This is a genomic window from Bradyrhizobium sp. MI1.11, assembly GCF_055811255.1.
Window position 1 is genome coordinate 1 of record NZ_JBVVPM010000003.1, and the last position, 57671, is coordinate 57671.

A 57671-nucleotide genomic window follows, 5' to 3' on the forward strand; every position below is an offset into this window, starting at 1 on the left:
CCCCAGGTCCGCCACCGCCTCCAGGTGCCCCGCCGCCAGAGGACCCCGACGCTGCAGAGGACGGGCGGTCGTTGTCGAGGAACGACTGGCCCCTGTCGTCGCCATGCGTTGCTCCGTTCTGTCCGCCTGAACGCGCGATGGCCGTCGAGGTCAGCGAGGTCGACAGCAGCAGCGTCATGACGGGGGGTGTCACGGCCGCGAATCTTCCGCAGGTTTTCAGGAACGCCCGCCGGTCGTCATCTTCATTGCCACTTTGGCTCACGATGCGCTCCCCTTGATTTAAATTTGCTTTATTCCTATTATATATTAAATAGACTTTCAACCAGAATTCTGTTTGAAAGATGGAGATTGCGAAGCGTGCGCCGCCAGCAGATTGCCAGCATTTCCATGGCCTCGGGCTTGCTCGCCCCGGAGCCGGGACCCCAATCTGGAGTGTCAAACTGATATTTAATATGCATATATCTGATTAGCTTGATTAAGGGCAGCGCACGACGGATGATTGCCATGCCACTGCAATTTCACCGGCCCATCGAAAACATGGAGATCTGGAGCGCGAGCGGCGATGGCTTCTCGTTTGTGATCAGCCTGGAGAGCCCTACCGGTCCAGGCTTTCACGGACGCTCCGGATACCTGGCGAGTTGGCGACCACTCTACGAGAACAATGGCGCGATCAAGATCAGCGGGTCGCCCTTCCGAACATTGGCTGAGGCCGAAGGAGCCTGCCGCAACATGGCCGAGCATCTGCGCGCCGCAACCGATGCTCACCGCCCAGCATGATGCGGTGTCCAGCTAACGCGTACCTTCCGGAAGGACATTGCTTCGCTTAACGTCCTCGTCGTTTCGAACCGCCGAATCCTGCTGTAGTAGGCCGGAAGAGGCGAGTTCACGTGCGGCCGCATGTTTCCCGTTTTGCGAAATTGCAAATGCCGCGAGAACTGTTCGATTGCTGATATCGAGCTTCTGGAAGATGTGGTGAAGGTGGACTTTGATCGTACCGTCGGTAATGTTCAGGAAACGCCCAATCTCCTTGTTCGACAGCCCCTCCGATACAAGTCTCATGATCTGCCGCTCCCGGTCGGTCAGCTGCGTCGGAGCCTTTTCCTCACCGGTGTGAGACTCCCCACGGACCTCGCCACCTGTGCACGGCGACCGCGATGCCGGTCCCTGGCGTTCCGCGACCTTCCTCAGGGTCGCGACCAGCATCTCCGGCTCAGCATCCCTCGTGAGGACGAGGCAGGCACGGCCCGCGGCCAGCGTCTGCAACCTTTGATCGCCGGCCTTTTCAGCGAAGAAAATGACCCGGGTGCCCTGGCCAGCGGTGTTTGCGATAGCCAGAATGTCCGGTCGACTGATACTGGGCATTGCAATATCGACCAGTGCAATATCGGGCACCAGAAGTCGGATGGCCCCAATGCAGCTTGCAGTATCGCCGCAGGCGGCCACGATCGCAAAATCGCGCTGCGCCGCAAGGACGCTGCTGATCCCCTGCAAGACGATCGGGTGCCGATCCGCGATGACGACTCTGATGCGGCGCATGCTTCCCCTGCCTATCCCTGATACCCCGCGCGGCAGTTTTTATTCCTGCATTCACCTCAAGACGCGCGGGAAGCACAACCAATCCGTTCTGCCAAAACGCCGCACTGTCGATTCGTCGCGGCGCGTATCGGCAACGCATGATGGCCACACCACTGTAACTCGCTTTGAGAATGCCTGCAGCACCGTAGGATTGCGGTCCTCCATGGAAAATCCGAAGCAGCCGATTCATCTACAAAACAGCGCCTTCTCAGCTGGCTATGATCTGCAAAACTCTCCCGCAGATCTGGCGGTCCAGTATGTGGCTGCCTTGTCAGGATTGGTTAACAGCCATCAAGCTCATCACCGACCACTTATTACGAACGATATATAGTCACATTCATGATTCAAATCTAACATTCGACAAACTTGACCGGAGCGAGGCGGCTGAAAAGCCTCGACCCATAACACGGAGGAGGCTCAAAAAGTAAGACTATTCATCCAACATCAATATGAGGAGTGGAAATTTTCTAACCATTAATCAGACGTCTCGAACGATAACGGCTGCTTCGGCAGGGGCACCGATGAAAACCTGGTCAGCAAAGTTCGGGCGACATTTTCGTTAACCCGGCAAACTTCAATCTGCGGTCACGGGTCATCGCTGGTAATGAGTAGGTGGTCACATGTATTCTTCGGCTGTTTTGCGGCAAACGCATGAATCTCTGATCGTTCAATTCACTGAATTGCAGAATTTACGTAGTCGTGTGTCGATGGCCGAGCAGCGCTTGCTCGGCCCGATGCGAAGGGTCCGCCGGCGGAGACCGGCTGGGAGGCGACCGGCCGGTCGAAGGCACAGGCCCGGCTGGTAGCCCCAAGAAGTACCGCACTGCACACTAGAGTTCTGTGGGCAGGCCGATCAGGCTTGCCCGACGGGGCTTCGACCTGATAAGCCCCCCTCCTATTTCAAATCGGAAGTAGTGGGGACGGCTTCCATGGGGAACGACGAGTGGGCATCCGCGGCCACAGCCGAGCTGTGGCGGCTTTACGATGAAGTGACGACTGTTCTTAGTCGGAGAATGATTGCGGAAAAAGCCAAGCTCGAAGAGCGGCTTCGCAGGATCGAGGGAACTTCCGGGGCCCCCAACGGCGAACGTGCGCGCCGCCCCTACCCGCCAGTGCTGCCGAAGTATCAAAATCCGAAAAACCCGTCCGAGACCTGGTCCGGTCGTGGCAAGCAACCCCGCTGGTTGAAGGCGCAGCTCCGAGCCGGCAAGAAGCTGGACGATTTGTTGATCAACCGTTCATCCAGCCGCAAGCGCCGCCGCACCGGTTGAGCCCCGCGACGGTCGCGACGCCGTAGACACCGCTATGGCGCGGCTGTCCACAGCAACATCTAGCGATCGCGATCCTCTTTATTGTTCGGACTGCCGTCACCGCCGCCGTTGCCGTAGCCATTGTTGCCGTGCACAATATGACCGCCTGAACTGGCTATCGCGGCTGAAGTAAGAGAGGTGGACAGCAACAGCGTCATGGCAGGAGGGGTGACGGCGGCAAATTTTCCGCAGCTCTTCAAGAACTCACGACGATCTTCGCCGTCGGTATCGAGATGGGTCATGGGGATCATCCTGCAACAGCCAGCCCTCAATTAAATGGTACGTCAAACTAGCGGAAGAGCAACTTAAATTTGTTAATGCAGTAATTTATTCCTCAGCTTGCCCGTTGATACTTGCCATTAAATCGGCGGCGACCGGAGTTGCGGCGAAAATGGAAACTTGGGCCGGCCGCGGATTGCATTTATTTCGACGTTGAGGGCTGCTGAAGGCGCGCAGGACAGCCAAACGCCTTGGCACCTGTAGGAATATCCCTGTTGACCAGTGAATTTGCACCTATGATCGCGCGGTCGCCGATCGTTACACCCATTTGGATCACGGAATTAGGGCCCACATATACTCCATTGCCGATCCAGGTGGGTGCGTAATCGATCGGGTCCCTGCCGAGCGAAATAGAACGATTTACGGTGTTATGTGTGTAGATCTGGACGCCAGCGGAGATGGAGCACCAGTCCCCTATCTGCAAATCTCCCCCCGAGCCATCCAGGATACATCCTGGTCCAATCCAGGTATTTCGTCCGACCTTGACAGACCCCAGAACGAGCACGTTGTCGTACATCGTGGTGCCCTCGCCGAACCCATACGCTGCGGCGTTATCGTCGCGCTCGGTGAGAAGGTCTCCGATCGGCACCCTCCGATCGAATTGCTTCCTCTTGCGAACTGCGAGAGCCCGCAAAAACTGGCGCGCAAATGCGAGCCATTGATCCACACGGTCATCGGACATTCTGGGATCTCGTAGCATCGGAAGCACCACTTGGTTTGAATTGCCAACTGCCTAACATCGGCAATCCTGACGTACGGCTAATTTGATAAGCGACTTTGGAATGCAATTACAACTTCCTCCCGATGCGCCGCGCCAAATGCAGGTATCGGAGGGCGATACTAGCTTCGGCACGACGTTCGTCGTCAGGCCGACATTATTTAAACCATTTCAATGGCCTACACTTCTTCGCTCCCGCCACACTTGCACAACCGCGACGAATGGACAGTGAGATCCGCTGTCCGCAGTTGACGCAGCCTTGGCATTTTGCCATGCGCGAACGCCCTTCCGTCCAGACCGGCGAACCTGCCTGTTCAATATCGAAGCCCCAAGGCCGGGGCTCGAAGCGTCGCCGCCGTGGCTGCGCCAAACCGGCCTCAGCTCTAACATCTCGGCGTTGGCAACGAACAAGACTACGTTGTAATCCTTCACGTTAATTGGGTTCGTTCTGCGCATTTCGAGCTCCCCTCCTGTTGCCGGAGCGCACAAACACCCGGGGCCGTGTGCCAATTCGCGCACGCGCGCATTGGCGCGAACCGATCGGCATGAAAACCGGTCCGGACGCCGATCACTGGGCCTGTTCCGCGTGACCAACCGCCTCGGCCGACTTGCGCGGTCTTGGCCCGCGTCCAGCGGGGCGGCATTGCACAGCCTCCTACCGGCTTGCGTCGGAGAGACGACGTCGCAGCAACCTGTCGCGCCGTGCCTGCGCACGCCGCAGATAGCGCTCGACCATTTTGAGGTCGTGAACAAGACCGACACAGGCGTCTCCTCGCCCTGACGCCACCGGGCCTGAAGCTGGATCAGAGCCGCACGCGGTTGCGCACAGTTGAGCCAGCAGTGCATTGGCCGCGACTCTCGATGGGCGGGTGCACCAAACCGGAGACGTATTCGAAAGCAAATTCGCGCTGCCCTGGAATTTCTCCGAGGACGCGGCGGCGGACAAGCATATGGCCCAACTGCAGCACAACATGTGGGTGGTCGCCGCCCGCGCCGCGGTGCTGTCGATCATCACCGGTGGTGGCCGATGGGTCGAAATCAGGATCCATGCCGATCCGCTTTATCAACATCTGCTGCTCATCGCCGAGTAGAAGTTCTGGCGCTGTGTGCAAAACGGTGAGGCGCCGCAGCTGTTTGGTATCGAGCCGCCGCGGCCGCGGCTGGCGGCGATCCGGGTGGTCGACATGAGCGGCTCAAACGCCTGGGCGGAATTGGGCGCGCTCTACCGCCAAACTCGCGGCGCGGCGCTCGAGCACGAGCGGGCAAAAACGGAGCTAAAGGCGCTGGTGCCGGAAGACGCCAAGGAGGCGAGCGGCCACGGCTTGCGCGCCAAGCGCTCCAAGGCCGGCGCAATCAGCTTCGAGGTGGTCGACGTCGCTTAAACCTGCCGCCGAGCTCAGCCACGGGGCGGGCAACTTGCCGAGCCTGAGCTCCCGGTTCAGAGGGTCTGCCGATGCAGCCGTCCTTTGACTTTGTCCATCTCGATCCCTTCTCTGATCCCCCGGAGCCGTACGAATCGGCATTCGAGCTGTTCGCTGAACTCTGGGCCAAACTGCGTGGCTTTGAGGCGCGCTGCGCGCAGGACCACGCCCTTGTCGCCCTGATCCGTGACCTGGAGCACCAGTTGATCGTCGCCGGACTCATCCTGGCGATCCAGCTGGACCTCCTGAAGGACCGATAACCTCGAGCAGTGGAGACAGCCAATGCAGCGCTGCAGCGTGACCATCAGCCAAATCGCCGGCGCGCTTGCGCGGGCGCAAAGTGAACTTGAAAATCCGGAAAAGGTATTGACCGCGACGATCGTATCACCGTTCCCGCGGGAGGAGAGCCGCACCTTCCGCTATGCCTCGCTCGCCAGCGGGCTTCAGATCGTGCGCAAGTGCCTCACCAAGCACGAGATCGCGACCGTGCAGGCCACCGCGATCGATGTCGACACCGGACTGATCAGGCTCACGACCACCCTGCTCCACGCCTCGGGCGAATGGATTGCCTCCGACTGGCCGGTGTGCCCGGTCGCCGACACCGCCGCCCCGCACCGGATGGGCGCCGCCCTGACCTATGCCCGGCGCTATGCGTTGTTCACGCTGGTCGGCATTGCCGGCGAAGACGATCTGGACGCCCCCGATGCGTCAGCCGGCCCGCCCGCTGCGGCGTCGCAACCAACCGTTGGCGCCATAGCCAAGCCCGCCAAGGGCGTGCTCAACCGCGCGCCGGTGCTGGGGCCGCCAAGGTCCGCCGAGCTCCGCGAGCAGCTGTTGCGCCGGCTCGCAGAGCTGTCTGGCAGCACTGACCTGCTTGCCTGGGCCAAGGCCAGCCTTCCTCTCAAGAACAGCCTGCTGGAGGCGGACGCCCGCTTGGTCGAGGCCGCCTATCAGAGCAAGCTCGAGGACGCCATCCCTCCCGCAGCCAGCAGGGTCGAACAAGTGCACGCCTTGGATCGCGAGCCAAGCCTGGCAGAAGAACCGCTGCCGGCAGCAGATGCGGGCACCGAGACCGCGCCGCAGCCGGCCCTGCCAGCGGCGCCCGAAACGAGGCTCGCTCATCCCAAAGAGCCTTCCCGCAAGCGCAGCAAGGCCCACCTGCTGTTCGTCCGCAAGCAGCCCTGCCTCGTCTGCCAGCGAGCCCCATGCGATGCCCACCATCTGAAATTCGCCCAACCTAAGGCGCTCGGCCGCAAGGTCAGTGACGAGTTCACCGTCCCCCTGTGTCGCGCCCATCACCAGGAGCTGCACCGGCATGGCAACGAACGGGCCTGGTGGGCCAATATGCAGATCGCGCCGCTGCCGGTGGCGCAGGACTTGTGGGTGGCGAGCCCAGTCCACAGCCCGTCCAGTGCCGCCGTCCTGAGCGCGGCCGTGCCCTCACGCACCGGGGAGGAGGCCTCACCGCTACGAACGGGGCCTTCCAACGGCGCGCCCGCGCTGCCGGCAGAGTTCAGTCGCCGAACTCTCCTGGGAGATTCAGCGCTACCGCGTACTGCGCCATAAGCTTCTTGAGACTTATAGCCAAAAGGCGATTGAGGCCACGCTCCGCCGCATCGGCATGGTCGTGATCGCCTCGGAGTTCGAAGACAAGGCCGTGTACTACACGCTGCAAAACGCGCTGAGCTGGCGGATCGATCCAATCGCTACGTTCGAGATCAACGCGCGTCTTGCGTCCTATGGATTCGACGCGACGCCATCAACACGGAAGTCTACGCGCAGGCGCGCGAGCTCTTGGTCCTGTTCGACGGCTTACTCAATGCCGCGCAGACAAAAGCGCATGTTGCTGCTCCACGAGATCCGGAAACTCGTAAGCGGGCCCATGCGTCGGGGCGCGTCGCCATGCCGCTCACGGAGCGCTTGAAGTCGGGCACAATTAGCTCCGGCTTGTGGCCATCGAATAGGCCGTCACACGATCAAGACAATCCATCTTGCCGCAACGTACGGCCGATTTTCTGTGTCCACCCGCGCACACATCCACACATCTTGCGTTAGAGTCCACGATGGCAGAGGCGGATTTGTTCTGGACCAAAGATCTTCTCGTTAACGACTAAACGTTGGGGCGAATATCGGACACAGCTCACAGGCATGGCAAAATTACAAAGCCGGCACAACGTGCTCCGTCAAAGCGTACGTAGATAACTGAGGATGGCTCGGCGTTCTGTCGCGCTGACATCACCGGGGAAATCCATTCTCGTTCCAGGACAGAAGACGCTTGGTGCTTTGAGGAACTCGTTAAGGCGCTCTTCGGTCCATGTGCCCCCTACCCGGCGCAAACTTGATGAATAATCCGGATAGCTCGTGACCGACGCGACTTGACGACCAACAATGCCGAGCAAATCTGGTCCGATCCGATTGCCACTCATCAAGTTCGGCTGATGGCAGCCGCTACACTTCTCCGCGAAAAGAGTTTCACCCGTGGCACCTTCCTTGGGACGAAGGGAGATCAATTTCTGTTCATCCGTCCATAGCAAGAGACTGCCATCATTGCCCTCGATGAGGTCGCGGATGCGACTCCCGATCGCGATCGGCTCGAGGTATTTGACCTGACCGTCCCGCACACGCGCTCGAAACAGCGACGCCGCCTTGAGTGTGGCGATCAGGAGATCACCTTGCCACTGCGCAAACAATCCGCGCTCCACCCCGATCAAATTAGAAACTGCGATCGAAGGGACCCAAGCGAACACTGGAGCTTCATAGCCCTTCTGCTCCGCATCAGGTTTATTCAGCGGCCACGAGAACGAACCATAGTCTGTTCCATAGGTCGCAAATGGCCAACCATAATTGGCGCCCCGGACCAGCTGATTGAGTTCGTCGCCGCCCTGCGGGCCATGCTCGGTCGACCAAATCGTTCCAGACCGATCGATATAGAGGCCTTCCGCATTTCGGTGACCAATCGTAAAAATTTGAGTGTTTCCATCCGTAATGTTAATGGCCAGTGTTTTGCCGTATGAGGCTGCCGGGTCCTGTGCATAGGCGTGAACCGAGGCAGCCCCGTCGAAGCCAAAATCACCGACGGTCAACAGCAGCGTTTCCGGATTTAGGAGAGCCATCCGGCCCCCACCAAAATAACCGACAAAAGGAATCCCGCGGCGGCGGTGTTCGCCGCGCGTTGGCAGGCAAGGTGAGGTCTCATATAGAGTTCTCCATCCGGAGACAGATTCGCCGCGAAGTAATGCCGCGCGGTTCGCCTCAAGGACGGAGATGCGTTCGGTCCAACATTCCTGACCAACATGCCAGTAAGCGTGCGAGACGAAAATGCGTGTACTGGCGCCGACCTCCTGAACCAGCAGGTCATACGTTCGGAACCACTCAGGATTAAGAATCTCCTGTCCGGCCTCTCTGCTCTGGGTCTCTCGAGGCACCCAGTCGGAGCGGTCTGCCCATGGACGGCCTGCAGCCGCGGAAAACGCCTCGCCGTTGATCGGTACCAGATACGGCAGCGTGAGGACGGTCATGTGGTCGACCGCTTCCCAGGAGAAGACATGGAGATGGCCGTCTCCGCTCACGAGAAGATAACGATCGCCGATCCGGGCCAGTGCGCCGCCGCGCACCGCAGATTTTGGAAACGCGTTCGAATAAGTGTGAACGTCCAAATTGTAGAACTCAGTCTTGATCGAGGTATTAGTGTGCACCGCTACATCGGGTGTAAGCCGCAATGCGAACAACCCCGCGGCCGCCGCTGCCAGTAGGCCGCCAAGCGCCAGAGCTTGGTGCAGCGCCGCAGTTCCTACGAAGTACGGGGCGGGGACGAGCACCAGGGCAGACGTGAAAATCCCGAGGGTGATGGCGCGGGAATAATCGGTTCTGGTGAGGACAAACCCCAAGAAGACCACACCAAAAATCGCCATTGTGGACGCGATTGTCCCACCCAATCCCCGCCCCGGTGATGAGGGCCTAATCAAGAGAGTACATGCGGCGCTTAGGACGAAAGACGCCATAAGACAGCCAAATGGAAGCGACTGGGCAGGAGGAAGCCGCCAAAATGCCATCCCGTAGGTCAGTACTGGAAATAGCAAAAGCAGCACGACACACATGGCATACCACACCACCGGATAGTGCCATTGTCCGCGCCGATGAGGTTTTCCTTTGGATCGCGTTTGATTGAGAAAGTCGAAGTGTGGACTCACATCCTTTTCCGACGGTGGAATCAGCCACACCCTTCGCAATCCCTCAGTCTCCACCTCAGTGGATCCCCGGAACTCCATTTGATTCTCCCTAACGCTTTAACTCGTACAAGCGTGCCGCGCCGCAATCTAATTTCATTAATTTCGAGCTCATGCCCCTAGCCGCCCAACCACGGCCCACAGCCTGTCCCTGCCGGGGCTCTGGACCCGGACCCAGCGATAGGGCGTCCGCCACCACGGCTTGATCTGCGGGGTGAGATTGTCGAGAACCACATCGCCGCTCCTGGTACGCACGAGAAGCACCAAATGGTGCTCTCCGGAGCCGACCACGACTTCGCTCAATATTAGGACCCGCGCCGGCCAGCCCCGCTGAAGCAGCTCGTGGCGCTTGCTGACTGCGTAATCATTGCAATCGCCGCCAGCGGGATTGATGATCCAGGTCTCGCCAGCGAGTCCGAGCTCGTTGCGAACCGGCGCTATCGCCGAATTGACCGTGCGATTGATTTCCCTCAGGTCCGCCCATCGCTTCTCAATCAACCGCACCGGCCCGCCGCGGAAGAAGCGCCGCGGGCGACAGTCGGTCTCATAGCGCTGGCAAAACACCGTGTAGCTCAAGGGCGGAAGCGTCGGGCGCCCCAGCTCGATATGTGCAAGAGCCGCCTGCGGAGCCGTCGGCATGGTCAACAGCGCCGCTCGCCCGCACGGAGCGCCTCCTATAATGACAGCTATGGCTGCCGCGACGACTGGCCCGGAGGTTCGTTGCATCTGCCGATCCCGCTGCGAACGCCAAGCTGAGGCCCGGATTCATCGCCCAGCGCGGCGGCCCCGGCCGCGGGGACGATCATCTCTCATATTATAATATTTAATCCTATTTAGATTTAATTCGACCTGCAAGAATAAATCACAATTAAATTGATGCAAAAGTCGCTTGCAAGGAGTCGTCGCGCCAGCGGCCCTGCCGAGGGAGAGACGGGAAGAATGAATGGAGCGGGAGGTTGATCGGCACGGGTGTCCCGGTGGAAAGGCCCGTCAAGCGCCGCACGGAACGTGCTTCGCGCATCCAGGGTTCAGGCAACAATTTAGCGCCCCACCATGATTTGTTGATTTATTCATCCACCGAGGTCGTCAAACGGTGCTTCCTCGAGCAGGACAGTTTCATATGCCAGGTGAGCTACTTCATATGCCAGGTGAGCTACTCGTCATCCCTGGGGGCTGAGGCTTCAATACTTGTCTTCGTCGCGGCGATGACCCTGTACGTCAGGCGAATGGACGTCTGGGCGACGGTCGTTCGAGCGGTCCGTAGCCTTGTCCACGGACAACAGGCATCCGCTGCGGTCGATCCGTCCAAAGCCGCGCGATCTATTGCAGTTGATCAGGAGGTGGGTCGATCTCACCGCGCTCGCCCCACCAAATCTCTTGCGACGACCAGACATTACCAGAACGCCGCGGTCGAGCCTTCAAACCAGACCGCAGGCTCCGTCCTGGCTTGTGACGCGCACTCGTCGGCCAGCCACGTCCGCTGTGGATGCTTCCAGCCGCCCAGCCGTGCCTTCGTTCAGAGGCTAATCGCAACGCTGGCGCCCACGGATAGGGCGCCAGCCCGAATTCGCGCAGTCGAGCGGTGCTATCTTCCCGCGAAGAGTCAGCGCTCCTTGAATGCGCGCTCCGCCTGATCGTGCAGCGGCTTGAGCAGGTAGGATAGTGCTGTGCGACCTGCCGTCTTGATGAAAACCTCGACCGGCATGCCGGGCAACAGCTTGCCCGACCCGAGTTTCGCCAGCTCTTCCGGCTTCAGCAGGACGCGACCCGTGTAGTAGCTCGTGCCGGCACGCTGGTCCTGGGTGATGTCTGCCGAGACCATGCTGACCTCTCCGTCGATTTCGGGCGTGGTCTTCTGGTTGAACGCCGCGAAGCGCATTGTCGCGGTCTGCCCCATATAGACCTGGTCGATATCGCGCGGTGCGATCTTGACCTCAACCGCAAGCGAGTCCGCATCGGGCACGATCAGCATGATCTGCTCGCCGGGAGAGATCACACCTCCGACCGTGTGGACGCTCAGCTCGTGGACGCGACCGGTTTGCGGTGCCCTGATATCGATCCGATTCAATTGATCGACCGCCGCAGTCTTGCGCTCGCTCAGTTCGGAGAGCTTCGATCGCGTTTCGATCAGATCCTTGCCCACTTCCGTCCGCAGGTCCTGGTCGATCTGAATGATCTGGAGTCCGATTTCGGCGATCTTGCCCTTCGACTGCGCAATCATTCCTGCCAGCTGGCTGCGCTCGCCTTCGAGGCGAGCGGAATCACGCTCGAGGGAATTGAGCCGCGTGATCGGCACCAGATTTTTCTGCCAGAGACTGCGCACGCCCTCCAGCTCCTGCCGGATAAATTCGACTTCCTTCTGCTTAGCCTCGGTCTGCCCCGTGAGGCCTTTGATCTCGTTTTCCAGCTGCGCGCTTTTCTCCTGCAACTGCGCTTTTTGGCCGCTCCGCGCCTGACGACGCAGCTCGAACAGCTTTCGCTCCGCAGTAATCGCACGGCTCGCCTCGGAGTTGCTCTCCTTGGCCCGGTCGAGCAGCACCTTGGGAAAGACGGCCTGTTCGGCGCCATCGCGCTCGGCCTCCAGACGAGCCTGTCGCGCGAACAGTTCATCGAGGCTGTTCGTGACGATGGTGGCATTCGCGAGCGTCTGCGTCTCGTCGAGGCGGATCAAAATATCCCCTGCATTAACCCGCGCGCCCTCCCGCACGCGCAACTCTCCCACGATCCCACCAGTAGAGTGCTGAACCTTCTTGACGCTCGAATCCACCACGACCACGCCTTGGGCGATCACCGCGCCCGACAATTGGGTCGTTGTCGCCCAACCGCCGACCCCAAAGGTTACCAAACCAAACATGATCATACCCACGATCATGTAACGCTGGATGGATTGCATCGCCGGTGTCACCTGGCCAGTCATCGGCCGCCTCCTTGAGCTTCCGCGACCACCTTGAGCGGTGTGGGATTTCGCAACACTCTCTTGAGGACCTCCTCTCTTTTGCCGAAGGACTGCACCCTGCCTTCCCCGAGGCACAAGACATGGTCCACACCTTCCAACGCCTTCGGACGATGCGCAACAACGGCGACAATTCCGCCTCGACGGCGCACGTTCAAGATCGCCTCGGTCAAGGCGTCCTCGCCCTCGGCATCGAGATTGGAAGAGGGTTCATCAAGTACGACCAGGAACGGCTTGCCGTAAAAGGCGCGCGCGAGCCCGATACGCTGCCGCTGCCCTGCCGACAGCGCTAACCCTCCTTCGCCGATCTTCGTGCCGTAGCCGTCTGAAAGCGACAGGATGAGATCGTGCGCGCCCGCGGCATGCGAAGCTTCCAGAACTGCGGCGGCCGTTGCCTGCGGATCGAACCGCGCAATGTTCATTGCAATGCTGCCGTCGAACAATTCGACGTCCTGAGGCAGATAACCGATGTGCTTGCCGAGCGCGTCCGAAGACCAGTGATCGAGCGAAGCGTTGTCGAGCCGGATCCTGCCTCGAATGCACGGCCACACTCCCACCAGCGCGCGTGCCAACGTCGATTTGCCGGAGCCGCTCGGACCGATAATTCCAACGGCTTGCCCGCTCCGCAGCTGGAACGACACTTCACTGAGGGTGGGCCTCTCCGAGTTCGGGGCGCCAATATAGAGGTGCTCGGCGGTCAGAGTTTCAACGGGCGCAGGCAATGCCAACCGCTCCTCCTCGCTAGGCAGAAGCTTCAGCAGGCGATCGAGCCTTTGCCCCGATTGCCGCGCGGCGACAAAGCCTTTCCAGTTCGCGATGGCCATTTCGACGGGCGCCAGTGCCCGCGCGGTGAGGATCGAACCGGCAATGATGATGCCGGCCGTGGATTCCTGATTGATAACGAGGACGGCGCCGACGGCAAGAACCAGCGATTGCAAGATCGCCCGGAAGAGCTTGGAAGCGCCACCGAGTCCGTTTGCGACATCGCTTGCCTGCTCATGGGCCGCGAGGTACTTCGCATTGACATCCCGCCAACGTAAGCCCGCCTGTTGCCGCATGCCCATGGCCTGCAGGACCTCGGCATTTCGCCGCCCTTCGAGCGCCAGCGCGGTCCGCGAGACGGCGAGACGCGAGGATGCCTTTGCCGGCCCTCGCGTACGTGTTTCCGTGAGCATCGTAATGCCCACCAGCACCAGCGCGCCGGCGAGCGCAGTGACGCCAATCCAGAAGTGAAAGAGGAAGCAGACGCCGAGGTAAATCGGCATCCAGGGCAGATCGAAGAGCGCCGTCGGCCCTCCGCTCGACAGGAAGCTGCGGACCTGATCGAGATCCCGCACCGGCTGCAAGCCATCGCCATCCGCTCTGGTCTTCAAAGGCAGGCGAACAAGCGCGTCGAATATACGAATGCTCAGCCTTTCATCGAAATACCGGCCGACCCGGGAGCTGATCCTGCTCCTGACGAGATCGAGCCCGCCCTGGAACAGGTAAAGAACCGTGGCCAGAACCATCAAGGCGATTAGCGTCGGTATGCTGCGCCCGGGCAGCACCCGATCATAGACTTGCAGCATGAAGAACGAGCCGGTGAGCATAAGCAGATTGCTCATGCCGCTGAAGGCGGCGAGAGCCCAGAAAATCCGGCGGCAAGACCGCAGGAAAGCCGACATCTCTGAATGCGGCTCGTCATAGTCCGCCGCTGGCCGGGATCGACCAGCGAATATCCGTTGCCGCAGGGCCTCGACCGGGCGCTTCGCCCAGCCGATCAATCGCGGCGTCCGCAGTTCGGCGTCATCCGCCCACTGTCGTCCAGCCGCCCAGAGCGCTGATATGTGAAGAAGTGCAATCCGAATGAGATTCGCGGGCGGGGGGAAGCCCCCCCGCCGTCCAAAGTCAATCATGGTAGCCGCCCTTGAACCATGCCTTTGTCGGAAGATCCGCAAGAGATCCCCAAGGCAGTTGTTGAGTACTACGCGGTGTGGACGCCCGCACCTTACGCGAAGTGGAAGTCCTGGCTGGTCAACGAACCAACCTTCATGTTCTTCAGCGTGAGCGTATCGCCCCCCGTCGCGATGACGACGTCCTGACCCGATTGGGTCGCATGGGAAAGAACACTCGCAAAGCTGTCGAACACGCTCTTGCTGAACTGGATCGTGTCGTGAGCAGGTCCGCTGGCAGTGAAGTCCTTGATGACATCGTTGCCGAAATTCGCAGCAAACGAGAACGTGTCGGCCTTGGTGGTGCCAACGAAGGCGTCATTTCCTGACGTGCTCGTCTGTACGTTGCTGCTCGTCGAGCTCGAAGTCGCAGCGAGGGAAGTGGTGCTCGTGGACGACGCAGCAACGCTCGACGTACCGACCTGCCCATCGCCGTTGAGATCCTGATGGAAGCTCGTCTCGAGCGATTTAAGGCCGGTGTTCGTACCCGACACGGTGCCGCCCGACGTGGAGCCGGTCAGGCTGCTTACGTGGGAAACGTAGTTGCCGTTGTTGTCGGTGTTCCACGCCGTGTACTGGCCGGTGCTCGCTTCCTTCCAGACGACCTGATAGCCCGTCGCCACCTTTTCCGCAGCAATGGGAGCCCAGGTGCCATCTGACCCATCAACGAAATCCAGGCCGTGATACTTCAGCGAGGGGCCTGTCCCCGTGCTGCTGTTGAGGTAGTATTTGTCGCCACTCTCAACGAGACGTGTTGCACCAGCCGACTCGATTACCGTGCCAGCAGTTGGCGTTGGCGACGTCGGTGTGGTCGAACTGGTAGCACCGATCTGCCCGTCACCGTTCAGATCCTGGTGGAAGGTCGTCTCGAGCGACTTAAGGCCCGAGTTCGTCCCCGACACCGAGCCGCCCGACGTGGAGCCGGTCAGGCTGCTGACATGGGAGACGTAGTTGCCGTTGCTGTCGGTGTTCCACGCCGTGTACTGACCCGTGCTCGCCTCTTTCCAGACAACCTCATAGCCCGTGGCAGTCTTCTCGGCACCAATCGGCGCCCAGGTGCCATCTGACCCGTCGACAAAATCCACGCCGTGAGACTTCAGGGACGGGCCCGTCCCGGTGCTGCTGTTGAGGTAGTATTTGTCACCACTCTCCACGAGACGTGTCGCACCGGCCGACTCGATCACCGTGCCAGCAGTTGGCGATGTCGGCGTGGTGGGGGACGTCGGTGTAGTGGGGGATGTCGAGGTACCGGTGCTGGCCGTTACCACGGTGGACGCCACACTGGTATTACCCGCCACGTCCATTGCCTTCGCGGTGAGGCTGTGCGAACCGGCCGCAAGGGCGGCGGTGGTATAGGCCCACACGCCGCTGCTGTTGGTCGTTGCGGTCCCGATCTGGGTCGTGCCGTCGAACACCTTTACGACGCTGCTCGCTTCGGCATTGCCCGACATCACCGCCTGATTGGCGCTGTTCACCGTATGACTGGCAATGGTCGGCGCGGTCGGCGCTTTGGTGTCGACGGTGACTGCCAGCGCAGACGATGCCGCGCTGGTCTGCCCCGACGAGTTGGTCGCCGTTGCGGTGAGCGTATGCTTGGCGTCAGTCAGGACATTTGTGATGTAGTCCCAATTGCCGCTCGAGTTCGCAGTCGTCGAACCGATTTGGGTCGCACCGTCGTAGATTTTGACGGTACTGCCGGCAGCAGCGGCACCCTTGAGCTCGATGGTATTGTCGTTGGTGATCTTGTCCCCTGCGGTGCCGCTATCGGTCGAGAACGACGCGATATTGGGCGCACCCGGTGCGGTCGGCGTCGTCGGCGCGGTGGGCGCGGTCGACCCTTCGACAGGTAGAGGGGGCGCGATGAGATCACCCGGGACGAGTTGACCATTCACGATAGTAGCGGAGCGTACATTGTCCCACTCCGTGATGTGGATCTTCGCATTGACCTGCTGAAAGAGAAAGTCGTCGCCGCTAAATGGGCCTACAAAATACACGTCCTTGAGGGCTACGTAGCAATCGTCCGCATCCGCCGCAATACGAAGGCCAAACGGGCCACCCTCGAACACGACGTTATTGAAAGTGAACGTTCCGCTGTAACCGTCTGCAACCCACACACCAGCGGTTGCGTTAGCATCGTGCGAGACGATCGTCGAATTTGTGATCGTCAAACTTCCGGTGGCGCCGGGGGAATAGGCCTGAATACCGTCGGCGTGATCGCCCGATATTCCCGTAGTTTCAATGTAGGAGTTGTTGATTTTTATATCCCCGCCCCCCGCAATGCGCACACCTTCCCTTGAATTAATTCGAACCTCGTCGAGGGTGAACGAGCCGCTGCCCATGACTGACGCAACAGACCCGGTGTCGGTAATGCTCGTGTTCGAAAGCGTTGCGCCATTTTGCAGAGTGACTGCCTGCGAAGTGTTATTGCCGCTAAACATCGGGTCATTCCAGCTCAGAGGAATGGCTGCCATTCAATTTTCTCCTGATAACTTCGATTGGTTGTCGGTGGCACGCGCCCAATTTAACTTTCCCCGAGCGACGATACCCCAAGTGCGACTCTGCTAGCGCAGCGCCGTTGGGTTCGTCTTCACGACGGGCGGAGGCTTTTTTGCGACGACACGACGGCCCACCCAAGGTAATTCCCAGCCAACCTAGCCAAATTCTCACCGCCCAGGAATTCAATACGTCCGGGATTCTTTAATTAACTCAAGGATCAACTCGGCTTCAACAGTTACGCCAAGAATATCAAACTATACCTAGGAATACTGGGCCGCCCGAGCCCTCCCGTCGCGAGATGATTGCTCGACAGGACCTTCTTCGCCATTTGAACCGACGATCTGCCGCTCGACAAAACCCTATTGGAGGCCAACCCGACCCGAGAACGAATTAATAATATTGCGACGATAATCCCATCGAACCAGACAAAATATAATCGACGAGCCAAACGCGATTTTCAATATTGCCGAGTAGTCAACTCGCCGAACGCCACCGGCCGGCAGGGCAAAATCCGGTGGGACCTCGGCGGGATCGTCGCCCCGATCAACCGAGCTCTTGCGCGCCGGGCATCGCATCAGGCCGCCCTGTCTTGCCTTTTGCGCCGTCCAGCAAACCCAAGAAAGCAACTCTCGCGGCCGGCACGGAACCTTTGAGCATATATCGCGCTGCGAACAACAGTCCGATTCCGAAATGGCAGATCCAGCGCCATCCGGCGAAGCGCCGCGCATAGAGAATTCCGTTACGGGCAGACAGATAAATCGAGAGATGCGAGCGTTTCTCGGGAGCAACGGCAGATCCGATGGTCGTTCCGCCAATGTGGCGAATGATGGCTTTGCTCGCGAAGCCGATGCGGTGCTTTCCGCGCCGCCGTCCCCAATCGAGATCTTCCATGTAAAGGAAATAGTCCTCAGCCATGAGACCGACGTCTTCGACGAACGCTCGCGTTGCCAGAACACACGCTCCACTTACCGCATCGATCCGGCCAAGATCTTCGACGGAGGGGGCACTACCAATCGGCGCATTTCTTCCTACGGCAACAACGCGGCCTGTCGTTCGAGACCAATGCAGTCCGTAGTTGATGATCTTCTCGGGGGCATTGTGAAAGACCAGGCTTCCGCCCACCATGCCGAATCCCTCGGCAGACTTGGCAATCAATTCGGACAGACCGCGGCTATCCACTTCGGTATCGGGGTTCAGGACAAGCACTGAACTCCAGCCGGGAACACCGCGCAACGGCTCGAGCCACGCATTTACGCCGCCTCCGTAACCGAGGTTCTCAATTGCGAGCCCAACTCGGACAGTATTCGTGCGATCCTGAAATCGGCATTTTGCCACTGCGACCAATCGCTTCTGTGGCCGGTCAAGAGTATCCTCATCCGAAGCTCTTTGCAACGTTCGGTCCGGTCCCGCGAGCGCAGCCAGCAATTTCCGGTAGGCTGCCTCCCCGCCATTTTCGCAAATGAAGACGTCGAAATGATCCCAATCCGAACGAGCAAGCGACTTCAAGCAACGATCGACATCGGCAGCATTGCAGTATGAGACGATTATGATGGCAAGCTTGGAGCTAAAGGTCGACATGGCTCTACCGCATTTTCATTTTCTGTCGATGCTGACGGGCGACCATTGCCCACTTGGCGGCTTGCACATGCTCGAACGCGGCTTCCGAGCAAGCGCCCGTCCCAGAATAGATGCTGAGACCCACAACGTGCAATCGGGCAAGAGAGCGGCCCCGCCCTGCAGAAAGAAAAGCGATCTGCTCACGCGCCTGCCTGCTGTTGATCGCCACCAGCCCTGAGACGCAGGACTCCTGTGGATCACAACCAAGAACATCGGCCCGACGCTCCGGTAAATAGGCGCCGGCGCCACGGCAATTGATGAAGTCAAATAGAAAAGTGTCGCCCCGACAAGTTTGACAAACTCATTATTCATGCTTTGATTTTCTATCAAAAAATGCGAAAGTACGATCAATTGAAGATTGATGCAGTTATGCACACACGTCAAATGGGAAACAGCCTCGAATAACAGCCATCTTCCCGGAGCATCAATGAATCGCAGCTTCTGCTCTGGTTCGATCGAAAGCCGCGTTCAATGCAGGTCCATTGCTTCGGAGAAATGCGTCTGGTTACCTGCCTCGCTACCCCTGAGACGTAGGACCGGTGAGGGTTTTTAAAATGACGATACCGCGAGTTCCCCACGTTGCAACGCCAAGGCGCGCTAAGCAATTGGCCACATATTCATGGGCCCATGGAGAACCGCAATTCTCGAACAGACACCTGTTGCGGTGAATTCTGGTTCTGACATGGGCGCGCCCCGCTTCACCATAATCCCGCTTCACCTAATAATGTCCTCTACTAGCGTTCGTCGGGCTGAGTACGCGCAATGTCATCCAAGGGAACGATGTCAAGAAACTCAACAGCATTCCAATCCCAAGCGCGCCAGTACAGCGCCGCGGATGTGGAACTGATAGACGACTACCTGAACAAGTCCGAGCAAGAGCAGATATATGAGTTCTTGCAAGGCCCGGGCTGGGTCTACGGCGCGCGTTCACATATGGGCAACGACGCTAGCCGTTACTGGTTCAAGCACTTTGCCGGGTTCTGGGAAGTACCGACTGCAGGGCTTGAGCGACATGCGCAGACCGAGAATGAACTGAGCCAATATCCACTGGTTGAGGCCATGTGGCAGAAAGTGCGCGGCTCGTCGCGGCTGGTGCGCTGCTATGCCAACGGTTATCCATTCGGTGCCGAAGGCGGCGTGCACAAGGATTCGATGTCGGCCGATCACCATACGCTGCTGTATTACCCACATCTGCATTGGAACCCGGACTGGGCTGGCGAGACGCTGTTCTTCAATGAAGGCGGGGATGATCTGCTGTGCGCAGTATACCCCAAGCCGAATCGACTTGTGAGATTTCCCGGTCCTATCCCACACGTGGCTCGAGGCATCTCGCGCCTATGCCCGCTCTTGCGCATCACGCTGATGTTCAAAGTCTCAGCGGCGAACTAGCCCATCATTGCAAAAGAGTTGGGTCGCCCATCAGCGACTCCGTGAGTACCGCTCGGCTCCAAGATCAACTCGTTCCCAGAGCGTCGGAATTGACGCACCTCCATGATACCCAGATCAGGCTCTCGATAGCAGCCCGTTTATGAGCTATTCTGTGATAGCGCGCGGCATGCCCCGCAAGCAGCCTGCATGGGGCGTTCCTCACCAACGGAGATTCTTCCCGAAGCGTTGCGCTGGTTCGGATGGGCAGAGATTCGGGAGAAGTTCGCTTTAGGAGAGCTTCTATGCGTTACTTTATTACCTTGACCCTCTTGCCAGTAGGGGCCGTTATTGTCCAGCCGACCGTTTCCTCGACCCAAATTGAAACTGCGAATTTGACGTGCCTTGATCCCGGGGGCGCATTATTCTCGAGCGCCCCCCAGGCTAGTGGCGTGCAGGAGCCCTGCAGAAGCGGCGCCTTAGCGGCGCCAGGCAAAGAGTTCGAGATTCACCCCGGCAGCTATCGCGCCACAGCAACGGGTCGCGGAACGATCGTTCCTGCCGCGATGCCCGATCCGATGCCTGAGCCGGCGGAGAACTCGGCCGGCGTTCCGTTAAGCTTCAATGATCCGGTCTATGCGAACGTCGCGAGCGGCACGAGTCGTATCGCACTGTCGCCGGAATCGTCCGTAACCGACTTGTCAATCGTTGAGAACTCGGGGGAGCCGACGATCACCTGCGGTGGCTCCTGTAGCCTCACGCGGGTTCGCATTCAATCGCGAGAAGGAGTTCGGTGCATCAGCGGCGACATCAAGCTGACTTGGGTCTATATCGCGGCTACTGGGGTCGGCGGCGATCACGCCGATGGTTTGCAGTGCTACTCCCCCGGCTCCACTGGCACGGTCACAATCAAGAACTCGACATTCAAGCTGGCCGGAGCCACGACTGCGGGTTACTGGTCGGCCGATAACTGGCGAGGCTCACACGTCTTCGAGAACGTACTGTTCGAGGGGGGCAATCACGGACTCCGTATCCCGGCAGACGGAGGGTCCTCGGTGAGCCTAAAGAATGTCTATTTCGTGCGTGGCTCCTTCCGCTATGGCGCTTTCCTGTTCGATGCGGTCAGCGGACGACGCATCAACATCGCGCAATGGGAGAACGTACGCTGGGCGAGCTGGCAGGGAGATAAACTTGTCCTCGGACAGCTCATCCCGCGGCCATAGGCGCCGTTCTGGCGGAGCTTCGATCTCTTTCCCTACGAGGCCGGCCACACACACCGGCCTCTTCTTGTTGACGGAGCATCCCCTGGATTGCGGCCGCCGAAGCGCTCGTCACGTTTTCCCCGTGAGCGGATGTTGATGCGTAGTTACGCGACCACGCCACCTGGCAGGCGGTCGGTTGCTACGCGCTTCCGTAGCTCCGCACGAGCCACGCTGCAAAAGCAAGGGGGCGGGAGAGCCCCAATTGCGCGGCTCAAACATCCACATGCCGCTGCCGAGCAGAAACACCAACAGCACGTAAGGAGCATCCCATAAGTGAACCGTACAACTGGCGAGGGCCAGCCCGCAAAGGGTAACGACAAGTCCCTTTCGGCACTGCGCTACGTCGAACGAGAGGTTTTTTAGCCGTCCCAGACCGAGGCAAACCGATAGAAGGCCTCCGGCGATGAACAAGAAGCCGGGAACACCGTAGCGCACGGCAGTAACCAACCAGAAATTATCCATGCTGCCGCCCAGCCACTCGGGACGTTCCCAATCCTTAAAGCCGATTCCAAATATCGGGTGCTGCATTACTGATTGCATCCCGAAATGCCAGATGTGCACGCGCATATAGGAGTTATCTGCGTTGAAAGTCAGATACGAAATAAAGACGGTGAAAGGGCTACGATTGGAGTTCAAATCCACAAGAAAATAGGCAGCAGTCACCACTGTGGCCAATATTCCCCAACGTCGCGCTACGCTTGCTGTGACCTTATCCCAACCAATCAGGATGGACTGGACGACGACCGATAGGAGAGCACCGGCAGAAAGTGAGGAGAATACCGCCATTGTCACAAAACCCGTGACGAGCCGCCCTCCCCGGCGGGCGCGCGAACCAAACACATAAAAGCTCAAGGCGAAGACACTCGAACAAACGACCCCAAATAGAATAAAATGTTCGAACGGGCCCTGGGCTCTTCTGAGTCCAAACCTTGGTTCACTCCCAGCGACATTGTAAACGGAAAATACCTTGCCGAACAATTGAATCAAGATCGGCGAGCCCGTGACATTCTCGTAAACAGCGAATGGCAGAAGACATAGGACCATGAGCACCAGAGAGCTCACCATACGCTGGAACGCAAAAACATCTCGAATGTAGCGTCTCGCAAAAAGGAATGTCCCGAAGGTCTCTATGACGAATATGCCCGCTGATTGCAGACCTTGCTCGATGCCGTGTACGCCCACCAATATGGCCGCGCCCCATGTCGCCGCCAGAAGCATCAAGATGTCGGGCAGCCGTATTCGCCCGCCCGATCCAGATAACCACGCGATCAAACACGGAATGAAAGTCGCCACCAGGACCAGCCGGTAGGGCGACAAGCGTGTCGGGCCGATGTAGAAATGCATCGGCATAGCCAAGGCGAAAACGAAGATCGGAATGAGCAAGGAGACCTTGGGGTTCCGGCCCAGCCGCACCGCCCCGGCTCCGCCAACCGCGAAATCCAGCGGGCCTACGACCTCACGCGACCCACCTGTTGCAAGGCTTATCATGATCGTCCATCCGCAAAGTGGCGGCGTGGCCCACCATGGCACCACCGCATTTAATTCCATTATTAATAGACCGCACCGGGGAGAACAAGGGGCGCCGTCGATTTAAATCAGTTCAATCAAGCCAACCAGCCACATGGAAAGGCGAACGTGCGGGCCGGCCGCAAGAGCTTCTGCTTCCCTTGGAAAATAAGCTCAAACGGCGCTTACTGCCGTCGCTGGCCGCGGCCACCCGACCTTCGGCATAGCGACCAGATTGGCCCACCAACAATATTTAAATCCGCCTCTCATTATGATTTGCTATTCGCTTTATATTTAAATATATATATAGCAATTAATATATCGTCAACGAATTGAAGTTCTCGAGAGAGCCATGGACACGTATGTTGATCGTCGTTCCCGTTCCGCATGGGACAGCCTCACCTTAGAGAAGAAAGAAGCGACGAGCCTGGACAGCACAAGCAAGTTCAGGATTTGCGTCTTCGGAATCGGCTATGTCGGCACCGTTTCTGCAGCCTGTCTCGCGCGAGACGGCCACGACGTGCTTGCAGTCGATGTCAATCAAAATAAGGTCGATCGTCTGAACCTAGGGCTGCCGCCCATAGTCGAGCCGCGGCTTGCCGAACGTATCCGTTCCACTGTCCGTGCCGGTCGCCTGAAGGCAACCACACATTGTCTGGACGCCGCCTCATCGACGGACATTTCACTGGTCTGCGTCGGAACACCTTCGCGGGACAATGGCTCTCTGGAGACATCATTTGTCAGCCGGGTGGCGCAGCAGATTGGAGAAAGTCTCCGAAATGCGACAAACTTTCATTGCGTGGTAATGCGCTCAACCCTTCTGCCAGGCACGATGGAGAATATCGTCGTGCCCATCCTGGAGCAGACGTCCGGCAAACGAGCGGGTCAAGATTTCGGGGTCGCTTATCTTCCCGAATTCTTGCGAGAAGGAACGGCTATCGCCGACTACGATGATCCAGGAACGATTGTTATTGGCGTAGACAACGACCCGTTGACGCTCCAGCGACTTCTGGACCTTCACGCAAAATTTTCGGCAACTCCTCGCATTCTATCAATTCGCGGTGCTGAGGCGGTCAAATATGCAAACAATGCCTGGCATGCGACGAAAATCAGCTTCGCAAATGAGATCGGGTTGCTCTGCAAGGCGATGGGCGTCGACAGCCACCAAGTCATGAACGTCCTGGTCGCCGACAAGAAGCTGAATATCTCGCCAGCGTACCTCAAGCCAGGGTTTGCATTTGGCGGATCCTGCCTGCCGAAGGACGTGAGCGCCTTGCGCCACGCCGCAAGAGATGCCGATATTGACACGCCGTTGCTCGATGCCGTGATGCAAGCGAATGAGAACCAGATTCGAAGTGCCTTCCAACTTGTTGCGGCGACCGGGAAACGGCGTATTGGGCTCGTCGGATTGAGCTTCAAGCCAGACACCGACGATCTGCGTTACAGTCCGATGCTCGAAGTTGCTGAAAGATTGATCGGCCGCGGTTATCAGCTCGCGATCTATGATTCGAACATTCGCCTGTCCCGACTCACGGGGGTCAACAGGGAGCACCTGACGAGTCGCCTGCCGCACATTGCCTGTCTTCTTCGAGAGAAAATGAGCGACCTCGCCTCCTTTGCCGAGGTTATCGTTGTGGGAAACCGCAAGGAGTTTCTAAAGAACTCATCGATGTTGAAGGGCCACGACAAAATAATCATCGATCTCGTGCGCATCACGCCGGAAAAGGAGACCGGAAGTGATTATCGTGGCATATGTTGGTAGGTCGCGGGGACGACCATCATGACCTTGACATCGATAGTTGACGTCACGCGCCACATGCACCGGCGACGAATTTTGATCATTGTGGAAAATCTCCCCGTTCCATTCGATCGCCGGGTCTGGGCGGAGGCGCAATCATTGCACAGAGCCGGCTATGAGGTGACAGTGATCTGTCCCCGCGGTCCGTTCGCAGAAGCTGCGTACGAATCGATTGACGGCATCGAAGTTTACCGCCATCCGCTGCCAATCGAAGCCCGGGGCAAGATTGGCTACCTCGCTGAATACAGCAGCGCGCTATGGTGGGAGTTCGCCTATTCGCTCAAGGTATTGTGGTCGCGGGGTTTCGACGTGATTCACGCCTGTAATCCGCCAGATCTCATTTTTCTTGTCGGCGCGTTCTACAAGTACTTGTTCGGCAAGAAGTTCGTATTTGACCATCACGATCTCAATCCCGAGCTTTTCGAGGCGAAATTCGGACATCGCGGACTGCTTTGGAAGGCCCTTGTCTTTCTCGAGCGAATGACTTTCAGTGTGGCTGACATATCGATCGCTACCAACCGATCATACGCCGACGTCGCCATCCAACGCGGACGGATGAAGCCCGACCGGGTGTTTGTTGTCCGCTCCGGCCCCAACCTCGCGCGCGTGCGTGAGCTCGCTCCCGACCACACGTGGCGCAATGGCCGGTCACATCTGGTTGCCTATGTCGGTGTGATCGGGGAGCAGGAAGGCATTGACCTTCTGCTCGAGGCGGTTCGACACATCACCTCTGCACGCCGTCGCACCGATATCCAATTCGTCATTATGGGCGCAGGACCGAGCCTTGAGGAGCTCAAACAGACCTCTGCCCGAATGCAACTTTCGGACTTTGTCACCTTCACCGGCAGGATCGACGACACGACGCTTTTCAAGGTACTCTCTACCGCAGATGTCTGCGTCAATCCCGATCGGCCCAACGCAATGAACGACATGTCGACCATGAACAAGATCATGGAGTACATGGCGCTTGGCAAGCCGATCGTGCAGTTCGATCTGGCCGAGGGACGAGTGTCCGCCCTGTCCGCTTCTCTCTATGCGCGTAACACCGACACGACTGATTTTGGTGACAAGATCCTTGAACTCATTGATGACCCCTCTCGTCGCCGCGATATGGGCCTGTACGGACAAAAGCGTGTCCACGACGAACTATCGTGGGAGCATGAAGAACCTAAATTGATGGCGGCTTACGAAGCTGTTTTCAACGGAGCCTCTCCGGCGCGAAACGATCACAGTTCGGCGCCCCATCCTCGGCAGGCTAAATGATCTCGTATTTCCAGGTTTGAATTCGGTCGGCCCCTCGTCAAAACGCCAAAAGCGCGCAAAGGACCTTTCGAGCATTCGATCTGCGCCACCGGTACATGCTGCGGCAGACCCCTTGGTGATGGGGTTGCACGGTACGAAGCAGTTCAGTCGATTGTCGTGCCGGCACCAAGAACGCTCGTCAAGCGAGTGGTAGTGATACGCTATCGATAACGCCAGCGCATCAATTGGCGATAGAGTCCTAGCTTTGTGCTGACCCTCCAGGCAAGGCTGCGCATAGCAGTCGGATCAAGCAAGTGCCTGCGCATATACTCCGCATCCATGTTGTTCGTCAGGCACAGGCGGGAATAGAGAAAAGGTTCGAATCCGCGATGATTCCCAAGCTGGATTGTGAAGAGATGCGTATAGCCAGCTCTCAAAGCCGCGTCCCAAACTCGCCGAGAAAATCGCCCGTATGGGAAAGCGAAAAGAGTGACTTCTTGCCCGAGGCGATCCTCCAGCATTGACTTCGAAACCTTAAGCTCGCGCTCGAGTTCCACGTCCGGAATGATAGTCAGATCGACGTGGCCCATGCCGTGTGAGCCGATCGTGACACCACTCCTGCCAAGCTCCTGAATCATATCCCAGCTCATCCGTCCCGGTGCCCCCACAAAATCCACCGGAATAAAGGACATGAAGCCGGGAATCCGGCCGGACTTCAGGTAACGTGCATACGCAAGCGTGTAGTCCGAAAGAAATCCATCGTCGAAAGTGAGGAGGACCGCGCCGGTGCCGCTGGCTTTCGGATCGGTGCACCGCTGCAGAAAACTCCGAGGGGAGACCAGCCTGTCCTCGTAAAGTGCAAGATGCGCATTGAATGATTCGCGAGTCAGACACCACGCATTCGGAGGCGAGGCTTCCACCAGCTCGTGATAATTCAAGACGATCATAGAGTTTGTATCAGATCTGAGACTCGCCGGCCCCAGGTCTGCCAGTTCAAACGCGCATCGAAGGCGTCCCGGCTCGATCGTCGTAGGCGGGCGAGCCGGTCGGGGTTCGCAAAAATCTCGAGGATGATCGTCGCATAGTCCGTCTTCGTGGCATTTGGCGGCAACAAGATGCCAGTCTCGCCGTCGCGGATAGCGCAGGAGACGCCACCAGTGGCCGGGGCAATGCTGGGCACGCCATGGGCCGCCGCTTCACAGAACACGATACCGTAGCAGTCTGCCCGGGTCGGCAGCAGAAACAAATCGGCGTCGCGATAGAGCTGATCCAGCCGGTTGCGCTGATCACGATCATTCTTATCGAGGTAAGGGATGATCGTGAGGCCATCCTGGGTGACAGGCTTTGGCGGAGTGCATCCGCAGATTACGAGCTCCGCCTCTACGCCCCTGCCCTTTAGTTCAGCGAGAGTCCCGATCGCGACGTCCGCGCCTTTCTCTTCCCAATTGGCACCGATGAAAAGGAGCCGGCACGGACCAGGCGTACGATATCCAAGCACAGAGTCACGGTCGGGTGTCTCTTTGAGGTTGGCGCCCCAGGGAATGACATGCACCCGCGCGCGGTCGGCGCCGTAATCTCTAATGGCGGATTCGGCTGCCCATTCCGACGGGTAGAGTATCAGATCGGCACGCGCAATCGTGTTGCGTTCCAGGCGTTCAGCGATGGCTCGAGCAGCGCGCGACAAGTTTCGATAGTTTGGATGATAGTTCTCAACGAGCCGAAAAGTCGCGTCGGACGCATAGACGAGGGGAACGCCTTTGGGTACACCCCATGCGAAGCTGGAGCCAGCGGGTGCGAAGACGACATCGGGCGAGGCCGCGCGGATTTTCCGCTGCGAGTCAGCTGCGTACTGTGCAACCACACGCCCCGCATGGAACGGAGAGAATCCTTGCCGAAAAACGGTACGGCAAACTCTTGAATACGCCTTGTAGAGAGGGAAAATTGGTGCGCTCAGGGGACCGATATGGACCACCTCATGACCTTCGCTCGACAGCGATTTCGACATGTGAAACGGGGTGCCGGACCAGAATCTGACATCGCGCGCATCGCCGATTGTGGCGAATGCAATTCGCCGCCCTGCCCGGCTACCGGAGATGTGGCTCTGAATCATTTTATTCCCTATAGATGCAGCAAACGGATGGCCGTACAAAGGCCCTCCAGGGTCTTTCATTATTCTGACCGATTTATCCACAGAGCTCATGAGTGCGAACCAGCGGACAACGTTCGACGTGAAGTGTCATCTCGTTGCCACTCGGCCGCTTGGACACGAGAAAACCTTACCGCTCGGAATCGAGCACGAATATTGACATAGCAATAGATCAACAATCCCGGCCACAGGCGTAGTTCCCTGAATAGTCGAATGAGCGTTCGATCGTTGGTTTCGCTTCTGTTCACCGAGAGCTCGGGGAAGCGACGGGTGATTTCAAGTACCCCGGCGTAGGTGCGACTTCTGACAGCGATAAGCTGCGGGATTGTGCGCGCGGGAAATACCGTCGATTTGACGTGAGAGAGCGTCTCGCGTTCCTCCGCTTTAAATTGAAGGCGAACATAGATGTCATCAGCAATGACGTCTGGAAACTGCCCGAACCTCCTGCGCCCCGCCTCAGATAAGAAGTAGACGCCGGAACCACCGATCCCTTCGCGCGAGGAAGGCAGCCGCGATCGAATCCCGTAGTACTCGCGGACGAGCCAGGAACAGTCCGTCAGATCGATATTAGCCGTTGGCGCTACCGCCAAAACGTCACCCTTCTCCAGGCGCCGTGCGAGAGCTTGAATGGCATCGAGGGTAATAACAATATCGGCATCGGCGTACATCCGCGGAAATGCGCCCGAGACCTGATCGCCGACGTTAAGGGCGTGTGTTTTTCTTGCGGTATCGGTTTCGACAACCTGGACAGTTGAACCGAAGCGGCGAGCGACGTTCGCGGTGTCGTCCGTGCACCCGTTACAAACAACGACCACGCCGATTTGGTCAGAGGCCAGATTGCTGACCCATTGGCCCAACAGCCGAGCAATTACAGAACTCTCGTTGTGAGCTGGGACGATGATCGAGATCATTGCTGGCCTGGTCGGAATGGATCAGATGTGAGGCAGCAGGAGCAAGCCTCTTGGCTGCTTTTCGCTCAGTCCGTAACATCCAAGAGAGCACATGCCGCCAACCTACGAGCATTTAAATCAGCCGCACGTTTAAATCAACGATAAATCAGACTGCTCTGCATATTAATATCAACCGCGCAATGGAGAACAGCTTCCGAACACGCGCACGAACCCGCCGACGCGATGACTGCTGCGAAAACTGAGATTCAGTGAGAGCCAACGGTCAAATGTTACCAGTCCGAAGCACATTTCGCACGCGAATAGCCCCGTTCCGAAATATTTTATTATTAGGCAGAATAACAGAATTAAATATGACTTTCCAGTTTGCTACGATATACTTTCAGCGCGTCGATTTTTGAGAGAGACGGGTGAGCGCCTGATGAATATACCCACTTTGCACGATTTTGAATGCTCTTTCACAAGGCATAGTCAATCATCGCTCCTCAGAGCGACTTGGTCACGTGGCGAGCAACCCCGCGGCGGGCGCGTCCCGTCCGGAACGCGACAAGCACCCCCTCCCCATTCGCCTTCTCATCGAATTCTAGGTCTGATTTCACCTGAACTCAGATGAGACGCTGCCAACATACATAGAGAGAAATGGTACTCGAGATGTCAAATGGATCCGTCGGCGTCGGCGTTATTGGATATGGCTACTGGGGACCAAACCTCGTCCGCAATTTTGCGTCTCATCCCAAGGTGCACCTGGTCGGCCTCAGTGACCTCGACTCGAAGAAGCTTGAGGCTAGCAAGCGCCTGTATCCAAGCATAATAACGACCTCCTCTTATCACGATCTTCTGAGGAACCCAGCCGTTGATGCAATTGCCATCGCAACGCCGGTTCATACTCACTATGAACTTGCCCTGTCGGCCCTCAAGGCCGGCAAGCACGTGCTGGTGGAAAAGCCGTTTGCACAAAGTTCGGATCAGGCCCGGCGTCTGATCGATGAGGCGGCCGAGCGCGGTCTAACGCTGATGGTCGATCATACCTTTCTCTACACACCCGCCGTGCAGAAGATCCGCGAGCTCTTGCTCAAGCAGGAGCTTGGCAACGTCTATTACTACGACAGCATCCGCTCGAGCCTCGGCCTGTTCCAAAGCGACGTTAACGTGATCTGGGACTTGGCCGTGCACGACCTTTCGATCATCCACTATATCTTGGATGAAGAGCCCGTCGCGGTTTCAGCTACTGGGTCATGCCATGTGGTCGGCTCTCCCGAAAACATGGCCCACATCACTTTGTTTTTCGATAGCGCATGCGTGGCCCACGTGAGCGTCAACTGGCTCTCGCCGATCAAGGTCCGCCAGACGTTCATCGGAGGCAGCAAGAAGATGATCGTCTATGACGATCTTGAACCGACCGAAAAGATCAAAGTGTATGATAAGGGTATCACCGTCGACGGCCCCTCCGACAATGCCCATCAACTGCGGATCGGATATCGAGCTGGCGATATGTGGGCGCCTCACGTCTCTCCCAATGAAGCGCTTCAGATCGAAGTCGACCACTTTGTCGATTGTGTGCATAGCGGCGCGGTGCCGATTTCGTGCGGCATGTCTGGACTGCGGGTGATCGAGGTCCTGGAGGCTGCATCGCGCTCGATCGCCGAGCACGGAAAGCCGATCCTTCTGAAACGGGAGCAGCGCTGGATCCGGGAACAGACGAGAGCGACGGCCTGACCCGTTAGATGGACGGCATTCCACTCGACCCACAGCGACGATCCGCGATGAATTCAGTACAACGCTCCATCCTGTTTTCTGCGGCCGATCGCTATGGCAGCGTCGCGCTGTTCTTTGTCGCCACCGCGGTTCTGTCTCGCCTGCTGTCGCCGGCGGAATTTGGGGTATATGCGGTCGTCGGCGCCGTCACGACAGTCATTGGAGCATCCTTCCAAGAGTTCGGGGGAGGAAGCTATCTCATTCAAAAGCGCGAACTGTCTGCAGAAAACGTTCGCTCAGCCTTCACGATCACACTCGGGATCTCGGCAGCGATTGCCCTTCTCCTATTTAATCTTGCGGGTGCGCTCTCAGATCTTTTCGCCGAAGCCAATCTCAAGAAGGGCCTCGAAGTATCAGCACTGAACTTTCTGCTCGTACCTATTTCTGGGATAATTTCTGCCTTGCTGCGTCGAGACATGAAATTCGGCACGCTAGCCGTTTGCAACTTCGCCGCCGGAGCAGCGGTTGCCCTGGTCTCGATCGGACTTGCGATGGCAGGATTCAGCTACATGGCCCCGATCTGGGGAGCCTTTGCAGGAAACGTGATTCTGACCTTGACGCTGCTCGCTGGTCATCGTGACTTTGGGCAACTGCGTCCCTCGCTTGTCGAATATCGCGAGGTCGTCGGCTTCGGCTTTTATTCCAGCGGGGTCAGCGTAATCAACGTCTTCTACAACCTCGCCCCCCAGCTGTTCCTTGCACGAATTCTCGACTTCGCATCCGTCGGTCTGTATAGCCGCGCGATTAATTTGACACAGGTCTTCGACAAACTCGTGACGCAGGTGTTGACCCCCGTGATCATGCCGGAGATTGTCGCGAGACGCCGGGCAGGTGAAGATCTCAAGGCTGTTTACCTTGACTCTATTGAGCTTCTTTCCGCCGTGCATTGGCCATTCTTGATATTCGTCGCGATCATGGCGCGGCCAATTATCGCAATTTGGCTGGGCGAGACATGGTTAGAGGTCGTACCTCTAGTGCGCCTCCTGTGCGTCGCAAACCTGACATTTTTTGCAGCATGCCTGAGCTATCCCATACTCATAGCCGTCGGAAGCGTGCGGGATGCATTGATCTCCTCCCTCATCTCACTACCGCCTTCGCTTCTTGTGATTTTGGGAGCATCTTTCTTCGGTGTACAGGCTGTCGCTTCATCCGCACTCTTGACGCTGCCGTTTCAGGCTGCGGTCGCGATCTACTTTATCGGGCGGCATCTACACTTCAGGCCAATGGATGTTCTTCGCGCGTTGACAAGGAGCGGCCTTGTCACCGCCGCAACTACGTTCGGCGTAGCCAGCTGTGCCGTTCTGACGGAAGCCGGAATGCTGACATCCCTTGCCGGCCTGGTGTTGGGGATGTGTGCTGCGGCTCTTTGCTGGAGCCTTGGGCTGATATTGACCGGACACCCGCTGTTGCATCAGGTCCACCAGGCGGCAGTCGGCCTCGCGCGTGCTGCACCAAGACTTCGACCGTCGCGTTCGGCCCTATAAGGCCCTAGACAATATTGGAGATGAGATGCCCGTCGCAAAAGACGTAAAGCTCGGCAGGCAAGTCAGGATCTTCCATCCGGAGCTAATCAACCTCTATGGCTGCTCTGTCGGCGACGAGACCGGGATCGGGGCTTTCGTCGAGATCCAAACTGGGGCAACGATCGGTGCGCGCTGCAAAATATCATCCCACACTTTCATCTGCGAGGGCGTGACCATCGACGACGAAGTCTTTATCGGCCATGGCGTCATGTTCACCAATGACAAGTATCCCAGGGCCACTACGGCAGAGGGCCGAACCCAGGCATCCTCCGACTGGATATTGCAACGCACGCATGTCGGCAAGGGAGCATCCATCGGATCCAACGCAACGATCTTGTGTGGCGTAACTGTCGGTGCAGGAGCAACGGTCGGCGCCGGGGCGGTGGTGACAAAGGATGTTCCGCCAGGAGAGATCGTGGCCGGAGTGCCCGCTCGAATTCTATCTTGGTCAAAGGCCCGAACCGTGAGCAGTATCACGTTGCCCCACAGCGATTAAACACCAACCTTTAATAGTTGATTTAAATTCAATATTGCTTTAATATTAATTAATTGCCATGTCAAAATCGAAAGGTATTAACTTGATACCATTTCTCGATCTGAAAGCCCAATACGTCCAAATCCGACCAGAAATCGACGCTGCAGTCGCGAGGGTCATCAGTAGCGGGCACTTTGTGCTCGGACCCGAGGTCACAGCCTTCGAGGAACGCTTTGCGGATTATTGCAAGACTGCCCATTGCTGCGCGGTGAACAGCGGAACGTCGGCGCTCCACCTTGCCTTGCTGGCGGCGGGCGTCGGAACCGGTGACGAAGTCATCACGGTGTCCATGACTTTCGTCGCGACAACCGCAGCGATTCTCTACAGCGGAGCCAGGCCGGTGTTTGTCGACGTTGACCCGGTAACATGGACGATGCATCCCGGTTCGATCGAGGCTGCGATAACACCGCGAACGAAGGCGATCCTGCCGGTTCATCTCCACGGGCAGATGGCCGACATGGACCCCATTATGGAGATCGCGCGTCGTCACGGTCTGGTCGTCATCGAGGACGCCGCGCAGGCGCATGGCGCGGAATACCGCGGACGTCGCGCGGGCTCGATTGGCGATCTGGGATGCTTCAGCTTTTACCCCGGCAAGAATCTTGGAGCCTTTGGCGAGGGCGGGGCCGTCGTAACCGATCGGCCTGAATTGGCACGCCGCGTGTCACTGCTGAGGGATTGGGGACAGGAGACGAAATACAATCACGTCATTCCCGGATACAACTATCGCATGGACGAAATTCAGAGCGCGATACTGAACGTCAAGCTGAACTACATTGAGCGCTGGACGGAAGCTCGTCGTTCGCTCGCTGAGCGATACAATGCACTGCTGTCTGATCTTCCATGCCCGCGTCCCCAGCCGCCCCCGTACGCCCGTCACGTGTATCACGTCTATGCGGTCAGATTGCCGTGGCGCGACGAAGCGCTGACGCTATTGCGTGAAGCCGGCATCGGCGCCGGGATCCACTATCCCGTTCCGGTGCATCTGCAGACGGCCTATGCAGAACTCGGTTATCGTGCCGGTGATCTTCCCGTCACCGAGATGCTGGCGAACGATTTCCTCTCTCTTCCCATTTATCCAGAGTTGCTGCCGGAACAGGTGGTCGAGGTTGCCTCCACACTCAGGAACGCGGCACTGCGGCCCAGCGAAGTAAGCGACCGAGCAGAGCATCCAGAGAGTCTCGTGACAAGGTCCCACAACAGGAGAGCGTCTTGATTGATCTCAAGGGAAAACGCGTTCTGGTCACCGGCGGCGCAGGTTTCATCGGCTCCCACATCATTGATCTGCTCTGCGATGAGGGCTGCATCGAGATCGTTGCCCTCGACAACATGGTCAGAGGCCGGCCGGAAAATCTCCGGCGTGCGCTCGGGCGGGGGCCGGTGAGGCTGGTTCACGGCGACATACGCGATCGCAAGCTGATGGAGGCCTTGATCAAGGCTGCCGATATCGTCTTTCACCAGGCCGCACTCCGCATCACTCATTGTGCGGCCGAGCCGCGCCTCGCCAAGGAGGTAATGGTGGACGCCACCTACGATCTCCTGGAGCTGTGTATCAAGCACGACATCGAGAAGATCGTCGCGGCGTCCTCGGCTTCCGTTTACGGCATGGCGGAGGATTTTCCGACGAGCGAGCGACAGAACTGCTACAACAACAGGACCTTCTATGGGGCCGCGAAGGCGTTCAACGAAGGCTTACTGCGCGCGTATAATGACATGTACGGTCTCGACTATGTGGCATTCCGATATTTCAACGTCTATGGCAGCCGCATGGATATCCACGGGCGATACACCGAAGTTCTGATCCGCTGGATGGAGCGCTTGGAGTCCGGGCTCCCCCCGGTCATTTTCGGCGACGGCCTACAGACTATGGATTTTGTCCACGTCCGGGACGTCGCACGCGCCAATATTCTGGCAGCAAGGGCAAACGTGACGGACGAGGTATTCAACGTAGGTACCGGCACTGAAACCAGCCTGGTGCAACTCGCGACGGCGCTCGCATCGGTGATGGGACGGCAAGGAATGCTCCCGGAGTTCGCGCCGGAGCGTTCCATCAATCCCGTGCCGCGCCGGCTGGCCTCAACCGGAAAAGCCGAACGCCTGCTGGGTTTTCGGGCCAACACCGGGCTTGATCTGGGCCTGCAAGAGCTCGTCAAGTGGTGGCGCGCCGAGCGCGAGCTCGCGGCTGGCAATCAGCGACAGGCGGCTGTGTCGTGATTCCAATCGCATTGCCGCTGCTGGCCCATGAAGAGGCAGAGGCGGCGCGCGCAGCCGTCCTGTCGGGCTGGGTGTCGCAAGGTCCGCAGGTGACTGCCTTCGAGCAGGAATTCGCTGCTCTCGTCGGCGCTCCCTTCGCATGCGCTGTTTCAAACTGCACCACGGCCCTGCAGCTCGCTCTGGCGGCACTCGATATCGGCCCTGGCGACGAGGTTATCACTGCGAGCCATTCGTTCATCGCAACGGCGAACTCGATACGATACCAAGGCGCGACCCCTGTCTTCGTGGATATCGATCCAGAGACCTACAATATCGACTCCGCCCAGGTGATGGACGCAATAACCCCTCGCACGCGCGCGATTATCGCCGTTCATCAAATGGGACTTCCTTGCGACTTGGCTGCGCTTACGGCGATCGCCAACCGCAGGGGGATTGCCCTCATCGAGGATGCAGCCTGTGCGGCCGGCAGTGAGATCTCAATAGGCGGTGAATGGGAACGGATAGGTAAGCCGCATGGACGTATCGCCTGCTTCTCGTTTCACCCACGCAAGGTGATCACAACTGGCGAGGGTGGGATGTTGACCACCGCCGATCCGGAAATTGACCGCAAGTTCCGGCTGCTCCGGCAGCACGGTATGAGCATTCCGGACACGGTGCGACATGGCTCACCGCGGGTCCTTTTCGAAGACTATCTCGTCATGGGTTACAATTACCGAATGACCGATATACAGGCCGCCATCGGCCGCAAGCAGTTGGAGCGCCTTCCGGAATTGGTCGCGCGGCGCCGCGCTGTCGCGCTCGGATACGCCGAGCTACTCAGAAACCTGGAGGGACTGCGATTGCCAGCAGAGCCTGCGTGGGCCAGATCCAACTGGCAGAGCTACTGTGTGCGCCTGCCCGATAGATTGGATCAAAAAGGGGTGATGCAGACACTTCTCGACCAGGGCATAGCGACCCGACGTGGAATCATGTGCGCGCACCGGGAAGCGCCTTATGCCGCTGAAACCCACCGCCATCAACTGCGCCAATCCGAACTCGCGCAGGATCGTTCGATCCTGCTTCCAATCTACGCGCAAATGACTGAAGACGATCTGCGCTACGTTGCCAACGCTCTCACCAGGGTAATATGCCGGTAACCGCTGCTCACTCCACGAATTCGTCCGAGCGCTGCGATCGCACTTTGCTCAATCCTGGCTATTCTGGCAGCACATCTATGCAACAGCGGCTATACGTCGACGGACGCATCCCGATCATCGCACTCACCCTCACGTGCCGTCGCACTCGCTACATTGGGTCCGCGACGATCTGCCCGAAGGTTAACGCGCCGGACTGCGATACGGCAATCTAGTAAAACTGAGGACCAGATGGCTACCTTTGATCCAAAGCCTAAGCTAGTCTTCTTTCAATACAAATATGACGACGAGCTGCCTGCCTTTCTTCTGGCGCACAAAAGAGAACACGTCAAATGTCTCTCAGAGTTCTTCAATGTCGTAGTTGTAGATCACGATTGTGACTATGCGCACATCTGCGATGTTCACCAGCCGGATTTGACGCTTTTCGAAGGCGGAGTTCCGTTTCCTTCTTGCCGTCGCCCGAAGGTAAGGAACGCGCACACCAACGCGCACATTCCGAAACTTGGCCTCCTCAATTCAGATGCCTTCTGCTGCGGCCGCGCAGGATTCTTGTCCGACATGGAGCATCTGGGAATCACCACGTATTTCGCCATAGCAACAGCGGCGGCCGAGAATACGCCAGCCATTTCGGATTCCCTATTTATTTGGCCCAATTCCGTCGATCCTGACCTCTATCATGACTATAGCCTCTGGAAGAGCATCCCAGTGCTCTTCGCCGGCAACAACACGGCTCTGTATCCCTGGCGACAGCGGATGATGCGCCTAATCTCCAAGAATTATTCTTCCTTGATTTGCAATCATCCTGGCTATGCACCTCAGAGGGAGCAGCAACAAATAAGGGTTGGCGAACCGTATGCGCGAATGTTGAACGCGTCCGTGTTCGTACCGTCTTGCGGGACACTGGCAAAGGAAGTCGTCCGAAAGCATTTTGAGACTCCCGCCTGCAAATCATGCTTGGTCACAGAGCCGTCTCCAGCCCTCCAGGCCGCTGGCTTCATCGACATGGTCAATTGCGTGTTTGCCGACGAGCACGACGTGTTGGATAAGCTATCCTTTCTGTTCAACAACCAGGTTGCACTCGAAGCGATTGTTCAAGCAGGGTTCGACTTAGTTCACAGCTCGCACACGATAAAGCAACGCAACCAGATCCTCCAATGGTATGAGCTCAACAAGGCAGCTCGACCGCACCAGAGGATCATTCAGCCCGGCCCGTTCGAGCCGCTCCGGCTTGTTGATGCTTCGCCCACCAGCAACGTTGCAGGAATTGTACCCGGAGGTTTACACCTACGTCTTTTGCAGCAGGGCGACCGATTGCTCGCGCAGCGCAACTACGAAGGCGCAGAACGCCTCTATTTGAAGTGTGCACAATATATTCCGTGGATGCCGGAACCGAAGTTACGACTTGCGCTTTGCGACTTGCACAAGGGCAATGCGAGGAGAGCGCTCTCTTGGATCTCCGAGCCAATCCAATTCACTCTTTCCGAGTACAGAGCAGCAGATCCTGATCCCGTTGAATGGGCGTACTTCATTATTGCAACACTCTGCTCGAACGACATCGCCAAAGCGGTCAGATGTGCCAACCAATTTCCCTGGCTCGACCATGAGGAATTGAATCGAGCTCGGCGTTCAGTGGCGGTTCTCTCTGGTCGAAAGATCGCGCTTCCTGCAGACATTGGCGACCGGCGAGAACACCGACGGAGCATTCACCAACTGCCACAACGCAATGACCAGGCGTGGTTCTCGTGCCTGTGCGACATGCTTACCGCATGTAATCGAAATGATCTGGCGGAGCAGATAAGGAACCATTTGAACCGCGGCAGTGCCGCATTGGCAGATCTGAGCAATTGCAATGTCGCGATTCGGCAGGTGAACGCCGGTGGACTTTCCAATGCTTCCTGGATCTTACCGCCTCAAGGGAAGACAAGGTACTTTGAGTGGCGGCTTCGCACCTACAAGATGCGGACGGGTCTCAAGCAGTTGGTCAAGCGTGGCCTCTATGGTGCCGAGGCAAGGTACGGATACTTCATGCCCCATCATCTCTCGAGCAGCAGAAATGACGAGTTTTATGGACTGATCCGTGATCTTGCTCGCGGAGAGAAAATAGGTGCGGCCTTGGTCGTAGGCGCGGACCGGCGCTGGCGCGGGACCCAAGCGCTCATAGCCGGGTTCAGGGCACGGGAAGAAACATCCCACCTGGTGTGCTTGAAAATAGACGGAGGCAGTGGAGGTCCTATTGTTGGCGCGTCGGAGCCGGACGAAGATTGTGTAAAATGGTATGGGCCCCTCCACCTTGATCTTGGCGACATGGGAGAGCAGTTCCGGAACTCGATAAGGAGGATAAAGGACGACAACAATGTCATAAGCTTTGACCTATTGTTGCTTAATGGCTCTGCTCATGTTCAGGAGGACGGCTTCTACGAAGCGCTGTATGAATTGTTACGAGAGGCAAAGTACGTCCTGCTCGATGACGTCAGTAATGTTCGCATTCATGATATCTACAGACGCCTGAAGAGCGAAGGACGGCATCGCGTGACCAACGAAAATCCAGCTCTCCGGAACGGGTATGCCGTGTTCGAGGAGCGCAATGGAGACAATGGCAGAACAAGAGCGCCTTCTCTCGATAGGCCGGTGAAGACACTTTCCTGAAAGTCTTCTGACCGATTCTCTATCGTGACCAAAAGCGTAGTGAGCATTCTGGAGTCAACGAAAAATGGACTATTTCCACTGGGTGCGACGCGAAATTCACCCGCTCTTGCCGAAGCAATGTAGCAGCATATTGGAAGTAGGAGCCGGCGCCGGCGCCACGCTAAGATGGCTAAAGGGCTATTACCCAAACGCGAAAACGACTGGGGTCGAGATCAATCCAGGCTTGTTGGACGAATTGGAACGGAACGTTGACCGGGCGATTGTCGGTTCCGTGGACGAAATCATCGCACAGCTCAAGAAGTACGACCTCATCCTCCTGCTCGATGTTCTCGAACATCTACCTGATCCAAGCGCGACCCTTCAAAGGCTGGCAAAGACACTGAATCCCGGAGGCCGCGTTATCATTTCGGTTCCGAATATAGCTCACTTCAGCGTTTCATTGCCTCTTCTGCTGCAACGCCGTTTCGATTATCAGGAAGCGGGCATTCTGGATCGTACTCATCTCAAATTCTTCGTAGAAGATACGGCGATCAAGCTTCTAAGCGATGCAGGCCTGAAAGTCACAGATGCCCTTATCTCCGGAATGGAGCGAAGAGCAAAGATCTTCAATTTCTTCAGCCTCGGCTTGTTACGCCACTATCTGGCACGACAATACATTATGCTGGGCCAATTGAGCGATCGCCATTTGGTACAGCAAGCAATCCGATGGCAAGTCGCGACTGACGAGGGCGCAAAAGCGGGCTAGCTCATAACAGTCACAATGACAGCTCCGGCCCGTTAGAGCGCTTCCCGCCTCGCATCAGCGCGAGATATTCAACAACCTTGGAAGGCGGACGCCAGCAAACCACATCGGCTTCCGACCTAAATTGCTGATCTACTCGCGTCTTGGCAAATGGTTTTAGGCGATCCTTCGCATAGTTGTTGGGCAAGTGATAAACCCAGGACCAAGATGGGGTGATCAGGGCGCGCGGATCGACGGGTGATACGTAACGAGCAAGAAAGCCCTCCGGGGGATTTTCAAAACACAAGCCCATCGCCGCGCGACAAGCGACATCCCACTCTGGCCGAACCAGCTTGCTTCGCTCGCGATCGAACGAAGGCGCCTCCACATATTCCAATGCGAGCTCGCGGTCCAAGATGAACATCGCGTTAAATGGATAGTCCAGGTTGACAAAGGCATACCCATCCAGATCCACGCGATTTCTCGTGTTAAAATCAACCACGCCGACCTGATCAACGAGATAGAGATGATTGTCAGCGTCGTTGTATTCGATGCGCTGGAAAGACGGTATCAGCCTTCTCTCCTTGAGCATTTCTCGATAACGGGCGAAGTAGCAGAAGTTCTGGAAGGACAGCAAAATATCATCTTCGACGTATATGAAATGAGTATAGGCCGTCTTGGCGCTTAGAAACCTCTCCGAAACAAGATGCTTGTGGCTCCAGGGCAAGAGCCAGGGATTGGCAAGTTTCGGAAAGCTCTCAATCGAGAGGTTTTTTGTTGACTTTGAGCGCGCGGGTAGGGGCCTGAAAAGCGGTGCACTCAAGTCTCTGATCTGCTTGAGGGCTTCGTCCTGGTCAGTGTTGGTGACGATGACAACATCCAACGCTTCCACAGGATATTCGCAAAGCGATCGAAGGACTTGAAATAGATATTGGAGGCGAGACTCTCGGAAATGAAAAGTGACCGCGGCAAGGATTCGAAAAGGTCTTTCAGTCACATCTAGCATGCTTCCTACCTTCAGGTCTGAATCGCCGACTAGCGCTGGCTCCTGCTCGCCCAACTGCAAGCGCATACACCGACCATGGCGGACTCGTCACGGCTCGCGGATACTTTCATCCAGCCCGCGAAGCAGGGGATAGAGGAAATAAGAGATGACACTACGACGCCCGACCTTCATTTCGGCGGCAACCGCCATGCCGGGAATCAACTGAACGCGCTCCGGCCGCAGCCGAAGGTGCACGTCCTGCAAGTCGACTAGTACGCGATAGTAGGGAGCTGTCGTGCGGCGCACACCTTCGGCTTTCGGGTCCGGCGAGAACGAGTCCTCACTTACGACCCGAACCTCACCCACGGCCGTCCCGTACTTCTGGAATGGAAATGCTTCGAACTTGAGTCGCACCGGCTGCCCTACCGCGACCTGGCCAACGTCCCTGCCCTCCACGTTGACCTCGGCCTGCAGCTGCCCGTCCTGGCGAACAAGCACGAACAACGTTTCTGCCTCGCGGACCACTGAGCCAACTGTGCGGTTGCCAATCTCGAGCACAACTGCGTCTGCGGGAGCCTGCAGCACGATCAGTTGCCGGCGAAGCTCGGCCTTCTTCAGTTCCTCAAGGGCACCATCGCGCTTGCCGGTAGCCTCTACCAGATCCTGGTAAGCGGTGCGACGAAAGTCCTCCGCGAACACCTTCTGATCAGCCAGGGCCTTTTCCAGACGATGCGAGTTGTCTTCGATACTGCCCTGGACACGCGCGAGATTGCTCTCAACCTCCAGCCGCGCGTCGCGCGACAACAAGAGGTTCAGTTGTGAACCGACCTGCTTGGCCATCAGCGTGCTTCGCATCGTCTCGATCGAGTGCATGGTCTCCAGTCGCTGAACCAGGACGGCTTCATCGTTCCGGGCCGTTCTCACGTTGGCTTGTGCTGAAGCGATCTGCGCTTCGAAGTTGCGGATCTGGGCGTTGTAGGCGGTGCTTCTCTGCAGGAAGAGCTTATGCTGCAGCTGCTCGTCCTTATTGCTCGCGCTGGTGACGACGAACTCGGTTCCGTCCAATTCGGCGCGGAGCCGGGCAATAGCCGCCTCGACGGCGGCGACTCGGATGCGCAACTGGTCTACGTCAGCCTGGGAAAAGGTTGGATCGAGCGTCGCCAGCAAGTCGCCGCGCTTTACTCGATCGCCGGCCTTGACGTGAATTTCGCGAATCACCGACGTTTCCAGCGGCTGCACGACAAGGTTTGGACGCGTAGTGATCAACTTCCCCTGCGCGGTAACGATCATGTCCACTTGCGATACCGACGCCCACGCGACCGCGACCGCGATCAGCGCAACGACAAGGAAGAGCGTGACACGAGCTACCCATGCCGGAACTCGTTGCTCAACCTCGATTGCGTCGGGCTGAAATTCTGTAATGACGCGCGGGCGCGGCAGCGCGGGGCGAAATATAGTTCGGCGCCTTCGGGCGACTGTTGTTGTTCCCGAATTTTCACGCGGCTTTTCTACCTTGTTCATGCGAACTGCTTCGTCTGCTGATTCCAAAGATGGCGGTAGATGGTGGATTTAGAAAGCAGTCGGTCGTGGTGATCCACGTCGACCACATGACCGCGGTCGATCACAAGGATCTGGTTCGCTTCGGCCAACATGGAGAGGCGGTGCGAAACGATGATAACCGTCCGTCCCGCCGCGAGACGGCGCAGATTGCGCCTGATGATCATCTCGCTCTCAGAATCGAGTGCGCTGGTCGCTTCGTCCAGAATCAGAATGCGCGGGTTGGAAATGAGAGCCCTCGCGATGGCAAGCCGCTGCTTTTGTCCCCCAGAGAGGTTTGACGCCTCCTCTTCGAGCATGGTGTCGAAACCCCGGGGTAGCCGTTCGATAAACTCGTCCGCGCCCGCGAGCTGCGCTGCCCTTACAACATCCTCGAATGTCGCATCCCGCTTCACGCAGGCGATATTCTCGCGCACGGTTCCGCGGAACAAGAAGCTGTCCTGCAGGACCACTCCAAGATTCCGGCGCAGGTGAGATAGATCCAGCTCCCGGGCATCATATCCGTCGATCCGCAGCACACCCTGCTGCACGGGATACATTCCTGAGATCAGCCTGGTGAGCGTCGTCTTGCCGGAGCCGCTCCGGCCGACGATCCCGAAGATTGAGCCAGGGGCAATGGAGAAGGAGACTTGATCGAGCGCCGGAGCGCCTTCCGGGCCATAACGGAACGAGACGCTTTCAAACTCAATCTTTCCGGCGAGGTCCGGACGCAAGCCGTCTCTCTTGCCGTCACGCTCGGCTTTCTGGTTCATCACCTCGCCAAGCATCTTAACTGCCAGAGCGACCTCCTGGTACTCATGCACCATAGTCACGAGCTGGACCAGGGGTCCCGAGACTCGCCCTGCCAGCATATTGAAAGCGACAAGCGCGCCGATCGTCATTTCTCCACTGAATACGTCAAGCGCGCCCAGGGCGATGATCCCGATCGTCATCATCTTCTCGAGAAATCCGGTGACCGCCTGGGCGCCCGCCGAGATTTTCTCAACTCCGAACCGCATTGTGACCGCCTGCGCACAACGGTCGTCCCACACCCTGCTCTGCAACGGCTCCATCGCCAGCGACTTCACCGTGCGCATGCCATGAACGGTTTCAACGAGGAGCGCCTGCCGTGCACCTTCGGCCTGATATAGATCATAGAGGCGCCGTCGGAACGGCCCCATCAGCACTGCGACGACGATCGCGCTAATCACGGTGAAGGCCAGAACGACACAGGTCAGCTTGGCGCTGTACAGCGCCAGAACAGGAATGAAGACGATCAGTGACAGCGCATCCAGCGTGGTGAGAAACAGCCGCCCGGTCAGGAATTCGCGAATTCGCGCAGCCTGCTGCATATGCTTCACCAGGACGCCGGCGGAGATGTGTTCGAAGAAGGTCACTGGCAATCCGAGAAGATGGCCGAATGTCTTCGTCGCAACGCGGATATCCACCCTGTTCGTCGCGTAAATCAAAAGGTAACGCCGCAGAAATCCAAATATTGCGTCGAACGCGAGTGCCGCGACCGCACCGGCCGTGAGCACGTAGAGGGTCGTGAAGCTCTCGTGCACAAGAACCTTGTCTATAACCAATTGAAAGAAGATCGGAAGCACGAGGCCCAGCGCGTAGAGGACGATCGCGGCAACCGCCACGTTGCCAAACAGCCCCGATTGCCGGAGAAGTTCCGGGACGAACCACCGCAGTCCGAACGCTCTCCCCGTGTCTGCCGGCAAACGTTCGCGTTTCAACAGGATGACCTCTCCCGTCCAGCACGCGCAGAAGCGGTCCCTAGCAACGATCAAAGGCTCTTTCTTACGGTCGGCAAGCGGATCGAGCGTCGCGACGGTCTCGGCTCCGTCACCCCCAGCCCCCACGCCAAGAATGACGATCCAGTTCCCATTTTCGAGTCGGGCAATGGTCGGATATGCCTCTCCCAGACGACACAGCACACCCCAATCCAGGTGGGCGGTCTTCACCCGTAGCCCGGCCTCGCGCGCCATGCGCAGCAACAAGTCTGTCGAAAGGCCCTTGCCGTCAATGGCATAGGTGTGGCGCAGGCGGTCCACGGGCAGGTCGATGCCGTGATGAGCAGCGACCGTGGCAAGGCATTCAAGCGCAGTAGAGGCAGCCGACTGCGGCGATTCTGAAGAAGTCGCCACCGCCGTCTCCGTGACGGGCAATTCAGCTGAAATTGCTTGAGACATTTGCCGACCATGAGCTGTTCACCACAGTGGGACCGCGCTCGATCGGCGCAATATTGTGCGAGGGTTCCGCCGATGTCTTCGGCTGGCTGCGCCGCACCGCTCCGGCATCGATCAGGCCCTGCAGAGCGTTCTGCATCACCTCAACGGAGTTCGCAAATGACTCCACTGAGAAGATCAGCCTCTGGCAGAAGACCTTCTTGGGCGCGTTATTGGCGTCTCGATCCGTGGGCGAGAGACTCATCAGATCGACGCGCACGATCGAACCACCGATCATGATCTCGTCCACTCCGTCAGTATAAATTTCGGCGTGCATCCTATGGCTCCTATGCTGCGAGTTGTGGTCTGAAGATGATGTCGACCGCATAGCTTGTAGAATTGAAGGTATTGGTCGGGAACAGGCTGTCGGTCCCGTAAGCGTACACACCATTGCCACCGCTGGACGCGGACGACGGAGCAGTCAACGGCCCGTTGGTGACCGAACCAGCGAAGAGATTTGGATCTGCGGAGTAGTTTCCCGCAGTGTGGTAGGAAGCAATGTAGGTCGTTCCCGCCGCTATCGTCACGGGCGTGCTGAAGTTGACCTGCTGCCAACCGCTCGTTGTCTCGTTGGTGAAGGTAGCACTCGCCAGTAAGGTGCCCGTGCTGCTCCAGAGATCAGCGACGTGCGTACCTGTATTGTTCGGTCCTTTGTAGAAGCGCAACCCGACGATGTCGCCTGCGGTGGAAGCTTGGAATTTCATGCCAAGTTCCACCGAGCTTGAATCATTGACAGAGACGATGCTCGGCGTTGGATTCGAGCTGAACAGGCTCACGGTGCTGGACGATGACGGCTGGACGGTGACGCCTACCGTTGCGCTGGCTGTACCACCCCTACCATCCGAGATGGCATAGTTGAAAGAAGCCGGTCCGGTATAACCGTTGGTCGGGGTGAAAGTCACCGTGTTATTTTGTGCATTGAAGCTCGCCGTGCCGTTCGTGCCCCCACTAGCGCCCGTAATCGTCAGGATATCGCCGTTCGGATCTGTGTCGTTGGCGAGCAATGCTGTCCCTGCAATGGTAAGTGGGGTGTTTTGGCTGGCATTGAAGCCACTGTCATTGTTTGCGACTGGCGGCTGGTTGGCACCACCGCCAGAGCTGTTGAACATGACGTCGACCCAGTAGTTCGTGGCATTGAAGGTGCTGGTCGGAAACAGATTTCCGTTACCATATGTGTAGACGCCATTGCCGCTCGCTGGGGCCGTCAATGGCCCGTTGCTGTGAGCAGTGGTGAAGTAGTTGGACGTGGAGGTGTAGTGACCGCTGCTGTGGAAGCTCGCGACGTAAGTGGTACCGGCCGTGATCGACACGGGGTTGTTGAACGTGACGGTTTGCCAGCCGCTGCTGGTCTCGTTAGCGAAGGTCGCCGTTGCAAGCAGCGTACCTGTGTTGCTCCACAATGAACCGGCGTGCGTACCCGTATCATTGGCGCCCTTGTAGTATTTGATGCCGGTAATAGTACCCGATACAGACGAGGTGAATTTCACACCAAGGTTGACCTGCGACGTGTCGGAACTCGACACCGTTGCCGGCGTATCCGCGCTCGAGAACAAGCTTACGATTGTTGGGGTGGTCGACACGGTGATATTGAACGTCTCGCTCGCAGCGAGGCTGCCGAGGTCGGTGGCCGTGGTGTTCACGCTGACGGTCCCCACGTTTGCGGATGTCGGTGTACCGCTGAAGGTCCGGGTCGAGGCATTGAAGCTCAGCCAGGAGGGCAATCCGGTCGCTGAGTAGGCGAGCGAATCCCCGGAATCGAAGTCGGTGAAGGTGCCCGCAGGCAGCGTCAGGGAGAACGCCGTGCCGACCGTCGCGGTCTGGTTGCCGGTCTGGATCGCCAGCACTGGCGCGTCGTTGGCCCCATGAATGGTGACGGTTAGCGTGCTCGACGATGTCGCACCGGCGGCGTCGCGCATCGTGTAGTTGAAGGCATCGGTCAGCGTGTTGGTCGAAAGCCGCAAAGCCTGCACCGCCGCGTCGGCTTCATTCACCGAATAGGTGAACGTACCAGCGGCATTGAGGACCAAGCTGCCGTGCGCGCCATTGAGTGCCGCACCGAGTGTCCCGGCCGTCGAGCCGAAACTAACCGCGGTCACCGTCTTGGTATCGCCAGCGTCGGGATCGGTATCGTTGGTCAGCACATTGCCTGTGCCGGGCGAGCCGCCCGTGCCGTTGTTGGCACCGCCCTTCTCGGTGGCATCCGCCGTGTCCGCGACGGCGGTTGGCGCCCTGTTCGCAGTGGTCGACACGGTGATATTGAACGTCTCGCTCGCAGCGAGGCTGCCGAGGTCGGTGGCCGTGGTGTTGACGCTGACGGTCCCCACGTTTGCGGATGTCGGTGTACCGCTGAAGGTGCGGGTCGAGGCATTGAAGCTCAGCCAGGAGGGCAATCCGGTCGCTGAGTAGGCGAGCGAATCCCCGGAATCGAAGTCGGTGAAGGTGCCCGCAGGCAGCGTCAGGGAGAACGCCGTGCCGACCGTCGCGGTCTGGTTGCCGGTCTGGATCGCCAGCACTGGCGCGTCGTTGGCCCCATGAATGGTGACGGTTAGCGTGCTCGACGATGTCGCACCGGCGGCGTCGCGCATCGTGTAGTTGAAGGCATCGGTCAGCGTGTTGGTCGAAAGCCGCAAAGCCTGCACCGCCGCGTCGGCTTCATTCACCGAATAGGTGAACGTACCAGCGGCATTGAGGACCAAGCTGCCGTGCGCGCCATTGAGTGCCGCACCGAGTGTCCCGGCCGTCGAGCCGAAACTAACCGCGGTCACCGTCTTGGTATCGCCAGCGTCGGGATCGGTATCGTTGGTCAGCACATTGCCTGTGCCGGGCGAGCCGCCCGTGCCGTTGTTGGCACCGCCCTTCTCGGTGGCATCCGCCGTGTCCGCGACGGCGGTTGGCGCCCTGTTGCTGCCATTGCTGGGGGCAAACACCACGTCCGCCCAGTAGTTCGACGAAGAAAACGTATTGGTCGGGAAAATGCCAGCGGTGCTGGTACCGCCGTAGGAATAGACCCCATTGCCGCCCGATGTGGCGGAGGAAGGCGCCGTCAAGGAGCCGCTCGTGAATGCGTTGGCGAAGAAATTATTCGTGGCCACGTAGGCGCCATTGGTGTGATACGAGACGACATAGGTTGTATTGGCAGCGATTGTGACGGGGGTCGCCAGATTGACCGTTTGCCAGCCGCTTGCCGAGGTGTTGGTAAAGCTCGCGGTTGCAAGCTTGGTACCGGTCGAGGTCCAGAGGTCGAGGAGGTCTGAGCTACTGTCGCTCGGACTGCGATAGAATTTCAGCGCGGTGATTTGTCCGGCCGCCGAGGAGGTAAACTTCATACCCACTTCAAGTGGCTTGCCATCATTCAAACTTATCTGGGCCGGGACGTTGGAAGCCGTGAAGAGGCTTGCCCCGCCGCCCGTGATATTGACACTGACCGTGGCAGGGGTGGCCTGCATATTGACGCTATCATCAGTCGCGCGCGCCTCGATGACTCGCGTACCAGAAGAGCCCGAAGCAACCCACGTATAGCTCCAGCTCGTCGTACCGCCGGCCGGGTGCCATGTCGCCCCACCATCAGTCGAGACTTCGATACCGGCCACACGCCCACCAATGTCCGAGGCGGTGCCGGTAATCGTGACCGTCTGGCCCTGGCTGACGTCGGTCCCGCCTGTCGGAGAGGTGATAACGGCTGTTGGCGCGGTGTGGTCGGTCGACGCTTGGGCGCCCACGACACCCGCCTGCAATGTCTGGGGGTTCACCCCCATGTCGGCGAGGAGATTCACCATCGACTGCTGCACGGCCGAGCTAACGGGCGCTGTAAGGCCCCTGTACGGAACATATTGGTCCGAAAGTCCCCACGGGTACATGACCGTGCCGGCGCCGAAAACCAGAGCACCGCTCTCCGGATCTCGGTACAGTGTGAGGCTGTGCGTGGCAGTGCCCGAGCCTGTTGTCGCACCATTGTCCAGCAGCAAGGTGTTGACATTTCTCGTCGTCGACGACATGTCGATCAACCCGGCTGGCCGGAAGCCGTTGTCCAGATCGCTGTCCCACTCGTAGCCGAGGAGGCCCGTCAGAGTTCCTCCGTTGCCACTGGCAATGCTGGTGTTCCGCCAGAAGCGCAGCTGCGACATGCTGGCCGGAATGCTGATATTGTCGAGCGAGCCGATATCGTCGACCGTGAAGATCGTACCGGAGAGAGAGTTTTCCGGAGTACCAGGTCCATAAACTGGATCACGAAATATGCCCGCTCCTCCGTTGGCCGTGCCGTTCGGGTCGAGTTGCGCGCCGCTCCAGATGTCCTTGTACTCGATGATCGTTCGGTTCGCCGTATGGCTCGGGTCGAAGCTCGCACCAAGCTCGGTGTCCCAATATATCTGGTTGCCGCTCAGGAAAGCGAGGTCAACTCCCGCGTCGCGCGCGGCGGTGACATTGGCGAATTGCGATTGCGACCAATATTCGTCATGGCCGGCATCCATGAAGACGCTCGCGTTCAGGAGCAGTCCTGGATTGGTCGCGGAATCAATGCCGGAGATGTAACTGATGTCATAGCCATTCCGCTCCAACCAGTAGATTGCGGCGTACTCCTCGCCAAACAGGAAGTCCTGCGAACCGGCCAGGTTAGAGTTGGAATTGATTGCAAGCGGACGATTGTAGCTGACGGCGTAGGCGCGATCGCTATTGGTGCGGCTGGGACCTTGATACAGATTGTATCCGCCCCATGGATTGTACGCCTCCCAAGTCGTATCGCTGGTCTGGAACCGAATGTCAGAAACGGTGCCGTCATTGCGTACGATGAACGGAATCATGTTCTGAAAATTGCCGCTGTCCGTTGTCAATTTCGCAAAATAGACGCCGGAAACAGCGGTGGCGGGAATTGTCCATGAATCTGTAACTGACCAATTTCCCGCATCGACGGTGTTGGTCGGATCATTGAAAAGTGGAGCCGGTTGGTTGGCAGATCCGGTGTGGTGCATGCTGGTGACAAGGCGCGCACCATTTCCGCTATAGTAGCCGAGACGGTAAATATCGAGCGCGTAACCGCTTGAAGCTGTATCGATCTTGAAAGAGACGGTTTGTCCGGCGTTGGTACTGATCTGTGTGGCAAAGCCTTCAATCTGCGAGTCGCCCTCGTTATCGAACGAGCCGTGGATCGCCCATGTGCTCTCCGGCGTACCCGGTATTTGATTCTCCGTGACAATCTTGTTGCCCGCGTCATTGAACGTCGCCGTCCCAGTTTGTGCGCCGGAGGTCGCGGTGAGCTGCAATGTAGCTCCGGTCGCTCGGCCATCAGCGGGCACCTGCCATTGCGCCACAACTTTCCCATTGGCCAGCCCATCCATGTCGCCGATGCTGCCATCCATGATCGTGAAGGGCGTATAGACATCGGCAATGCCGTCAGCGCCGGGCGCGCTCGATAGGTCGGCAATATTGAATGTGACCGACGCTCCCGAGCGGATGCCGGCTGCCGTAAACGCTGCCGTACTGCCGGGCGCGTAGTCCGCGCTGTCCGTCATTACGGACAGCGAACTTGTCGGCAGAGAATTGACCGCGGATCCGCCATGTGCGCTCAGATCCACCAATCTCGCGTTCGACGCCGGCTGGCCCGCCATTCCCGCAGCCGCATTGGGCTGGTGCCCGCTGACAGGCTCCGCGCGCAGGTGGGTCCAGAGCCCCTCCAATGCGGATGGACCGGAGTCGTCGCTCGAATTGATCCAATGAGTGGCGCCGGCGCTCGATATCGATGATGCCTGCGCCGCCTCACCGTCGGGCTGGATGGATGAGAACGCCGGCCCCCCTCCGTTGGGACGGGCCACTAGGTTTGCTGAACTCGAGAGGAGAGAGGCCAATCGCGACCGGAATGACGGAGTACAGAGGCCCAGCCGTCTGCCGAAGCCGCCATGCGGCTGCGATGCAGTTGACGCCTGACCAGCGTTGATACCCGCAATCGCCCTGGACAGGAGATCCGGCCCGCCGGCCGGCTCGTCCGCATTCGGCCAGATCCGAAACTGATTCAGTACTGGGGGTGCCCAGGCGCCGGCTATCGGCCACAACCATGCGCCTCGCGAGATGACATCTGATGACCAGCCGGAATCGGCTTCTTCCGGCAAGAGGGGCTTGGTTCCCCGATCAAGGACGCTCGCCTTTTGGTTCAGCATGGCCAGCCTCTCCGAAATCAGCACAAGAGAAAAAATGATTAATCAAAAATAAATCGACTCACAATTCAATGCAATTTAATTTCAATGTTTATTTAAATAAACAGGCAATTGAGAAGTCTGAAGGGGACGTGGAACCTGCAGGATTTCATTGAGATACGCGCCATATCCGCTCTTCTGCAGCGGCTCGGCCAGCGCGAAAAGTTGGTCACGATTGATGAAGCCGAGTCTGAAGGCGACCTCCTCAAGACAGGCGATCTTCATTCCCTGTCGCTTTTCCAGGGTCTGCACGAACGTCCCGGCATCGATGAGAGACTCGACCGTGCCCGTATCCAGCCAGGCAAACCCGCGCCCCATGCGCTCAACGTGTAGCGCGCCGGCCGAAAGGTAGCGCATCTGAAGATCGGTGATCTCGAGCTCTCCGCGCGGCGACGGTTCGACGCGACGAGCGTAGCGGACAACGCGGTTGTCGAAAAAATAAAGCCCTGTAATTGCCCAGTTCGAAGCTGGCCGTCTGGGCTTCTCCTCAATCGATACTGGACGGTCCGCCTCATCAAACGCAACGACGCCATATCGTTCTGGGTCCCGCACGTGATAAGCAAAAACCGTTGCACCTTCCTCACGTCCTGCCGCCCTGGCAAGCAGTTCGCTCAGGCCATCGCCGAAGAAGATATTGTCTCCAAGCACCATCGCCACACGATCGCTGCCGATGAAATCGGCACCAACAATGAAGGCGTCCGCGAGACCGGCGGGACGGGTTTGTTCCGCGTAGCTGAGCCGAATGCCCCATTGGCTGCCGTCCCCCAGCAACCGCTCGAATTGGCACCGGTCTGACGGCGTGGTAATAATCAGAATTTCGCGGATCCCCGCCAACATCAGCGTCGACAGGGGATAATAGATCATCGGCTTGTCATAGATCGGGAGCAACTGCTTGCTGACCACGCGTGTGATCGGATAGAGGCGCGTTCCGCTGCCGCCGGCCAGCACGATTCCCTTCAGCATCGGTTTCTCCTTCTCCGACCAGCTGGTCTAGACAAGATTCCAGTGAGTGGCGCCAAGGTGCCAATCGAATCCCGAACACCCGTTCGGCCTTGGATGAGTCCAGGCGCGAGTTCCGAGGTCGACGCGCAGCGGTTGGAAACTCCTCGGTGGTGATCGCCTCAAGCACCGGAATCCGCGCTCCACGACGGGAACGCTCGTGGAAGATTGCCTGCGCAAAGTCGTACCAGCTTGTCTCGCCTTGACCGGCGAGATGAAAGATGCCGGCCGCGGTCCTGCGATCGACCGTTACTGACCGCTCTGCGATCTGAAGGACAGCCTCCGCGAGATCGTATGCGTAGGTCGGATTTCCGTGTTGGTCCCGAACAACCCTTACGATGGGCTGCGTCTCGCATAACCGCAACATCGTTCGAACGAAGTTGCTGCTATAGGGGCTGTAAAGCCACGAGCATCTGATCACGGTCGCGAGCGGATGCGCGGCCAATACAGCAGCTTCGCCGGCAAGCTTCGACGCGCCGTAGACATTTAACGGCGCGGGAATGTCGCTTTCGTCGTACGCATCCGGTTTTGCGCCGTCGAACACATAGTCGGTCGAGAGATGGATGAGTGGAATATTCATCTGCCAAGCGACATTTGCCAGCGTTGCCGCGCCATCGCGGTTGATGCTGAACACTTTCGCCGCTTCAGATTCGGCCCGATCGACCGCCGTATAAGCGGCCGTATTGATGATTGCAGACGGCGCGATCGACGCGATGAGCTTGTCGATCCCTTCGCGGTTCTCCAGATCGAGTTCTCGGTGCCCGAGAGCCACCGCAGGCAGACCGCGCATTGCAGCGAGACCACGAAGACACTTCGCCAACTGACCGTTCCGTCCGGCAATGAGGATGGGTCGATCTGTCATCTTCACCTCAATGTTGAGCAGCGAGCAGACCCAGACGCGAGCCGTCATAGACACCGCAGCGAGCACGCTGCCACCATGCACGATTGTTGAGATACCATCCGACCGTTTCCGCCAAGCCCTGTTCGAAGGTTCTCGTCGGTTCCCAGCCAAGTTCGAGATGTGCCTTCGACGCGTCGATTGCATAGCGCGCATCATGTCCCGGACGATCCGGCACGAACGTAATGAGAGATCGTCTCGCTCCCGCGCCCGGGGATAACCGATCCACCACGTCACAAATCCGGGTGACCACCTCCAGGTTGGATCGCTGGCCGTCTCCGCCGAAATTGTACTTCTCGCCCGGTCTTCCTTCGTACAAAAGTCTTATCAAGCCAGCGGCATGATCATCGACATGAAGCCAGTCGCGAATATTTCTGCCGTCGCCGTAGACCGGTAGCGGTTTCCGGTCGATCGCATTGAGGATCGTCAGCGGAATGAGCTTTTCCGGGAACTGGTACGGCCCGTAATTGTTCGAGCAATTCGATACGATGACCGGCAGACCGTAAGTTCTGAACCACGCGAGTGCGAGGTGGTCCGAGGCGGCCTTGCTCGCCGAGTACGGCGAACTCGGCCTGTAGGGCGTGTCCTCGCGAAACAGGTCGTGCGGACCCAATGAGCCATAGACTTCGTCTGTCGATACATGGATGAAGCGGAACGGCTTTCGTCGAGGAAACGGCAGACGTTCGTAGTAAGTCCTGGCAGCCTCCAACAGCGTATAGGTGCCAACTATATTGGTGTTGACGAAGGCGCCGGGCCCATTGATCGAACGGTCGACGTGGCTTTCGGCGGCCAGATGTATGATCGCATCCGGCTCGTAGTCGGCGAACGCGAGATCCATAACGTCGCGATCGCAGATATCGGACTGCAGGAACGCATAAGACTCCAGTCCCTCGATGCTCGCCAGCGAAGCCAGGTTGGCTGCGTATGTCAACTTGTCGATGTTGATCACTGCGGCGCCGGTCTGCTGCACCAAACGGCGACACACCGCAGAACCGATAAATCCCGCTCCGCCGGTCACCAAGATACGCATTCCACTCATCTCCACTATTCGAAAACGCAAGCAAGCTGGTCGAGCGCAGGAAGAGTCTGGTCTCTTGGCGAGACCTGAGCCTCTGAGGTCGTCACGGGCCACTTGATCCCCAATGCTGGATCAGCCCAATAGATGCCGCCGTCATGGCATGGGGCGTAGATCTGGTCGACCTTGTACAAGACGACGGGCTTGGGCTGCAGCGTACAGAAACCATGCGCGAACCCCTTCGGAATAAACACCTGCTCACCGCTTTCACTATCCAACTGAATGGCGATGTGCTTGCCGAAGCTCTGCGATGAACGCCGGAGATCAACAGCAATATCGAGAATAGCTCCGTTCAACACCCGTATGAGCTTGGCCTGGGCGAAAGGCTGTCGCTGGAAATGCAAGCCGCGCACCGTGCCGATCCGATCTGAGCTGGATTGATTATCCTGAACGAAGTCATGGAGGATTCCCTTCTCAGCAAAAGCCGATCGCTGAAAGGTCTCACAGAAGTAGCCGCGGGCATCGGAAAACCGATCTGTTCGAATTACTTTGACATCGGGGATCGCAAAGGATCGCAGTTCCAGCATTGGGCACCTCCTGCCGGCCCTCAATATTCCCCTATCGGGGTTAGTTGCGACGGACCATAAATATCCGACGGAATTTAATTATCCGCCCGCCGACCCGTCTCGCAACAATCACATTATTCTCGATGCAAATACCGGCCAGACCGTAACTCCTAGAATATCCTCTATTTTGCTAACGCCCGACCGAAAACGGCAAAGCCGCCGTCATTTTCAATTTCACTTACATTAATATATGATTTATTTAATTTGGCAAGCAGATTTTTATATGCATATAATCCCCCACCGCCTGCGCGCCCCTTGATCTGCGGGCGAGCGGCCCCAACGTGACCCACCGTCGGACAGGTACGTGATGCTCCAGAACAATCTTCGACACACGGATAGCGTACGGCTGCCTGTGACCGGGCTGGCCCAACCCGTTCAAACGGACAGCGGAGGAATCAGCGACGTCATCAATTTCGGCATCGGGCTTCTACGACGCCAATATCTCATGATCCTTGTCACTGCCGGGCTCGTAACTGCAGCCAGCCTGCTTTATCTCCGGTTGGCGTCTCCAACCTATACGGCGCAGGTTCAGATCCTGTTGGCTACTCCAAGGCCCCAATTTGTCCAGCAGCAATCGCTCCTCGCCGAGCCGGCCTTCGATCTCAATCAAATCGAGACCCAGCTTCAGCTCCTGAGATCAAAGGCCACTGCGGTGGCGGTCATCGACCAGTTGAAACTGTCGGACGATCCGGACTTTAGTGCGACAGGGCTATCGCTACAATCGCTCTGGCAGCGAATTCGGTCATGGGCGTCGATTGGATCGAAGAACGATGGCCCATCCGATACCCATGGCGAACCATTAGACACTATCGTAGACGCGTTTCTCGATCGGCTTTCGGCAGGGCGTGTCGGGTACAGCAACGTCATCGAGATCAGCTTTAATTCGAGCACCGCACTCCGGGCCGCGGAGATCGTCAACGCCGTAGCCAACACCTATGTTGCGGACCAGCTCAATGGGAAATTCGATGCTAATCGCAGGGCAACAAGCTGGCTGCAGGAGAGGCTGCGCGATCTCGGCGACCAAGCCCTCGCTGCACAACGTGCCGTCGACGTCTACAAGACCCAGAACAATATCGTTTCTTTGGACGGAAAGCCCATCGACGACCAGCAGGTCACAGAAATCAACAACCGATTGGCTGCCGCTCGCGCCCAGACCTCTGAAGCCACGGCCAAGTTGGCTCGCTACGAAACCCTCCTTGCCTCCGATCCGACAAAGCCGTCCTCGATGAACAATCTGGATGCAATCGGAGCCGATTCGACAAACAGTCAGATCATCAACGGGTTGCGTCAGCAGTATCTGGAACTCATGAGGCGTGAGGCCGAGTTGTCGGCCAGGGTAGGTCGCGACCACCTGGCAGTCGTCAATATCCGGAACCGCGCGCGGGAATTTCGCGTCTCCATTTTCGACGAAGTCAAAAGACTCGCCGAAGTCAGCCGAAGCGAGTTCGAATTCGCCAAACAGCGCCAACAAGAAATCGAAAAGCAACTCTCCAAGGCCGTTTCGCAGTCCCGTTCAGTCAATTCTGCCGAGCTGACCATCAAGGAGTTGGAAAGCCGGGCAAAGGGTTTGCGTGGCTTGTACGAGACCTTTCTGCAGCGTTACATGGGCTCCGCGCAGCAGGAGACATTTCCCGTCTCGGAAACGCGGGTACTTTTTCCCGCTTCGCCGCCGCCGAGCAAGAGCAAGCCAAAGACAACGTTGGTGCTGGCGTTCGGCATCTTCGGCGGTCTCGCGATGGGCGTCGGCTTGGCGCTCCTCAGAGACATCATGGACCGCGTCTTTCGTACCTCTTCACAGGTGGAAACTGTGCTGGAATTGCCTTGCCTGTCTTTAGTACCATTGTTACCGGCCCGCAAATCCGCGAAGCTACCAGTTCGCTCCCAGCCAACCGATGATGACGTTCAACAACGGATAGTTCCGTCTCCAATGGCAATTCATCGGACCGTGGTTGGAATGCCGCTATCTCGATATACCGAGGCCATTCGTTCCATCAAGCTAGCCATCGACCACAATCCGGCCAAAATCTCCTCCCAGGTCATCGGCATTACCTCGGCCCTGCCGAATGAGGGGAAGACTACGATTGCAGCCTCGCTCGCGCAATTGATCGGGCACACCGGCAAGAAAGCTATCATCGTCGATTGCGACCTCAGGAATCCCTCACTTTCTGCGATCTTTGCGCCCAGGGCTGTCAACGGAATCATCGAAGTTGCAAACGGCAGCCGATCCCTGGCGGACACGATTTGGCGAGATCCCACGACGAACCTTGCATTTCTACCCGCCGTGCGGCGGGGATCTCTGCTTCACACCAGCGAGATTCTGTGCGCCGACGCAATAAGCAAGCTGTTCGACCGTCTGCGAGCTGACTATGACTACGTCATCGTCGACCTTCCTCCCCTGACCCCGTTAGTTGATGTCCGAGTCACTTCATCTCTAATAGACGGCTATATTCTAATCGTTGAGTGGGGCCGCACCAAAATAGATGTCGTGCAGCACGCATTGCACACGGCACCCAACATTCATGAATCGCTGATTGGGGCAGTTCTCAGCAAGACGGATACCAAGGCAATGGCTCGATATGACGGCCATCGGAGCTATTACTATCATGACAGCCACTATATCCGTTATGGCCTTTCCGGCTCTTGATGCTGTCTCGTAGCGGCCTGCACGTTCTCCGGCCACCGGAGTGGCCGCACCACACCATGGTGTTTACATGATTATCTGGCTTGTCCTGTTAGCCGAGTTTGTGGCGATCACCGCGGCGCTCGCAATGCCGGAAAGCCTGCAAAGCTTGGGATTGGCATCATTCATACTAGCAACAGCCGCGCTGGTTGTAGCGGTCTTTCCATCGCCCGCCTCCCTCGGGCTCACCAAGCTGCTCCGGACTGGTCCCGTCGTTGTGCTCGCGGCTCCGGCCCTCTGGATGGCGTTACAGGTGGTGCCGATGCCTATGGACACGCTCGGAAATCCCATCTGGGCAACTGCTTCGGCGGCTTTAAGCGAGCCCCTCGCCGAAAAAATCACACTCGATATGGGGGCGACTATGCTCTCGCTGGCGCAGTATTGCGCTGTGCTGGCCGCGGCCCTCGTCACTGCGGTCATCACGCTTGACCGATATCGCGCAGCGCAAGTCCTGCATATACTACTGGCGATAGCCACGATTGCCACGGCCATGTGGTTCGGCAAGGAAACTGCCGGTGTCGCCGGGCCCGATGGCTCAACCGTCGCAGTGCTCGGCGTCTTGCTCTCCTGCGCCACGGCAATACGCGCGGCCGATCAAATAGCGCGGCACAGTCGGCCAGGAACAGTTGCGCCAGTTCCGTTCCTTGTTCTGTCCGCCGCGACCATCGCAATGATTGTCTGCTTGGCCGCGCTGCTCATTCGGACCAACTCCACCGCCGTCGTCGCCGCCCTCCTCGGATCAGCAATCTTGCTCTCGGTTTTCGTTATTCGCAGGTGGTTCTTGGGCTTGTGGGGCACCGCTGGCGTTTTCGCAACCGCCGCAATATTCTGTATTGCCAGCGTAACGGTTATTCCGTTTAGGACGAACACCGATGTGACGATCGCCTTGTCAACGAGCAGTCAGATCGCGACAGAACGGATGCTACAGGAGGTCAGGCCGGCGGGATCCGGTGCCGGCGCTTCGACGGTCCTTTTGCCGCTTTATCGGGACATTGGAATCGGCGCCCCGCGAGAAAGGCCAACGGCCGCCGCCGCAATGGTTATAGACATGGGCTGGGCGTTCCTTTGCGGCCTTGTAGTAATAGCGATGCTCGGCGCTTGTATTCTGATCAGGCGTTCTCTGTCACGAGCTTACGACTACGTGTACCCCGCCTTGGGCGCCGGTGCTTCGATTGCACTGACGATACTGGCCTTTGCCGACCATGGAATTCTGGGTTTGGGCGTATCGCTTTT

General features: G+C 58.1%; 42 protein-coding genes and 1 pseudogene (1 of these 43 running past the window's edge). 20 read left to right on the plus strand and 23 right to left on the minus strand.

Annotated features, from left to right (window positions below; translation table 11 throughout):
• On the minus strand, positions 1 to 262 hold a 262-nt coding region (locus AC0L30_RS03605; protein ID WP_473403770.1), incomplete at its 3' end, for a hypothetical protein.
• Between the two features lie 233 nt (positions 263 to 495).
• On the opposite strand from AC0L30_RS03605, the gene AC0L30_RS03610 reads away from it, so the two are divergent.
• A complete protein-coding gene (locus tag AC0L30_RS03610; RefSeq protein ID WP_085348337.1) occupies positions 496 to 777 on the plus strand; it encodes a hypothetical protein in 282 nt (93 codons plus the stop codon).
• Between the two features lie 12 nt (positions 778 to 789).
• Here AC0L30_RS03610 and AC0L30_RS03615 read toward each other — a convergent pair whose 3' ends face one another.
• Positions 790 to 1536, minus strand: a complete 747-nt coding sequence (locus tag AC0L30_RS03615) for a response regulator transcription factor (protein ID WP_354128789.1) — start codon at positions 1534 to 1536, stop codon at positions 790 to 792.
• On the opposite strand from AC0L30_RS03615, the gene AC0L30_RS03620 reads away from it, so the two are divergent.
• Together AC0L30_RS03620 and AC0L30_RS03625 are read left to right on the plus strand one after the other, a co-directional pair.
• Positions 1526 to 1906 carry a hypothetical protein gene (locus AC0L30_RS03620; RefSeq protein WP_473403771.1) on the plus strand — a complete coding sequence of 127 codons (381 nt, stop codon included), beginning with the start codon at positions 1526 to 1528 and terminating at the stop codon, positions 1904 to 1906. The two genes, AC0L30_RS03615 and AC0L30_RS03620, sit on opposite strands and share 11 nt — an antisense overlap.
• Before the next feature lie 598 nt (positions 1907 to 2504).
• Positions 2505 to 2846 (plus strand): H-NS histone family protein, encoded by a 342-nt coding sequence (locus AC0L30_RS03625; RefSeq protein ID WP_007592797.1) that lies wholly within the window; start codon positions 2505 to 2507, stop codon positions 2844 to 2846.
• A 59-nt stretch (positions 2847 to 2905) separates the two neighbouring features.
• On the opposite strand, the gene AC0L30_RS03630 is transcribed toward AC0L30_RS03625, so the two are convergent.
• Complete coding sequence (locus AC0L30_RS03630) at positions 2906 to 3136, minus strand: hypothetical protein (RefSeq protein WP_051058403.1); 231 nt, start codon at positions 3134 to 3136, stop codon at positions 2906 to 2908.
• A 170-nt stretch (positions 3137 to 3306) separates the two neighbouring features.
• Positions 3307 to 3846, minus strand: coding sequence for an acyltransferase (locus AC0L30_RS03635; RefSeq protein ID WP_354128790.1), 540 nt, complete (start codon positions 3844 to 3846; stop codon positions 3307 to 3309).
• Between the two features lie 881 nt (positions 3847 to 4727).
• Between AC0L30_RS03635 and AC0L30_RS03640 the strand changes: the two are divergent.
• The 3 genes and pseudogenes from AC0L30_RS03640 to AC0L30_RS03650 form a co-directional block, all read left to right on the plus strand.
• Positions 4728 to 5264, plus strand: a pseudogene (locus AC0L30_RS03640) (YqaJ viral recombinase family protein); the annotation flags it as partial.
• Between the two features lie 71 nt (positions 5265 to 5335).
• The gene (locus AC0L30_RS03645) at positions 5336 to 5563 is read left to right on the plus strand and encodes a hypothetical protein (protein WP_354128791.1); all 228 of its coding nucleotides are present in this window, start codon (positions 5336 to 5338) and stop codon (positions 5561 to 5563) included.
• 22 nt (positions 5564 to 5585) lie between these two features.
• Entirely contained in the window at positions 5586 to 6869 is a 1284-nt protein-coding gene (locus AC0L30_RS03650; protein WP_473403772.1) for an ERF family protein, read from the plus strand.
• A 617-nt stretch (positions 6870 to 7486) separates the two neighbouring features.
• On the opposite strand, the gene AC0L30_RS03655 is transcribed toward AC0L30_RS03650, so the two are convergent.
• The 6 genes from AC0L30_RS03655 to AC0L30_RS03680 form a co-directional block, all read right to left on the minus strand.
• Complete coding sequence (locus tag AC0L30_RS03655; RefSeq protein ID WP_473403773.1) at positions 7487 to 9214, minus strand: PQQ-dependent sugar dehydrogenase; 1728 nt, start codon at positions 9212 to 9214, stop codon at positions 7487 to 7489.
• 426 nt (positions 9215 to 9640) lie between these two features.
• Positions 9641 to 10168, minus strand: a complete 528-nt coding sequence (locus AC0L30_RS03660; protein WP_473403912.1) for a transglutaminase-like cysteine peptidase — start codon at positions 10166 to 10168, stop codon at positions 9641 to 9643.
• Positions 10169 to 11132: 964 nt separating this feature from the next.
• On the minus strand, positions 11133 to 12446 hold the full coding sequence (locus tag AC0L30_RS03665) for an HlyD family type I secretion periplasmic adaptor subunit (RefSeq protein ID WP_473403774.1): 1314 nt from the start codon (positions 12444 to 12446) through the stop codon (positions 11133 to 11135).
• The gene (locus tag AC0L30_RS03670; RefSeq protein WP_473403913.1) at positions 12443 to 14146 is read right to left on the minus strand and encodes a type I secretion system permease/ATPase; all 1704 of its coding nucleotides are present in this window, start codon (positions 14144 to 14146) and stop codon (positions 12443 to 12445) included. Before AC0L30_RS03670 ends, AC0L30_RS03665 begins: the two co-directional genes overlap by 4 nt.
• Positions 14147 to 14469: 323 nt before the next feature.
• Entirely contained in the window at positions 14470 to 16884 is a 2415-nt protein-coding gene (locus AC0L30_RS03675) for an Ig-like domain-containing protein (RefSeq protein ID WP_473403775.1), read from the minus strand.
• A 568-nt stretch (positions 16885 to 17452) separates the two neighbouring features.
• Complete coding sequence (locus AC0L30_RS03680) at positions 17453 to 18487, minus strand: glycosyltransferase family protein (RefSeq protein ID WP_473403776.1); 1035 nt, start codon at positions 18485 to 18487, stop codon at positions 17453 to 17455.
• Positions 18488 to 19288: 801 nt separating this feature from the next.
• On the opposite strand from AC0L30_RS03680, the gene AC0L30_RS03685 reads away from it, so the two are divergent.
• Positions 19289 to 19915, plus strand: coding sequence for a hypothetical protein (locus AC0L30_RS03685; RefSeq protein WP_473403777.1), 627 nt, complete (start codon positions 19289 to 19291; stop codon positions 19913 to 19915).
• Positions 19916 to 20196: 281 nt separating this feature from the next.
• Positions 20197 to 21114 carry a hypothetical protein gene (locus AC0L30_RS03690; protein WP_473403778.1) on the plus strand — a complete coding sequence of 306 codons (918 nt, stop codon included), beginning with the start codon at positions 20197 to 20199 and terminating at the stop codon, positions 21112 to 21114.
• Between the two features lie 108 nt (positions 21115 to 21222).
• On the opposite strand, the gene AC0L30_RS03695 is transcribed toward AC0L30_RS03690, so the two are convergent.
• Positions 21223 to 22641 carry an O-antigen ligase family protein gene (locus AC0L30_RS03695; RefSeq protein ID WP_473403779.1) on the minus strand — a complete coding sequence of 473 codons (1419 nt, stop codon included), beginning with the start codon at positions 22639 to 22641 and terminating at the stop codon, positions 21223 to 21225.
• A 370-nt stretch (positions 22642 to 23011) separates the two neighbouring features.
• Here AC0L30_RS03695 and AC0L30_RS03700 point away from each other — a divergent pair, with 370 nt between their 5' ends.
• Together AC0L30_RS03700 and AC0L30_RS03705 are read left to right on the plus strand one after the other, a co-directional pair.
• On the plus strand, positions 23012 to 24421 hold the full coding sequence (locus AC0L30_RS03700) for a nucleotide sugar dehydrogenase (protein WP_473403780.1): 1410 nt from the start codon (positions 23012 to 23014) through the stop codon (positions 24419 to 24421).
• Positions 24422 to 24439: 18 nt separating this feature from the next.
• A complete protein-coding gene (locus AC0L30_RS03705; protein WP_473403781.1) occupies positions 24440 to 25720 on the plus strand; it encodes a glycosyltransferase family 4 protein in 1281 nt (426 codons plus the stop codon).
• 200 nt (positions 25721 to 25920) lie between these two features.
• On the opposite strand, the gene AC0L30_RS03710 is transcribed toward AC0L30_RS03705, so the two are convergent.
• From AC0L30_RS03710 to AC0L30_RS03720, 3 genes are read right to left on the minus strand one after another with little or no spacing between them, the layout of a single operon-like run.
• Positions 25921 to 26646, minus strand: coding sequence for a polysaccharide deacetylase family protein (locus AC0L30_RS03710; RefSeq protein WP_473403782.1), 726 nt, complete (start codon positions 26644 to 26646; stop codon positions 25921 to 25923).
• Positions 26643 to 27848, minus strand: coding sequence for a glycosyltransferase family 4 protein (locus AC0L30_RS03715; RefSeq protein WP_473403783.1), 1206 nt, complete (start codon positions 27846 to 27848; stop codon positions 26643 to 26645). Before AC0L30_RS03715 ends, AC0L30_RS03710 begins: the two co-directional genes overlap by 4 nt.
• Positions 27849 to 27895: 47 nt before the next feature.
• Positions 27896 to 28756, minus strand: a complete 861-nt coding sequence (locus AC0L30_RS03720; RefSeq protein ID WP_473403784.1) for a glycosyltransferase — start codon at positions 28754 to 28756, stop codon at positions 27896 to 27898.
• A 636-nt stretch (positions 28757 to 29392) separates the two neighbouring features.
• Here AC0L30_RS03720 and AC0L30_RS03725 point away from each other — a divergent pair.
• The 8 genes from AC0L30_RS03725 (at position 29393) to AC0L30_RS03760 (ending at position 39304) form a co-directional block, all read left to right on the plus strand.
• Positions 29393 to 30469 (plus strand): Gfo/Idh/MocA family protein, encoded by a 1077-nt coding sequence (locus tag AC0L30_RS03725; RefSeq protein ID WP_473403785.1) that lies wholly within the window; start codon positions 29393 to 29395, stop codon positions 30467 to 30469.
• An 8-nt stretch (positions 30470 to 30477) separates the two neighbouring features.
• Complete coding sequence (locus tag AC0L30_RS03730; protein WP_473403786.1) at positions 30478 to 31992, plus strand: oligosaccharide flippase family protein; 1515 nt, start codon at positions 30478 to 30480, stop codon at positions 31990 to 31992.
• 25 nt (positions 31993 to 32017) lie between these two features.
• The gene (locus AC0L30_RS03735) at positions 32018 to 32527 is read left to right on the plus strand and encodes an acyltransferase (RefSeq protein ID WP_473403787.1); all 510 of its coding nucleotides are present in this window, start codon (positions 32018 to 32020) and stop codon (positions 32525 to 32527) included.
• A gap of 82 nt (positions 32528 to 32609) precedes the next feature.
• Positions 32610 to 33782, plus strand: a complete 1173-nt coding sequence (locus AC0L30_RS03740; RefSeq protein ID WP_473403914.1) for a DegT/DnrJ/EryC1/StrS family aminotransferase — start codon at positions 32610 to 32612, stop codon at positions 33780 to 33782.
• A complete protein-coding gene (locus tag AC0L30_RS03745) occupies positions 33779 to 34780 on the plus strand; it encodes an NAD-dependent epimerase/dehydratase family protein (RefSeq protein WP_473403788.1) in 1002 nt (333 codons plus the stop codon). The genes AC0L30_RS03740 and AC0L30_RS03745 overlap by 4 nt, the downstream gene beginning before the upstream one ends.
• Positions 34777 to 35916 carry a DegT/DnrJ/EryC1/StrS family aminotransferase gene (locus tag AC0L30_RS03750; protein ID WP_473403789.1) on the plus strand — a complete coding sequence of 380 codons (1140 nt, stop codon included), beginning with the start codon at positions 34777 to 34779 and terminating at the stop codon, positions 35914 to 35916. Before AC0L30_RS03745 ends, AC0L30_RS03750 begins: the two co-directional genes overlap by 4 nt.
• 228 nt (positions 35917 to 36144) lie before the next feature.
• Entirely contained in the window at positions 36145 to 38559 is a 2415-nt protein-coding gene (locus AC0L30_RS03755; protein ID WP_473403790.1) for a glycosyltransferase family protein, read from the plus strand.
• A 64-nt stretch (positions 38560 to 38623) separates the two neighbouring features.
• Complete coding sequence (locus AC0L30_RS03760; protein ID WP_473403791.1) at positions 38624 to 39304, plus strand: class I SAM-dependent methyltransferase; 681 nt, start codon at positions 38624 to 38626, stop codon at positions 39302 to 39304.
• Between the two features lie 10 nt (positions 39305 to 39314).
• Here the strand turns inward: AC0L30_RS03760 and AC0L30_RS03765 are convergent, their stop codons facing one another.
• The 9 genes from AC0L30_RS03765 to rfbC all read right to left on the minus strand — a co-directional run bounded on the left by AC0L30_RS03765 (position 39315) and on the right by rfbC (position 53719).
• Complete coding sequence (locus tag AC0L30_RS03765; RefSeq protein WP_473403792.1) at positions 39315 to 40172, minus strand: hypothetical protein; 858 nt, start codon at positions 40170 to 40172, stop codon at positions 39315 to 39317.
• Positions 40173 to 40373: 201 nt separating this feature from the next.
• Complete coding sequence (locus tag AC0L30_RS03770) at positions 40374 to 41786, minus strand: HlyD family type I secretion periplasmic adaptor subunit (RefSeq protein WP_473403793.1); 1413 nt, start codon at positions 41784 to 41786, stop codon at positions 40374 to 40376.
• A complete protein-coding gene (locus AC0L30_RS03775) occupies positions 41783 to 43999 on the minus strand; it encodes a peptidase domain-containing ABC transporter (RefSeq protein WP_473403794.1) in 2217 nt (738 codons plus the stop codon). The genes AC0L30_RS03770 and AC0L30_RS03775 overlap by 4 nt, the downstream gene beginning before the upstream one ends.
• Positions 43977 to 44312, minus strand: coding sequence for a hypothetical protein (locus tag AC0L30_RS03780; RefSeq protein WP_473403795.1), 336 nt, complete (start codon positions 44310 to 44312; stop codon positions 43977 to 43979). The genes AC0L30_RS03775 and AC0L30_RS03780 overlap by 23 nt, the downstream gene beginning before the upstream one ends.
• 10 nt (positions 44313 to 44322) lie before the next feature.
• Entirely contained in the window at positions 44323 to 50184 is a 5862-nt protein-coding gene (locus tag AC0L30_RS03785) for a DUF4082 domain-containing protein (RefSeq protein ID WP_473403796.1), read from the minus strand.
• A gap of 81 nt (positions 50185 to 50265) precedes the next feature.
• On the minus strand, positions 50266 to 51183 hold the full coding sequence (gene rfbA / locus AC0L30_RS03790; protein ID WP_473403797.1) for a glucose-1-phosphate thymidylyltransferase RfbA: 918 nt from the start codon (positions 51181 to 51183) through the stop codon (positions 50266 to 50268).
• Positions 51092 to 52129, minus strand: a complete 1038-nt coding sequence (gene rfbD, locus AC0L30_RS03795; RefSeq protein WP_473403798.1) for a dTDP-4-dehydrorhamnose reductase — start codon at positions 52127 to 52129, stop codon at positions 51092 to 51094. The genes rfbA and rfbD overlap by 92 nt, the downstream gene beginning before the upstream one ends.
• Positions 52089 to 53147, minus strand: coding sequence for a dTDP-glucose 4,6-dehydratase (gene rfbB / locus AC0L30_RS03800; protein ID WP_473403799.1), 1059 nt, complete (start codon positions 53145 to 53147; stop codon positions 52089 to 52091). Before rfbB ends, rfbD begins: the two co-directional genes overlap by 41 nt.
• 14 nt (positions 53148 to 53161) lie before the next feature.
• Positions 53162 to 53719, minus strand: coding sequence for a dTDP-4-dehydrorhamnose 3,5-epimerase (rfbC, locus tag AC0L30_RS03805; RefSeq protein WP_473403800.1), 558 nt, complete (start codon positions 53717 to 53719; stop codon positions 53162 to 53164).
• A 346-nt stretch (positions 53720 to 54065) separates the two neighbouring features.
• Here rfbC and AC0L30_RS03810 point away from each other — a divergent pair, with 346 nt between their 5' ends.
• Positions 54066 to 56402 (plus strand): AAA family ATPase, encoded by a 2337-nt coding sequence (locus AC0L30_RS03810; protein ID WP_473403915.1) that lies wholly within the window; start codon positions 54066 to 54068, stop codon positions 56400 to 56402.
• A 67-nt stretch (positions 56403 to 56469) separates the two neighbouring features.
• Positions 56470 to 57671, plus strand: the 5' portion of a protein-coding gene (locus AC0L30_RS03815; protein ID WP_473403801.1) for a hypothetical protein. It continues 805 nt past the right edge of the window; 1202 of the gene's 2007 nt are visible here — the first part of the coding sequence; it begins with the start codon at positions 56470 to 56472; the stop codon falls past the right edge of the window.

Coding starts and splice junctions, on each gene's coding strand:
- rfbC (WP_473403800.1), bottom strand. CDS start 53,719: ATGCTGGAACTGCGATCCTTTGCGATCCCCGATGTCAAAGTAATTCGA.
- AC0L30_RS03705 (WP_473403781.1), top strand. CDS start 24,440: ATGACCTTGACATCGATAGTTGACGTCACGCGCCACATGCACCGGCGA.
- AC0L30_RS03780 (WP_473403795.1), bottom strand. CDS start 44,312: ATGCACGCCGAAATTTATACTGACGGAGTGGACGAGATCATGATCGGT.
- AC0L30_RS03680 (WP_473403776.1), bottom strand. CDS start 18,487: ATGTCGACCTTTAGCTCCAAGCTTGCCATCATAATCGTCTCATACTGC.
- AC0L30_RS03760 (WP_473403791.1), top strand. CDS start 38,624: ATGGACTATTTCCACTGGGTGCGACGCGAAATTCACCCGCTCTTGCCG.
- AC0L30_RS03670 (WP_473403913.1), bottom strand. CDS start 14,146: ATGTCGGCTTTCCTGCGGTCTTGCCGCCGGATTTTCTGGGCTCTCGCC.
- AC0L30_RS03675 (WP_473403775.1), bottom strand. CDS start 16,884: ATGGCAGCCATTCCTCTGAGCTGGAATGACCCGATGTTTAGCGGCAAT.
- AC0L30_RS03720 (WP_473403784.1), bottom strand. CDS start 28,756: ATGATCTCGATCATCGTCCCAGCTCACAACGAGAGTTCTGTAATTGCT.
- AC0L30_RS03755 (WP_473403790.1), top strand. CDS start 36,145: ATGGCTACCTTTGATCCAAAGCCTAAGCTAGTCTTCTTTCAATACAAA.
- AC0L30_RS03630 (WP_051058403.1), bottom strand. CDS start 3,136: ATGATCCCCATGACCCATCTCGATACCGACGGCGAAGATCGTCGTGAG.
- AC0L30_RS03810 (WP_473403915.1), top strand. CDS start 54,066: ATGCTCCAGAACAATCTTCGACACACGGATAGCGTACGGCTGCCTGTG.
- AC0L30_RS03770 (WP_473403793.1), bottom strand. CDS start 41,786: ATGAACAAGGTAGAAAAGCCGCGTGAAAATTCGGGAACAACAACAGTC.
- AC0L30_RS03615 (WP_354128789.1), bottom strand. CDS start 1,536: ATGCGCCGCATCAGAGTCGTCATCGCGGATCGGCACCCGATCGTCTTG.
- AC0L30_RS03725 (WP_473403785.1), top strand. CDS start 29,393: ATGGTACTCGAGATGTCAAATGGATCCGTCGGCGTCGGCGTTATTGGA.
- AC0L30_RS03610 (WP_085348337.1), top strand. CDS start 496: ATGATTGCCATGCCACTGCAATTTCACCGGCCCATCGAAAACATGGAG.
- AC0L30_RS03620 (WP_473403771.1), top strand. CDS start 1,526: ATGCGGCGCATGCTTCCCCTGCCTATCCCTGATACCCCGCGCGGCAGT.
- AC0L30_RS03700 (WP_473403780.1), top strand. CDS start 23,012: ATGGACACGTATGTTGATCGTCGTTCCCGTTCCGCATGGGACAGCCTC.
- AC0L30_RS03635 (WP_354128790.1), bottom strand. CDS start 3,846: ATGTCCGATGACCGTGTGGATCAATGGCTCGCATTTGCGCGCCAGTTT.
- AC0L30_RS03735 (WP_473403787.1), top strand. CDS start 32,018: ATGCCCGTCGCAAAAGACGTAAAGCTCGGCAGGCAAGTCAGGATCTTC.
- AC0L30_RS03690 (WP_473403778.1), top strand. CDS start 20,197: ATGCGTTACTTTATTACCTTGACCCTCTTGCCAGTAGGGGCCGTTATT.
- AC0L30_RS03650 (WP_473403772.1), top strand. CDS start 5,586: ATGCAGCGCTGCAGCGTGACCATCAGCCAAATCGCCGGCGCGCTTGCG.
- AC0L30_RS03710 (WP_473403782.1), bottom strand. CDS start 26,646: ATGATCGTCTTGAATTATCACGAGCTGGTGGAAGCCTCGCCTCCGAAT.
- rfbB (WP_473403799.1), bottom strand. CDS start 53,147: ATGCGTATCTTGGTGACCGGCGGAGCGGGATTTATCGGTTCTGCGGTG.
- AC0L30_RS03655 (WP_473403773.1), bottom strand. CDS start 9,214: ATGGCGATTTTTGGTGTGGTCTTCTTGGGGTTTGTCCTCACCAGAACC.
- AC0L30_RS03785 (WP_473403796.1), bottom strand. CDS start 50,184: ATGCTGAACCAAAAGGCGAGCGTCCTTGATCGGGGAACCAAGCCCCTC.
- AC0L30_RS03730 (WP_473403786.1), top strand. CDS start 30,478: ATGGACGGCATTCCACTCGACCCACAGCGACGATCCGCGATGAATTCA.
- AC0L30_RS03645 (WP_354128791.1), top strand. CDS start 5,336: ATGCAGCCGTCCTTTGACTTTGTCCATCTCGATCCCTTCTCTGATCCC.
- AC0L30_RS03695 (WP_473403779.1), bottom strand. CDS start 22,641: ATGATAAGCCTTGCAACAGGTGGGTCGCGTGAGGTCGTAGGCCCGCTG.
- AC0L30_RS03685 (WP_473403777.1), top strand. CDS start 19,289: ATGTCATCCAAGGGAACGATGTCAAGAAACTCAACAGCATTCCAATCC.
- AC0L30_RS03625 (WP_007592797.1), top strand. CDS start 2,505: ATGGGGAACGACGAGTGGGCATCCGCGGCCACAGCCGAGCTGTGGCGG.
- AC0L30_RS03665 (WP_473403774.1), bottom strand. CDS start 12,446: ATGACTGGCCAGGTGACACCGGCGATGCAATCCATCCAGCGTTACATG.
- AC0L30_RS03775 (WP_473403794.1), bottom strand. CDS start 43,999: ATGTCTCAAGCAATTTCAGCTGAATTGCCCGTCACGGAGACGGCGGTG.
- rfbA (WP_473403797.1), bottom strand. CDS start 51,183: ATGCTGAAGGGAATCGTGCTGGCCGGCGGCAGCGGAACGCGCCTCTAT.
- AC0L30_RS03660 (WP_473403912.1), bottom strand. CDS start 10,168: ATGCCGACGGCTCCGCAGGCGGCTCTTGCACATATCGAGCTGGGGCGC.
- rfbD (WP_473403798.1), bottom strand. CDS start 52,129: ATGACGGCTCGCGTCTGGGTCTGCTCGCTGCTCAACATTGAGGTGAAG.